At 51.0% G+C, this 53,143-nt stretch carries 67 protein-coding genes and 1 pseudogene (2 of these 68 only partly in view); 40 read left to right on the forward strand and 28 right to left on the reverse strand.

From position 1 onward, the window contains the following. The 3 genes from pilB to QWY20_RS05375 all read right to left on the reverse strand — a co-directional run. Window positions 1-694 carry the start of a type IV-A pilus assembly ATPase PilB gene (gene pilB, locus QWY20_RS05365; protein ID WP_330128007.1) on the reverse strand. The gene continues 1,004 nt to the left of window position 1, outside the view, so the window shows 694 of its 1,698 coding nt (coding positions 1-694); the start codon lies at window positions 692-694; the stop codon falls past the left edge of the window. A gap of 110 nt (window positions 695-804) precedes the next feature. Then, window positions 805-2,493 (reverse strand): methyl-accepting chemotaxis protein, encoded by a 1,689-nt coding sequence (locus QWY20_RS05370; protein ID WP_330128008.1) that lies wholly within the window; start codon window positions 2,491-2,493, stop codon window positions 805-807. Between the two features lie 129 nt (window positions 2,494-2,622). Beyond that, complete coding sequence (locus QWY20_RS05375) at window positions 2,623-3,897, reverse strand: O-acetylhomoserine aminocarboxypropyltransferase/cysteine synthase family protein (RefSeq protein ID WP_330128009.1); 1,275 nt, start codon at window positions 3,895-3,897, stop codon at window positions 2,623-2,625. Window positions 3,898-4,082: 185 nt separating this feature from the next. On the opposite strand from QWY20_RS05375, the gene QWY20_RS05380 reads away from it, so the two are divergent. The 4 genes from QWY20_RS05380 (at window position 4,083) to QWY20_RS05395 (ending at window position 5,582) form a co-directional block, all read left to right on the forward strand. After that, on the forward strand, window positions 4,083-4,337 hold the full coding sequence (locus tag QWY20_RS05380) for a FitA-like ribbon-helix-helix domain-containing protein (RefSeq protein WP_330128010.1): 255 nt from the start codon (window positions 4,083-4,085) through the stop codon (window positions 4,335-4,337). After that, the gene (locus tag QWY20_RS05385) at window positions 4,334-4,750 is read left to right on the forward strand and encodes a type II toxin-antitoxin system VapC family toxin (RefSeq protein WP_330128011.1); all 417 of its coding nucleotides are present in this window, start codon (window positions 4,334-4,336) and stop codon (window positions 4,748-4,750) included. Before QWY20_RS05380 ends, QWY20_RS05385 begins: the two co-directional genes overlap by 4 nt. Before the next feature lie 113 nt (window positions 4,751-4,863). Beyond that, window positions 4,864-5,283 carry a nucleotidyltransferase substrate binding protein gene (locus tag QWY20_RS05390; RefSeq protein WP_330128012.1) on the forward strand — a complete coding sequence of 140 codons (420 nt, stop codon included), beginning with the start codon at window positions 4,864-4,866 and terminating at the stop codon, window positions 5,281-5,283. After that, entirely contained in the window at window positions 5,280-5,582 is a 303-nt protein-coding gene (locus tag QWY20_RS05395) for a nucleotidyltransferase domain-containing protein (protein ID WP_330128013.1), read from the forward strand. The genes QWY20_RS05390 and QWY20_RS05395 overlap by 4 nt, the downstream gene beginning before the upstream one ends. A gap of 386 nt (window positions 5,583-5,968) precedes the next feature. On the opposite strand, the gene QWY20_RS05400 is transcribed toward QWY20_RS05395, so the two are convergent. The 4 genes from QWY20_RS05400 to QWY20_RS05415 form a co-directional block, all read right to left on the reverse strand. Then, window positions 5,969-6,358 carry a GreA/GreB family elongation factor gene (locus QWY20_RS05400; RefSeq protein WP_330128014.1) on the reverse strand — a complete coding sequence of 130 codons (390 nt, stop codon included), beginning with the start codon at window positions 6,356-6,358 and terminating at the stop codon, window positions 5,969-5,971. Window positions 6,359-6,780: 422 nt separating this feature from the next. Continuing rightward, window positions 6,781-7,098 carry a helix-turn-helix domain-containing protein gene (locus QWY20_RS05405; protein WP_330128015.1) on the reverse strand — a complete coding sequence of 106 codons (318 nt, stop codon included), beginning with the start codon at window positions 7,096-7,098 and terminating at the stop codon, window positions 6,781-6,783. Beyond that, window positions 7,076-7,465, reverse strand: coding sequence for a type II toxin-antitoxin system RelE/ParE family toxin (locus QWY20_RS05410; protein WP_330128016.1), 390 nt, complete (start codon window positions 7,463-7,465; stop codon window positions 7,076-7,078). Before QWY20_RS05410 ends, QWY20_RS05405 begins: the two co-directional genes overlap by 23 nt. Before the next feature lie 113 nt (window positions 7,466-7,578). Continuing rightward, entirely contained in the window at window positions 7,579-8,268 is a 690-nt protein-coding gene (locus QWY20_RS05415; protein WP_330128017.1) for a transposase, read from the reverse strand. Between the two features lie 93 nt (window positions 8,269-8,361). On the opposite strand from QWY20_RS05415, the gene QWY20_RS05420 reads away from it, so the two are divergent. The 3 genes and pseudogenes from QWY20_RS05420 (at window position 8,362) to QWY20_RS05430 (ending at window position 10,190) form a co-directional block, all read left to right on the forward strand. Then, window positions 8,362-8,589 carry a helix-turn-helix domain-containing protein gene (locus QWY20_RS05420; protein ID WP_330128093.1) on the forward strand — a complete coding sequence of 76 codons (228 nt, stop codon included), beginning with the start codon at window positions 8,362-8,364 and terminating at the stop codon, window positions 8,587-8,589. A 29-nt stretch (window positions 8,590-8,618) separates the two neighbouring features. Further along, window positions 8,619-8,858: pseudogene (locus QWY20_RS05425) on the forward strand (hypothetical protein); the annotation flags it as partial. A 138-nt stretch (window positions 8,859-8,996) separates the two neighbouring features. Further along, window positions 8,997-10,190, forward strand: a complete 1,194-nt coding sequence (locus QWY20_RS05430) for an IS4 family transposase (RefSeq protein WP_330128018.1) — start codon at window positions 8,997-8,999, stop codon at window positions 10,188-10,190. Between the two features lie 228 nt (window positions 10,191-10,418). Here the strand turns inward: QWY20_RS05430 and QWY20_RS05435 are convergent, their stop codons facing one another. The 4 genes from QWY20_RS05435 to QWY20_RS05450 all read right to left on the reverse strand — a co-directional run bounded on the left by QWY20_RS05435 (window position 10,419) and on the right by QWY20_RS05450 (window position 12,027). Next, window positions 10,419-10,838 carry a pilin gene (locus tag QWY20_RS05435; protein WP_330128019.1) on the reverse strand — a complete coding sequence of 140 codons (420 nt, stop codon included), beginning with the start codon at window positions 10,836-10,838 and terminating at the stop codon, window positions 10,419-10,421. Window positions 10,839-11,201: 363 nt separating this feature from the next. Beyond that, a complete protein-coding gene (locus QWY20_RS18650; RefSeq protein ID WP_407935399.1) occupies window positions 11,202-11,447 on the reverse strand; it encodes a type II toxin-antitoxin system RelE/ParE family toxin in 246 nt (81 codons plus the stop codon). Window positions 11,448-11,454: 7 nt separating this feature from the next. Further along, window positions 11,455-11,721 (reverse strand): type II toxin-antitoxin system Phd/YefM family antitoxin, encoded by a 267-nt coding sequence (locus QWY20_RS05445; RefSeq protein WP_330128021.1) that lies wholly within the window; start codon window positions 11,719-11,721, stop codon window positions 11,455-11,457. A gap of 132 nt (window positions 11,722-11,853) precedes the next feature. Continuing rightward, window positions 11,854-12,027 carry a HepT-like ribonuclease domain-containing protein gene (locus QWY20_RS05450; RefSeq protein WP_330128022.1) on the reverse strand — a complete coding sequence of 58 codons (174 nt, stop codon included), beginning with the start codon at window positions 12,025-12,027 and terminating at the stop codon, window positions 11,854-11,856. Between the two features lie 50 nt (window positions 12,028-12,077). Between QWY20_RS05450 and QWY20_RS05455 the strand changes: the two genes are divergently transcribed. Then, window positions 12,078-12,335 (forward strand): AbrB/MazE/SpoVT family DNA-binding domain-containing protein, encoded by a 258-nt coding sequence (locus QWY20_RS05455; RefSeq protein ID WP_330128094.1) that lies wholly within the window; start codon window positions 12,078-12,080, stop codon window positions 12,333-12,335. Beyond that, window positions 12,332-12,658 (forward strand): type II toxin-antitoxin system PemK/MazF family toxin, encoded by a 327-nt coding sequence (locus QWY20_RS05460; RefSeq protein ID WP_305945272.1) that lies wholly within the window; start codon window positions 12,332-12,334, stop codon window positions 12,656-12,658. Before QWY20_RS05455 ends, QWY20_RS05460 begins: the two co-directional genes overlap by 4 nt. A gap of 282 nt (window positions 12,659-12,940) precedes the next feature. On the opposite strand, the gene QWY20_RS05465 is transcribed toward QWY20_RS05460, so the two are convergent. The 7 genes from QWY20_RS05465 to QWY20_RS05495 form a co-directional block, all read right to left on the reverse strand. Continuing rightward, window positions 12,941-13,438, reverse strand: a complete 498-nt coding sequence (locus tag QWY20_RS05465; RefSeq protein ID WP_330128023.1) for a hypothetical protein — start codon at window positions 13,436-13,438, stop codon at window positions 12,941-12,943. Beyond that, window positions 13,438-13,734 (reverse strand): nucleotidyltransferase domain-containing protein, encoded by a 297-nt coding sequence (locus QWY20_RS05470; RefSeq protein ID WP_330128024.1) that lies wholly within the window; start codon window positions 13,732-13,734, stop codon window positions 13,438-13,440. Before QWY20_RS05470 ends, QWY20_RS05465 begins: the two co-directional genes overlap by 1 nt. Before the next feature lie 195 nt (window positions 13,735-13,929). Next, window positions 13,930-14,352, reverse strand: a complete 423-nt coding sequence (gene hepT, locus QWY20_RS05475; protein ID WP_330128025.1) for a type VII toxin-antitoxin system HepT family RNase toxin — start codon at window positions 14,350-14,352, stop codon at window positions 13,930-13,932. Then, window positions 14,345-14,746 carry a type VII toxin-antitoxin system MntA family adenylyltransferase antitoxin gene (mntA, locus tag QWY20_RS05480; RefSeq protein ID WP_330128026.1) on the reverse strand — a complete coding sequence of 134 codons (402 nt, stop codon included), beginning with the start codon at window positions 14,744-14,746 and terminating at the stop codon, window positions 14,345-14,347. The genes hepT and mntA overlap by 8 nt, the downstream gene beginning before the upstream one ends. Before the next feature lie 70 nt (window positions 14,747-14,816). Next, on the reverse strand, window positions 14,817-15,479 hold the full coding sequence (locus QWY20_RS05485) for a cold shock and DUF1294 domain-containing protein (RefSeq protein ID WP_330128027.1): 663 nt from the start codon (window positions 15,477-15,479) through the stop codon (window positions 14,817-14,819). 136 nt (window positions 15,480-15,615) lie between these two features. Continuing rightward, the gene (gene nadC, locus QWY20_RS05490; protein ID WP_330128028.1) at window positions 15,616-16,485 is read right to left on the reverse strand and encodes a carboxylating nicotinate-nucleotide diphosphorylase; all 870 of its coding nucleotides are present in this window, start codon (window positions 16,483-16,485) and stop codon (window positions 15,616-15,618) included. Between the two features lie 4 nt (window positions 16,486-16,489). Next, window positions 16,490-17,017, reverse strand: coding sequence for a retropepsin-like aspartic protease family protein (locus tag QWY20_RS05495; RefSeq protein WP_330128029.1), 528 nt, complete (start codon window positions 17,015-17,017; stop codon window positions 16,490-16,492). Window positions 17,018-17,084: 67 nt separating this feature from the next. On the opposite strand from QWY20_RS05495, the gene ampD reads away from it, so the two are divergent. From ampD to QWY20_RS05535, 8 genes are all read left to right on the forward strand, one after another. Continuing rightward, window positions 17,085-17,642: a 1,6-anhydro-N-acetylmuramyl-L-alanine amidase AmpD gene (ampD, locus tag QWY20_RS05500; protein ID WP_330128030.1), complete on the forward strand. Its 558-nt coding sequence runs from the start codon at window positions 17,085-17,087 to the stop codon at window positions 17,640-17,642. Beyond that, entirely contained in the window at window positions 17,639-18,511 is an 873-nt protein-coding gene (ampE, locus tag QWY20_RS05505) for a regulatory signaling modulator protein AmpE (protein ID WP_330128031.1), read from the forward strand. Before ampD ends, ampE begins: the two co-directional genes overlap by 4 nt. 322 nt (window positions 18,512-18,833) lie before the next feature. Continuing rightward, a complete protein-coding gene (gene pdhR / locus QWY20_RS05510) occupies window positions 18,834-19,538 on the forward strand; it encodes a pyruvate dehydrogenase complex transcriptional repressor PdhR (RefSeq protein WP_407935402.1) in 705 nt (234 codons plus the stop codon). A gap of 45 nt (window positions 19,539-19,583) precedes the next feature. After that, window positions 19,584-22,250, forward strand: a complete 2,667-nt coding sequence (aceE, locus tag QWY20_RS05515) for a pyruvate dehydrogenase (acetyl-transferring), homodimeric type (protein ID WP_330128032.1) — start codon at window positions 19,584-19,586, stop codon at window positions 22,248-22,250. An 11-nt stretch (window positions 22,251-22,261) separates the two neighbouring features. Next, on the forward strand, window positions 22,262-23,917 hold the full coding sequence (gene aceF / locus QWY20_RS05520) for a pyruvate dehydrogenase complex dihydrolipoyllysine-residue acetyltransferase (RefSeq protein ID WP_330128033.1): 1,656 nt from the start codon (window positions 22,262-22,264) through the stop codon (window positions 23,915-23,917). 423 nt (window positions 23,918-24,340) lie between these two features. Then, on the forward strand, window positions 24,341-25,756 hold the full coding sequence (lpdA, locus tag QWY20_RS05525; protein ID WP_330128034.1) for a dihydrolipoyl dehydrogenase: 1,416 nt from the start codon (window positions 24,341-24,343) through the stop codon (window positions 25,754-25,756). Between the two features lie 129 nt (window positions 25,757-25,885). After that, on the forward strand, window positions 25,886-26,302 hold the full coding sequence (locus tag QWY20_RS05530) for a ribonuclease domain-containing protein (protein WP_330128035.1): 417 nt from the start codon (window positions 25,886-25,888) through the stop codon (window positions 26,300-26,302). Further along, window positions 26,286-26,651 (forward strand): barstar family protein, encoded by a 366-nt coding sequence (locus QWY20_RS05535; RefSeq protein WP_330128036.1) that lies wholly within the window; start codon window positions 26,286-26,288, stop codon window positions 26,649-26,651. Before QWY20_RS05530 ends, QWY20_RS05535 begins: the two co-directional genes overlap by 17 nt. Before the next feature lie 138 nt (window positions 26,652-26,789). On the opposite strand, the gene QWY20_RS05540 is transcribed toward QWY20_RS05535, so the two are convergent. Together QWY20_RS05540 and QWY20_RS05545 are read right to left on the reverse strand one after the other, a co-directional pair. Next, window positions 26,790-27,278 carry a hypothetical protein gene (locus tag QWY20_RS05540; RefSeq protein WP_330128037.1) on the reverse strand — a complete coding sequence of 163 codons (489 nt, stop codon included), beginning with the start codon at window positions 27,276-27,278 and terminating at the stop codon, window positions 26,790-26,792. 338 nt (window positions 27,279-27,616) lie between these two features. Beyond that, window positions 27,617-28,012: a type II toxin-antitoxin system YafO family toxin gene (locus QWY20_RS05545; RefSeq protein ID WP_330128038.1), complete on the reverse strand. Its 396-nt coding sequence runs from the start codon at window positions 28,010-28,012 to the stop codon at window positions 27,617-27,619. A gap of 420 nt (window positions 28,013-28,432) precedes the next feature. On the opposite strand from QWY20_RS05545, the gene QWY20_RS05550 reads away from it, so the two are divergent. Further along, entirely contained in the window at window positions 28,433-28,942 is a 510-nt protein-coding gene (locus tag QWY20_RS05550; protein ID WP_330128039.1) for a hypothetical protein, read from the forward strand. Here QWY20_RS05550 and QWY20_RS05555 read toward each other — a convergent pair. Next, a complete protein-coding gene (locus QWY20_RS05555; protein ID WP_330128040.1) occupies window positions 28,929-29,474 on the reverse strand; it encodes a GNAT family N-acetyltransferase in 546 nt (181 codons plus the stop codon). The genes QWY20_RS05550 and QWY20_RS05555 overlap by 14 nt on opposite strands. Window positions 29,475-29,602: 128 nt before the next feature. Between QWY20_RS05555 and QWY20_RS05560 the strand changes: the two genes are divergently transcribed. From QWY20_RS05560 to QWY20_RS05575, 4 genes are all read left to right on the forward strand, one after another. Next, a complete protein-coding gene (locus QWY20_RS05560) occupies window positions 29,603-29,926 on the forward strand; it encodes a hypothetical protein (RefSeq protein ID WP_330128041.1) in 324 nt (107 codons plus the stop codon). 142 nt (window positions 29,927-30,068) lie between these two features. Then, a complete protein-coding gene (locus tag QWY20_RS05565; protein ID WP_330128042.1) occupies window positions 30,069-30,338 on the forward strand; it encodes a Rho-binding antiterminator in 270 nt (89 codons plus the stop codon). Then, on the forward strand, window positions 30,338-30,889 hold the full coding sequence (locus QWY20_RS05570) for an MgtC/SapB family protein (protein WP_407935403.1): 552 nt from the start codon (window positions 30,338-30,340) through the stop codon (window positions 30,887-30,889). The genes QWY20_RS05565 and QWY20_RS05570 overlap by 1 nt, the downstream gene beginning before the upstream one ends. Window positions 30,890-30,962: 73 nt before the next feature. Beyond that, window positions 30,963-31,352 carry an acyl-CoA thioesterase gene (locus QWY20_RS05575; protein WP_330128044.1) on the forward strand — a complete coding sequence of 130 codons (390 nt, stop codon included), beginning with the start codon at window positions 30,963-30,965 and terminating at the stop codon, window positions 31,350-31,352. 37 nt (window positions 31,353-31,389) lie between these two features. Here QWY20_RS05575 and QWY20_RS05580 read toward each other — a convergent pair whose 3' ends face one another. After that, entirely contained in the window at window positions 31,390-31,881 is a 492-nt protein-coding gene (locus tag QWY20_RS05580) for an aldolase/citrate lyase/malate synthase family protein (RefSeq protein WP_330128045.1), read from the reverse strand. 159 nt (window positions 31,882-32,040) lie between these two features. Between QWY20_RS05580 and QWY20_RS05585 the strand changes: the two genes are divergently transcribed. From QWY20_RS05585 to QWY20_RS05605, 5 genes are all read left to right on the forward strand, one after another. Continuing rightward, window positions 32,041-33,549 (forward strand): DUF3612 domain-containing protein, encoded by a 1,509-nt coding sequence (locus QWY20_RS05585; RefSeq protein ID WP_330128046.1) that lies wholly within the window; start codon window positions 32,041-32,043, stop codon window positions 33,547-33,549. A gap of 61 nt (window positions 33,550-33,610) precedes the next feature. After that, window positions 33,611-34,018: a YacL family protein gene (locus tag QWY20_RS05590; RefSeq protein WP_330128047.1), complete on the forward strand. Its 408-nt coding sequence runs from the start codon at window positions 33,611-33,613 to the stop codon at window positions 34,016-34,018. A 163-nt stretch (window positions 34,019-34,181) separates the two neighbouring features. Continuing rightward, a complete protein-coding gene (glnK, locus tag QWY20_RS05595) occupies window positions 34,182-34,520 on the forward strand; it encodes a P-II family nitrogen regulator (RefSeq protein ID WP_091343543.1) in 339 nt (112 codons plus the stop codon). Between the two features lie 11 nt (window positions 34,521-34,531). Further along, window positions 34,532-35,803, forward strand: a complete 1,272-nt coding sequence (locus QWY20_RS05600; RefSeq protein WP_330128048.1) for an ammonium transporter — start codon at window positions 34,532-34,534, stop codon at window positions 35,801-35,803. 983 nt (window positions 35,804-36,786) lie between these two features. Then, window positions 36,787-37,719: a Dyp-type peroxidase gene (locus QWY20_RS05605; protein ID WP_330128049.1), complete on the forward strand. Its 933-nt coding sequence runs from the start codon at window positions 36,787-36,789 to the stop codon at window positions 37,717-37,719. Window positions 37,720-37,739: 20 nt separating this feature from the next. Here the strand turns inward: QWY20_RS05605 and argR are convergent, their stop codons facing one another. Next, window positions 37,740-38,207 carry a transcriptional regulator ArgR gene (gene argR, locus QWY20_RS05610; protein WP_091343761.1) on the reverse strand — a complete coding sequence of 156 codons (468 nt, stop codon included), beginning with the start codon at window positions 38,205-38,207 and terminating at the stop codon, window positions 37,740-37,742. 167 nt (window positions 38,208-38,374) lie between these two features. Here argR and mdh point away from each other — a divergent pair, with 167 nt between their 5' ends. Then, complete coding sequence (mdh, locus tag QWY20_RS05615; RefSeq protein WP_330128050.1) at window positions 38,375-39,313, forward strand: malate dehydrogenase; 939 nt, start codon at window positions 38,375-38,377, stop codon at window positions 39,311-39,313. A 61-nt stretch (window positions 39,314-39,374) separates the two neighbouring features. Here mdh and QWY20_RS05620 read toward each other — a convergent pair whose 3' ends face one another. The 4 genes from QWY20_RS05620 to ygfZ form a co-directional block, all read right to left on the reverse strand. Next, window positions 39,375-39,758 (reverse strand): bactofilin family protein, encoded by a 384-nt coding sequence (locus QWY20_RS05620; protein ID WP_330128096.1) that lies wholly within the window; start codon window positions 39,756-39,758, stop codon window positions 39,375-39,377. Next, window positions 39,719-40,672 (reverse strand): M23 family metallopeptidase, encoded by a 954-nt coding sequence (locus tag QWY20_RS05625; protein ID WP_330128051.1) that lies wholly within the window; start codon window positions 40,670-40,672, stop codon window positions 39,719-39,721. Before QWY20_RS05625 ends, QWY20_RS05620 begins: the two co-directional genes overlap by 40 nt. Window positions 40,673-40,800: 128 nt before the next feature. Continuing rightward, entirely contained in the window at window positions 40,801-41,286 is a 486-nt protein-coding gene (locus tag QWY20_RS05630) for an FKBP-type peptidyl-prolyl cis-trans isomerase (protein ID WP_330128052.1), read from the reverse strand. An 11-nt stretch (window positions 41,287-41,297) separates the two neighbouring features. After that, complete coding sequence (gene ygfZ, locus QWY20_RS05635) at window positions 41,298-42,278, reverse strand: tRNA-modifying protein YgfZ (protein ID WP_330128053.1); 981 nt, start codon at window positions 42,276-42,278, stop codon at window positions 41,298-41,300. A 181-nt stretch (window positions 42,279-42,459) separates the two neighbouring features. Here ygfZ and QWY20_RS05640 point away from each other — a divergent pair, with 181 nt between their 5' ends. Then, window positions 42,460-42,711, forward strand: coding sequence for an FAD assembly factor SdhE (locus tag QWY20_RS05640; protein ID WP_330128054.1), 252 nt, complete (start codon window positions 42,460-42,462; stop codon window positions 42,709-42,711). Beyond that, window positions 42,698-43,141: a protein YgfX gene (locus tag QWY20_RS05645; RefSeq protein WP_330128055.1), complete on the forward strand. Its 444-nt coding sequence runs from the start codon at window positions 42,698-42,700 to the stop codon at window positions 43,139-43,141. The genes QWY20_RS05640 and QWY20_RS05645 overlap by 14 nt, the downstream gene beginning before the upstream one ends. Before the next feature lie 22 nt (window positions 43,142-43,163). Here the strand turns inward: QWY20_RS05645 and nadB are convergent, their stop codons facing one another. Next, complete coding sequence (gene nadB / locus QWY20_RS05650) at window positions 43,164-44,765, reverse strand: L-aspartate oxidase (RefSeq protein WP_330128056.1); 1,602 nt, start codon at window positions 44,763-44,765, stop codon at window positions 43,164-43,166. Window positions 44,766-44,941: 176 nt separating this feature from the next. Here nadB and rpoE point away from each other — a divergent pair, with 176 nt between their 5' ends. The 10 genes from rpoE to pdxJ form a co-directional block, all read left to right on the forward strand. Then, on the forward strand, window positions 44,942-45,517 hold the full coding sequence (gene rpoE, locus QWY20_RS05655; RefSeq protein WP_330128057.1) for an RNA polymerase sigma factor RpoE: 576 nt from the start codon (window positions 44,942-44,944) through the stop codon (window positions 45,515-45,517). 25 nt (window positions 45,518-45,542) lie between these two features. Next, a complete protein-coding gene (locus QWY20_RS05660; RefSeq protein WP_330128058.1) occupies window positions 45,543-46,238 on the forward strand; it encodes a sigma-E factor negative regulatory protein in 696 nt (231 codons plus the stop codon). Further along, on the forward strand, window positions 46,238-47,182 hold the full coding sequence (locus QWY20_RS05665) for a MucB/RseB C-terminal domain-containing protein (RefSeq protein ID WP_330128059.1): 945 nt from the start codon (window positions 46,238-46,240) through the stop codon (window positions 47,180-47,182). The genes QWY20_RS05660 and QWY20_RS05665 overlap by 1 nt, the downstream gene beginning before the upstream one ends. Then, window positions 47,175-47,654: a SoxR reducing system RseC family protein gene (locus QWY20_RS05670; protein ID WP_330128060.1), complete on the forward strand. Its 480-nt coding sequence runs from the start codon at window positions 47,175-47,177 to the stop codon at window positions 47,652-47,654. Before QWY20_RS05665 ends, QWY20_RS05670 begins: the two co-directional genes overlap by 8 nt. Before the next feature lie 113 nt (window positions 47,655-47,767). Continuing rightward, a complete protein-coding gene (lepA, locus tag QWY20_RS05675; protein ID WP_330128061.1) occupies window positions 47,768-49,567 on the forward strand; it encodes a translation elongation factor 4 in 1,800 nt (599 codons plus the stop codon). Between the two features lie 13 nt (window positions 49,568-49,580). Further along, on the forward strand, window positions 49,581-50,504 hold the full coding sequence (gene lepB / locus QWY20_RS05680) for a signal peptidase I (protein WP_330128062.1): 924 nt from the start codon (window positions 49,581-49,583) through the stop codon (window positions 50,502-50,504). Continuing rightward, on the forward strand, window positions 50,505-51,188 hold the full coding sequence (gene rnc / locus QWY20_RS05685) for a ribonuclease III (RefSeq protein WP_330128063.1): 684 nt from the start codon (window positions 50,505-50,507) through the stop codon (window positions 51,186-51,188). Beyond that, window positions 51,178-52,089: a GTPase Era gene (era, locus tag QWY20_RS05690; protein ID WP_330128064.1), complete on the forward strand. Its 912-nt coding sequence runs from the start codon at window positions 51,178-51,180 to the stop codon at window positions 52,087-52,089. The genes rnc and era overlap by 11 nt, the downstream gene beginning before the upstream one ends. Then, window positions 52,076-52,816, forward strand: coding sequence for a DNA repair protein RecO (gene recO / locus QWY20_RS05695; protein ID WP_330128065.1), 741 nt, complete (start codon window positions 52,076-52,078; stop codon window positions 52,814-52,816). Before era ends, recO begins: the two co-directional genes overlap by 14 nt. A gap of 10 nt (window positions 52,817-52,826) precedes the next feature. Continuing rightward, window positions 52,827-53,143 carry the start of a pyridoxine 5'-phosphate synthase gene (gene pdxJ / locus QWY20_RS05700; protein ID WP_330128066.1) on the forward strand. It continues 412 nt past the right edge of the window, so only the first 317 of its 729 coding nucleotides appear in the window; its start codon is at window positions 52,827-52,829; the stop codon falls past the right edge of the window.

Here is a 53,143-nt window from a genome sequence, read left to right on the forward strand (position 1 = left end):
CCAGGGCAATGGGTGGCGAAGCGACTTCGTGCAAAATGCCGTCAATCCGAAAGCGGATGCGGTACATTTTTTCGTAGGGCTCAAAGTGTAAATCAGATGCCCCTTTACGAATGGCATCCAGCAGCATTTTATTGATAAAGGCGATGATGGGTTGATCGTCTTTATCCGGCTGCACCGCCATATCGTCGGTGTCGTCTTCATCCTCTTCGGTAGTCAGTGCACTCAGATCCCAATCGCCGCTACTGCCTGAATCAAAACTACTATCAAAGAGTTTATCGATTAGTTTTTGTAACTGGTCGTATTCCACCACCACCAGTTCGGCATGCAAGCCAGTGTTAAACTCAAAATCTTCAATTGGCGCTATATTGGTTGGGTCGGCAACGGCCAGCTGCAAGCTGCGCCCGGATCGTGCCAGTGGCATGATTTGGTGCTTACGGACCAGCTTTTCGTTACGCAGCTCTTTGGGAATGGTATCGGCATCGAAGAAGTCTAAATCAAAGCGGGCATGGTGCGTCAGGCTGGCTGCCTGCTCGGCCAAATCACGGCCGGAGATTAGTTTTTCTTTTAGCAGAAACTCTGGCAGGCTTTGGTACTGCCCGCCTCTGCGCCCCAGCAGTTCAGTCGCTGCGGTGGCGTTAATGAGCCCTTGCTGGGCCAGGCGCTTAAAAAGCGATGAGTTTGCCGAAACTGCCATAAATTAGAAAACCAGCAAGCGAGAAATCATTGGTCTTTTGATTATGCCAATATTGTTTGGTTATTCAAGTTTTTACTGGGATTCATTGCCTCCTTGGGCTGCTTATCAGGTTAGGATGTGGTGCGCAGTTTAAAGCGACCAAGGGTTTGGTTCAGACTTTCGGCCAGGTCTTTCAAACGCCTGGCCTGTGCTGCCACCTGCTGCCCTTGTTCTGAGCTTTGGTTGGTGGTGTCCTGAAAGCGAATGAGCCGTTCGGAGATATCGTCTGAAACCGAGGATTGCTGCTCTGTCGCGGCCGCAATGGTGGTGGTCATATCGTGAATGCCTTTCATCAACTGCTGGATGCTCTGCAAGGTCGCGGCAACATCACTGGCTTTATCCACCGCTACCTGAACCTCGCTATCGCTTTGGCGGATACGCAGCCCCATGCTGCTGGTGACTTGCTGCAAGGCTTCAATCCGCTGGCGTATTTCTGTGGTGGAACTTTGGGTTCGCTGGGCTAAGGTGCGAACTTCATCGGCGACCACGGCAAAACCACGGCCCTGCTCGCCGGCCCGAGCGGCTTCGATGGCAGCATTCAAGGCCAGTAAGTTGGTTTGCCCGGCAATATTGGTGATGACATCCAGGATGGAGGCGACCTGATTGACGGAGTTTTCCAGTTCAGCCAAATCCTGGGTAGAGGCTTTTAAACTATCCGACAGGCTGGCTACCGCCCCTATGCTGTCATGCACCACTTGTTGGCCTTGCTCGGTCTGTTGATCGGCATTGGAAGCATCTTTGGCCGCATGTGAACAATTGCTGGCAACTTCGCGCACGGCCTGAGTATTTTGATACACCGAGGATGAGATCACCTGAATGCTGGCTTGTTGCTCTTCGTTGATTTGCGCAGTCTGGGTAGCAACCTGGGTAAGTTCGCTGGCCGATTGGTGGGCACTTTGTGCCTGCTGATAAATCTGCTGCAGCAACTGATTCAATTGCTCAGTCATGGTGCCAAAGGCCTGGGTTAGTAAGCCTATTTCATCCTGTTTGCTGCTGGCGGCTACCGGTTGAGACAGATCGCCCTGGCTGATCACCCGCACCTGGCCCAGCAAGCGATCGGTTGGTCGGATCACCCGTTGCTCGATGAGCCAGTAGCAGATAGCCAATACCAGGATAATGGTGAGCACCGCGATCAGACTGATAGCGACAATCAGCGCAAGGCGCTGTTGCACCTGCGCTACCGAGCTTGCGGTGCGCTCGTCCAGCATCTGCTCAAACTGAGCCACGGGTTGCATAATGGCGCTGACTTCCGTCATGTAAGCGCGGCCATTCAGCAAAGCATGGGCTTGTACCCAGGCGGCCAGTTGCTGCTGGGTTAAGCTGGCAGGATCCTGACCTGCCATGGATTCAACCAAGGCAAAGGCAGCTTCTTCCGTTGCAATCAATGCCATCGACAGTTGGTTTGAGCGCTCCAGCTGCTGCAATTCGGCTTGGGTAAAATTCATCGCCCGCAACCGGTCGACATAACTTAAACGCCGGCCATCAGCCCCTGCTGACTCCCCCTGAATCACAGCAACCAGATCGTTGTATTGCTGCAGGTAGTGCCGATCCAGGGTGGCAATGTATTGACGGGCCAGCATGGTAAGCTGGGTTGAGTTCAGTGAGGAGTCTTGCCCCAGCTGATAAGCCTGATAGCGGTAATCCTGTAGTTGTTGGGTTTGCAGCATGGTCGAACGCAGTGCCAGCACGATCAGCAGCAGCACCAGTGTGGCTGCCAAAGCGGCTCCCAGGCCAATCCGGAACATTAGTTTGATGGTCATTGCTCACCTCTAGCTCCAATTATTTGTTAATAATAGGCGAGGAAATGCATTGAGCGAGCCAAAGATAAAAAAATTATGCTTTGCTTAAGCCGCTGTTCGTGCAGCGGCTGTATCAGGCGGGGAATATTTTTAGTGCGTGGCTGCAGTTAAAGCCTGCTGTAAATCTGCCAGTAAGTCATCAATGTGCTCTATCCCGATGGATAGGCGCACCATGTCGGCAGAGACCCCGGCTGCGGCTAATTCAGCTTCATTCAGTTGCCGGTGGGTGGTAGCGGCCGGAATGGCGGAGCAGCTTTTGGCGTCGCCGATATTGACCAGACGCAGGATCAACTGCAGCGCATCGTAGAACCGAGCGCCGGCTTCACGGCCGCCTTTGATCCCAAAGCTCAGAATACCTGAAGCCTGGCCCTGCATGTACTTTTGTGCCAGGGCGTGGTCTTTGTGCTCTGGCAAACCGGCGTATTTCACCCAGCTCACCTGGGGTTGCTGCTGTAACCAGCGCGCTACCGCCTGGGTGTTTTGATTAATGCGTTCAATCCGCAGTGCCAGTGTTTCCAGCCCCTGTAGCAGATTCCAGGCAGCCTGGGCGCTTAAAGCTGCTCCCATATTACGCAGCGGTACTACCCGGGCCCTCGCAATAAAAGCGGCTTCGCCGACATCGCGGGTATAACTGACTCCGTGGTAGGACACATCCGGCTCGTTCAACAGCGGGAAGCGTTTGGCATGCTGGGCCCAGGGGAATTTGCCCGAGTCGACAATCAGGCCACCAATGGTGGTGCCATGGCCGCCAATGTATTTGGTGGCCGAGTGCACCACGATATCGGCGCCTTGTTCAATTGGTCGCCATAAAAAGGGCGTTGCGACGGTATTATCGACAATCAGCGGCAAGCCATGGCGATGGGCCAATGCAGCCAGTGGTTCAATATCGACAATGCTGCCGGACGGGTTGCCAATGCTTTCGCAGTACACGGCTTTGGTGCGCTCATCAATCAGCTGTTCTATGGCTGCGTAGTCGTCTTTATCGGCAAAGCGAACTTCAATGCCCTGGCGGGGCAGGGTATGGGCGAACAGGTTGTAAGTGCCACCGTAGAGCTCATTGATGGAAATGATGTTATCACCGGTCTCGGCAATGGTTTGAATGGCGTAGGTAATGGCCGCCATACCGGACGCGACCGCCAAAGCGCCGATGCCGCCTTCCAGCGCGGCAATGCGTTGCTCCAGCACCGCGCAGGTGGGGTTCATAATGCGCGAATAAATATTACCGGTTTCTTTTAAATCAAACAGATCGGCGGCGTGCTGAGCGCTGTCAAAGCTAAACGAACTGGTTTGGTGGATGGGAACAGCCACCGAGTGTTGGTTATCCGGCTGGTAGCCATGGTGCAGGGCGATGGTTTCGCGTTTCATTCGAAGTGTCCTCCAGAATTAGGGATAGGTAATCAAAGCATGTTGCGCTAAAACTGTCAATCTAAATGTCTAGATGGCTGCAATTGTCAAGCATGTTGTGTCGCCCAACAGAGACGTAAGGAACTTGCAAAAGTGCATGCAAATATCTATATTGAATGCATTGGTTGTGTTCTTTTGGAGGTTTCATGGCAATGTTAACTGTAAGGAACTTACCTGATGAAGTCCATCGGGCCTTGAAAGTACGTGCCGCTCAGCACGGGCGCAGTACAGAGGCCGAGGTGCGTGAAATTCTTGCCAATGCGATCAAACCAGCTGCACGGTTGCGCGTAGGTGATGCGCTGGCTGCGTTAAGCGGTCAACTTGGATTAACCAATGATGACCTAGATGCACTTGAGCAACAGTGCTCAAAAGTACCTGCTGAACCGATGGGGTTTGAATGATTCTTCTGGATACCAATGTGGTTTCTGAAGCGATGAAACCTGAACCAGCTTCTGCTGTAGTGCATTGGCTCAATCAGCAGGTTTCTGAAAGTCTGTACTTATCCAGCGTTACTTTAGCTGAATTGTTATTTGGCATTGCAGCTTTGCCTCAGGGGAAAAGACAAGATGTGTTGCAACAGGCGGTCGATGGTTTGCAAGCAATCTTTACCGATCGCATACTGCCATTTGATACCCCTGCTGCGCGTTGTTATGCCAGGTTAGCGGCAACTGCCAGAATGGCTGGCAGGGGGTTTCCAACACCGGATGGGTACATCGCTGCGATAGCGCAATCCAGAGGCTTTATCGTTGCTACCCGCGATACCGCACCTTTTGAGGCAGCAGCTGTGAAGGTGATCAACCCGTGGCAAGCTTAACCTTAAGGTAGGGAGCTGATCCTGAAGGTTCCTGATTGCGGCTCTTACCTGATATTTCTTGCTCTTATAGTTTCAGCTCTACTCAGCAGCATTCGATCCAAAGAGGAATACAGATGCAGGATATCCGTTGGCAACAACGATTTCAGAATTTCCAGCGGGCTTTTGGTTTATTGCGCGAAGCCATGGATCAAGATCTTAGCCAGTTAAATCAACTGGAAAAAGAAGGGATTATTCAGCGTTTTGAATTTACCTTTGAGCTGGCCTGGAAAGTGTTGAAAGATAAAATGGAACATGACGGCCTGGTGATCGATCAAATCTCCCCTCGGGCGGTAGTTCGATTGGCCTATCAGGCAAAGTACATTGACGACGCCGAAGTGTGGCTAAGGATGATTGGTGATCATAACTTAATGAGGCACACCTACGACAGTGCAAAGTTCGAGCTGGTGCTTCAGGCCATTGCCAGCGATTATTTGCCAATGTTAACGGACTGGCATTTGGCATTATTGCAAGACATTGTGCAGGGTACTGAGTGAATCAAGGTTATGGTCTTACCAAGCTGCAGCAGCAAATGCTGAATACCTTGCAGCAATTTCCAGCAATTGAGACGGCCATTCTTTTTGGCTCACGTGCTAAAGGCACTATGCATGAGCGCAGCGATATCGTTCTTGCGATTACCGGCCAGACCTTGGACCGCCATCAGCTTGCCTTGTTGATGATGGCATTTGATGAAAGCGATTTGCCATATCAGGTCGATGTAAAGCTATTAGCCGATATCCAGAGCCCGGCACTGCTTGAGCACATTTCACGGGTAGGGAAGCGAATTTATCCTTAGTTTATTCTAAGGGGCTGTTTGAGATCGTTGTTACTCAGACCGTTGCTCCTCGGGATCTGACGCCGAAGGTTGAGCTGGCCTGAAGGTTGCAAGAAATTTTGTTATGACCCGATATTCATAATTATTTTATTGCAGGGGCTAAGTAGCCCCTGCAACCAGGCCTTTTATTCCTGAGTGCGCTTTTCCTTTTTCAGGCGCCGCTTTTCTTTCAGGTTGTGTTGTGGCTTTTTCTTCGTTTTCTCTTTACTCATGGGAAATTTCCTTCGCTGTAATGCATCGAGCATGCTGGTCGCAGCAGCCAGATTGTCGAATGCGCTTTTACCAGTTGTGTACTGTGCTGCGAACGAAAATACTGCATGGCAATAACCTCCCGGCTTCGTTGGTAATTAGGGCATTTGGGCTTTCGTAATCTGCAGCACGATCAAATGCAATTGGCTGCGCCCAAGTGTGATCACAACCTGATCACCCGCTTTCTTCTGCAGTAAGGCGCGGCCAAGAGGCGAGTCCAACTCAACAGCAGTCTGCTTAGCACCTTTGGCAGGTACTGGCTGGCTGAGGGTGATCCAGAATTTGGAGCCGCTGGAAACATCGAACAGCTCGGCATGGTCTCCGGGCATCAAACGGTTTTGCCGCTGGTACCTGGTTTGGCGAGCGGTTGAGACTGGTTTTGGCGGCAACAGCAAGTTGCGATAAAGCTGACGGGGTAGCCAGTGTGCGTTTAGTAACACATTCAGCGTTGGATCCGTTTGAGCAACATAGGTCGTAGGGTGCAACACAATGCCTCCGTAAAGACAGACGTGAATACAACAAAGTAAAAAAAGGGTATTTCGGCCCGGGCGTAGCCAAGCTCGCCCGGCTCAGAGCTGGCAGGCGGTGAGGGGATTAAAGCTGGTTGTTGGGGTGTCCACTAACAAAGTAATACTCCGTTAAGCAAAACCAATAAAAGGAACAAGGGCACCATACCCCTTTCTTCACAGGTTTACAAGCGTGAGTGCTCTTTCACCTAAGAGCAGTGTGGACAGCTTTATAAGGGCATTAGGGATCTGACCCCAAGGTTAGGGATCTGACCCCGAAACCCTGCAAAATGGCAAGTTCACTCTTTGGATAGTGCAGTAAGGAGAATTTGTTCAGCAGTTAGACACGCAAAAAATTTTGTTCTGACACCGATATTCAACCTGAAGGTTCGTTAAGAAAGCAATCAAGCAATCGACTGGATACCATTTTTCTTAATGATCGTTAATAAGCGCAGGGCGGGTCCACCTGGTTTTCTGGTTCCTCGCTCCCAATCGGACACCACATTTTTGCTGACATTTAGGTAACGGGCAAAGACTGGCTGAGAGAGGTGCTCCCGCTCTCTTAGCGCGCGGATTTGCTCTGGCAATAACACTTCCACAGGTGTAAGGCAGCTGGCATCGAATTCGCGCATAGTCTGCTTGTTAATCGCGCCAACGTCATGCAACGCTTCCATGGTTTCATGAATTGCTGCGAAGGCATCACTCCGGTACTTTTTTGACATTTGCAGTTACCTCCAAAAATTGTCCGTTAGCAATTAAACTGGCTAGCTGCTCATCGGTTACATCAAGTAGATGAGAAGCCGCCTTCTTAAACTGCGCCTCTTCATCAGGCTCAAGGTTATCGCGGCTGCTTTTAGCAAAGCCGTACATGAAGAAAGCACGCTTTGCTGTACGATAAAAAATAACGGTACGAAAACCACCCGATTTGCCTTGCCCTGTTCGAGCCAAACGTTGTTTTATGACACCACTACCCAGATGAGCATCAACCTGCCCACGTTCAGCGCGCTCAATCGCCTCAAGCAAAGCTTTATCGGAAATGCGTTGCTTTCGGCAGAAACGTTCAAACCAAGCATTTTTGAATATTCTCATCAAAAATGCCTTATGGTTTTTGTCTGGTTGTATCATACTTAGTATGACATATTGATGGCGTAGTTGCTATTTTCTTGTTCAAAGCACCTTTCAACGTTTTGGCCTCCTTCTGGTTAACCATGTATAGGTTGCTTTCTGCTGGGACTGATGGGCCTGCGGTTACTGAGTTGAATACTGATTTGTTGCTTAAAGTGCTCGCTTCCAAGTACCCATTCACCTTGGCTGGCCAAACGGATTTCAGCCAGGGTTTTATCTGAGAAAGGCTTTGCAAAAAGCTCACGGTAACTTTTTTGTCGCCCGGAAGGCGTATTTGCTAAAGATAAATACGCCGGTAGTGGCTGCCAAAGCTCAATGTTTTTGCCTAAAGCATTTGCCTGAAAACTTGACCATGGGTAGGCGGCAGGGTGATCGACCATGCCTGCTCTGACTGGATTCAATTCAATATAGCGACTAACAGCTAAACTGTATTGGTCTGTATCGACGATGGTTGATTTGTAGCGACCCTCCCATAAAGTGCCAGTTCGGGCATAATTTTTATTCACATACTGGACATAGTACCGCCCAAGGTCTTGCATCAACAGGCTGATGCTGTTTTCAACCTGTGGTGTTGCCAGTAGGTGTACATGATTGGTCATAAGTACAAAGGCATGAATGGACACATGATGCTGGTGTGCATAGTGTCTTAGCCGGTCGAGGTATACGGTATAATCTTTTTGCGTGAAGAAGCATACCTGCCGGTTGTTCCCTCGCTGAATAATATGTTGCACCAATCCGGGTAATCTAAATCGCGGTTTTCGAGGCATTGTTACAATGTTTTGATCTTTTTGATTAAATAATAGTTAATTGTTGTGACTTTGCAAGTTTATAATTCAGCCCCGAAGGTTCTGCTCAAGGTTCTGTTTGAAACCGTTGCTACTCGGGATCTGACCCCGAAGGCTTCCGATGCTGCACGTATTAAAGCACTTCGTGAAAGAGAGCATGTAAGTCAGGCTGTATTCGCTGCTTATCTTAATACTTCACCTTCAACAGTAAAGCAGTGGGAGCAAGGTGGCAAAAAGCCTCGTGGTACCTCACTTAAGCTCCTGAATTTGGTTGCTGATAAAGGGTTAAAAGTCCTCGCTTGAGCGTTAGGGATCTGACCCCGAAGGTTACCGATCGCATACTGCCATTTGATACCGCTGCTGCGCGTTGTTATGCCAGGTTAGCGGCAACTGCCAGAATGGCTGGCAGGGGGTTTCCAACACCGGATGGGTACATCGCTGCGATAGCGCAATCCAGAGGCTTTATCGTTGCTACCCGTGATACTGCACCTTTTGAGGCAGCAGCTGTGAAGGTGATCAACCCGTGGCAAGGCAAGCTTAACCTAAAGCTGGGCATTAAGAATTTGACCTGAAGGTTTCAAGAAATTTTGTTCTGACCCTGAGGGATCCCCACGAAATTGTTAGCGAAAACAAAAAGATGACATGATAAGGAACATTCATGGCGTTCGGTGATCAGATCAATCGCCAAACATCACTGAGACCAAACAACCATGAATGTTCGTACTATCTTGACCAATATCGTTTCATTTGTCACACCTAAAATGCATGCAACCAGGCAAAAAGCTGTCATTGATTGTGTGCACAGCCTGGCCAATGGTAATGCTGCTACGGTGACCAGTATAGGCAGGGGAATTCACTCAAGTGCTCTTGAAAAACATAACATTAAGCGAGCTGATCGCTTACTCTCAAATGCTCACTTGCTACGTGAACAAACGCTGGTTTATGCTGCCATTTGCCAGCTGTTCTGCAAATCAAAACACCCAACTATAAGTATTGATTGGTCAGATCTTGATGCAAGCGGCACACATTTTTTGCTTCGAGCTGCACTGACTTTCGATGGTCGGCCTATTACTTTGTATCAGGAAGTCCATCCACTAAGCACAAAGGAAAAACCCGCGGTTCATCAGCAGTTTTTGTACACTTTATCAGTATTACTTCCCTCAAACTGTAAACCGGTGATCGTTACAGACGCAGGATTTAAAGCGCCCTGGTTTCGCCAGGTTAAGGCTCTTGGGTGGTATTTTGTTGGCCGGGTACGTAAGCCAAACTTTTATTCAACAGACCGTGGTGTGCACTGGCAATGTATTAGTCAGCTGTTTGCTAAAGCAACTCAGCGCCCGAAAAAATATGAAGCAGACATTGCAAGGTATAAGCCCTTTACTTGCACATTGACCCTGTATAAACAGAAAAGCAAAGGACGCCATGTGCATAATGCGGATGGCAGCTTCAAGCGCTCAAAAGCGACCAAAACGCATTCAAGGGGAAATACCGAGCCTTGGCTTCTGGCATCAAATTTACCGGCGTCGAAAAACCACAGTAGGCAGGTAGTGGCGATTTATCGGCAACGCATGCAGATAGAAGAAAGCTTCAGAGACATGAAAAGTGCCAAGTTTGGTCTGGGATTTGAGCAAAATTGCAGTACCAAACGTCATCGTATCAGCGTTTTGTTGCTGTTGATCAACTTAGCCTGCTTAGCACTTATATTGCTCGGTGTTGGGATAACCGTAGCCAAGAAACATCGGCAGTTTCAAGCTAATACCGAGCGGGAAAAACGTGTGTTATCGTTTCATACTTTAGGTTTACGGGCCATAGCAAAACGCATGAAGCTGACAATAAAGCAGTGGCGCGAGGCATTACATCACTGTGAACACCTGCTTGAGAGGTCATGCTATACCATTGTATGAAACAGAGAAATTTGTGGGGATCCCTCAGGTTCTGACCCCAATATTATTGTGACCCCAATATTATTGTTCTGACCCCAATATTATGACCCCAATATTAGTTTTGTTATGCTATTGACACCGAGAGGCTAATGGGTAACCCGAAAGTTCGATATTTGGAAAAAGCAAACCCGCACTAGGCGGGCTTGTTGGCTTTGAGATTTGTCCTCGAAGGTTTAGTTCAAGGTTTATTTAGTTACGGCAATTAGCTGGCACCCACTTGTGGACAGCTCCTGGTGCAGAACACTCCCATTCAACACCCGTATCACTTTCATTTGCAGTAAAGGTAAGAGCCACATCGTCGCCGTTTGCATCTACCGTTACTAAGAAGCTTGGTCCTGCATTATCGCAAGACGTAATTGTAGTATTTCCGATTACTGATGCGGCGCCAGTAGTAATTCCAGCGCAAGCAGTTGGTGCTCCGGTTACTAGATTCTCTGTCATAGTTGAACGGACTGCAGCGGCTACACCTATGCCTTCAGATACGATAGCACGTTTTGTGTAATCCTGATAAGCAGGCAAAGCCACAGCAGCCAAAATACCAATGATTGCGACAACAATCATCAATTCAATTAAGGTAAAACCCTGTTGGGTTTTTTGGATTGCTTTCATAGTAAAACTCCTGAGTTGTTAACAGCCAATCAAAGGCTACCTCTTATTCTGCGGTAAATTACCAAATGCGCAAGTTGAAATTCGCATTTTTTTTGAATTTTTTTTAGTTGTTTGATTTTAATAGTAAAAAACCTGTTTTTGTTGCTAAAATCGCCAAAAAAATATAGTAAAAAAGTACTATTGATTGGGATGGTTTTAGCGACAAACCCTACCTTAATGGGTTAGTTCTTGCTGGTTTTTTCTGTTGAAGGGACAATTTAGGGTCTGGCAGACTATCTGGAATCGGGGTCAGATTCATATCTAGAATCGGGGTCAGATTCACATTTCGCTAAGGGTACTGAAAATGGTCAGATGCGCTTTTTTTCATGGTTCGAATTTTTTGTGCACCTGACCCGCTGGATCCATGCGTTGATGCAATATCCGAATAATGGTGATGCCATCGGCTTGTTTGATGAAATACAAACTATGGCTGTTGAAGGGAAAACTTCGGAGGCCGTCAAAAAACTCTGGTCGCTCGGTGCCTGACTCAGGGTTTTCGGCTAGCAGCTTTGCTATTTTCTCAAACTCATCAATGTAGGTTATGGCCTGTGCAGAGCCCCATTGCTCCAAGGTATAATCAATAATGGCTTCGAGCTCGCTGTTTTAGGCGTTCAATCACAGCGTTGCCATCGGCAACCTGGCCGGATTTTAGTTCCTGAAGCCCTGCCATCAGAGCGGTTTGCAAACGTTCTGCCCTGCATGCTTCCAACTGGGCATATTCTTTGGCAGAGAGCACCACGGCTACAGGCTTGCCATTCTTGTTAATGCCAACCGGCTCATGTTGAGCTTTGATCAGTAATTTACCAAACTCACGTTTGGCATCGCTGGCATTGAGGATTTCCACAGCGCTTCCTTATTAGAAATGGTCACTTTAATTATTTTAGTTGGTTTGGATGCTTTTTGTCCAGTTGTGCGTCCGGCACAAATGAAGCGATAAAACTCATGGAATCAGGGGTCAGATTCACATTTTTTCTAATCAGTTTGAGCGTTGAGTCTGCTGGATATAATCAACCACCTGTTGATAGTGGCGCAGGATCACTACCCGTTGCAACACGTCACGGCTAAAGTTCAGGTAATCATGCACTAAGGCATTGCGCAGACCAATGATGTTACGCCACTGGCTTTCATTTTTCTTCTGCTTGCGTGGCATTTGATGGGATGTTATATTTATATATAACTTTATTTTATTGGAGAGCTATGATGCACACCACGAATCTTCGTAAAGTCGGTGGCTCTGTCATGTTAGCCGTTCCACCAGCTTTTTTAGAGCAGTTACACCTTCAGGCTGGTACCACTGTTGGGTTGGCAGTTGATCATGGCTGTTTGGTCGTTAATCCCAATCCCCGGCCTCGATATACCCTTGAAGAGCTGCTTGCCGCTTCTGATTATTCGCAACCGTTGTCACCGGAGGAGCGCGAATGGGTTGACACACCTGCGGTTGGCGAAGAGCTTTTATGAACAGGGGAGATATTTACCTGGTTTCTCTTGATCCGACGGCTGGCCATGAACAAAGCGGCCAGCGTCCGGTGCTGATTGTGTCAGCCACGGCCTTCAATCATGCTACCAAGCTGCCGGTCATCTGCCCAATTACCACAGGCGGGGCCTTTGCCAAGCGGTTAGGTTTTGCCGTACCCGTTGAAGGTGGTAATACGACTGGCGTAGTGCGTTGTGATCAGCCCCGTGTCATTGATCTTTCAGCACGGCATGCCCGGAAGGTAGATACCCTGCCAGCATCCATTATGGATGAAGTGCTGGCCAAAGTGACTACACTATTTGAATAAAAGTCAGGGGCAGATTCCAACCTTCGGGGTCCGGGGGCAGAAATTCGGGGTCAGATTCACATTTTTTCTAGGGGCTGTTGATCTTTTTTGAACCTTCGGCGAACCTTCGGGGTCAGATCCCCAATGAAAAAAAAACCAAGATTAACTTACCTCCGTGCTAGCGGGTAATAAATTCCGCTGTGACAGAGCTTGGATTAATTGCTCTGCAAATTGATGAAGCATAGGGCTAAATTGACTGGCGGGAACCTTCGGGGTCAGATCCCCAATGAAATAAAGCCAAGTTTAACTTACCTCCTTGCTAGCGGGTAATAAATTCCGCTGTGACAGAGCTTGGATTAGTTGCTCTGCAAATTGATGAAGCATAGGGCTAAATTGACTGGCGGTATTGAGTGCATCGGCCAGAATAGTCAGATCTTCGATGTATTCATGCACCATTTTATTTCGCAATTGCCTCGCGAGCAGCCAGTTTTCAGCTGAATCGAGCCAACCAAAGCGTTCTGCTTTGTTCAGGTTATCGAGGACAGGTCCCTTAGGCTCACCCAATGCCAACAAGGTAGCAGGCAACAACTTATCACCCACATTATCTTGCAGCCTTGCAAAACGACTGGCAAAAGCATCCAGCTGTTCAGAAAAAGCTGGGTCGCGCTCTAGGTCTTGCAAACGTTTCGCAGTGACCGCTTCGCTAAACAAACGCTGTTGTGTTATTTCCAACTGGGTACGCTCTTTTTTTATCACCCGGATCAAAAAAGCCAGTCGTTGTTGTTCATCAAATGTTGGCATTATAAAGGGGTTCCGTTCGCTGCGATGGCGTGAATAGGAAAATGTTGCAGGTTTGGGGCGCTCAGCAATACGTCCACTTTTTGCAAGCCAATACGCTGCATAATTTTGGCTTCCAATCTGGCGGCGATCAGAGCGGGCTGCTCGATAACCATCGTAGAGCTCACCAGTAAATCAATATCGCCACCTCGCTTCTCATTCTGCTGCCGGGAGCCAAACAAAGTCACAGTGGCCTTTTCGCCTAACTCATCAGCCACAACGGATTTAATGTGCTTAATTTGTTCTGTAGTCAATCGCATAGCTACCTCTGATGGTTCAACTAAGTATAGTGGGCCATACCGAGGGTTACCAGCTTTTGCCACCCATCAACCTTCGTGAGTAAACCAGGTAATCAAGGGGGGCAGATTCACATTTTCCCATATCAGTTGTGCGTTGAACCTGCGGATGATAAGAAATCCTTCCTAATAAAATTCGGGGTCAGATTCACATTTCTCTTAGGGGGTTGATCGCAGAGCTCGCGCCGCCTGCCCAATAAAATCAAACACCTGTTGGTAGTGGCGTTGGGTCAGTACTCGTTGCAACACTTCACGGTTAAAGTTCAGGTAGTCATGCACCAGGGCATTGCGCAGGCCAATGATTTTGCGCCACTGGCTTAGTTCTTCCGCTGTCAACAAGCCAAGCTGGCTGAGTTTTTCAAAGCTGCTGTAAGCTTCGGCTGGTGCGCTGCCTTGCTGCTGTTTCACCCAGTGCTTGGCAATGCCGATAGCGGCTTCGGTGAGCACCTGCAATTGCCGTTCGGCAGCACTTTGCTCGATTTTTGAGAGGATCCCCTTGCTTGCCAACAGCGAAATCTCATCAAGCAACTGCAGGCATTCGAGGCTATGCTCGGTCAGGTTATCTAAATACGCATTAAGCATAGTGGGCCTTATGGTAAAGATGATCCAGCTCCCATTTGGACATCAGTCGACGCTCCAATTCGAGCCGGGCGAAATCGTTGCGGCAAAACAACAGGGTGTTGTCCTGGATGACGGTATAAGCCAGCGGCAGCGCCACCTGTTGGATATCAATCACCGACAGCTGTAGATCCGGCAGTTGTTGTTGCCAATCCAGCGCTAGCAGCTCCGGGGTCAGTCGACGCTCCAGGGGATCCGGCTCATAGTAAGAAAAAAGCACGGCCAAGTCGTAATCGCTCTGTGCAGAGGCTTGGCCCCTGGCGCGGGAGCCATACAGCCAAAGTGCATCCAGCTGATGGTTTGCGCTGGCCAGAGCCACCAATTGTTGGTGCACGGGGTCATCGATACGCGGTGGCATGACTAGCTCAGATGAATAATTGAATAAATTGAGTATACGTGACTTATTTCCGCAAGGGTAGGGTTGCTGCTTAGCTGCCAAACAACGCCAGCCGGCCGATAAATTCCTGGCCATGCTGGCTAAGCAGCCAGGCGATCAGCATGGCATTGCCGAGCACCACCAGCCAGAATTCGCGTTGAAAACGAAACTTACGGCGTTTATGCGCCAGCTTTTTTTGCGCTAGCAGCGCGCCCGGCCAGCCACCGATGAAGCTGTACAGTTGCAGGCTTTCTTCCGGCAGGCGCTGCACCTGGCCGCTAATCGCTGCAGCCTTGTCTTGTTGGTACAGCCAATAGGTAAAGAGGCTGGCTTCGATGTATAAAATGGGCAGCACGTAAGGCAGGCTGCCAAACAGCAAGGCAATGATCAGCAGCATTAAAAAGCCACTGCGAAAATACAGCGACACATCTTCGGCATAGCCCAGATCAATGGGTTGGTTGGGTTTATTGGCTTGGGGTTGCTGTTTGTCGGCCGCGGTAAACTGCAACTGAGTAGCAATGGGGCGGCCATGCTTGTCGGTGCCCAAGCTAAATTGCAACTCATCGCCAAGCTCGGGGCGAGCAGATTTGCTGACAAAATCACGGATATGAAAAAACAGCTTTTGCTGGCTTTGCTGGCAGATGAGAAATCCGAAGCCTTTCACATCCTGCCAGAACACCACCCGCCCGGTGCGCGGTGTGTCTGATTGCTGCATGGCTTAGTGTTCACGCTAACATGGGTTCCTGTTTGAGTGTAACAGAAGCCGACAGTTCCGTGTCAATTTTTTGGTGGCAATGCCAGGCAAAGCGAAGCTGCACTGAAGCCGCAGTGATGCGGCTTCAAAGTAAAAGCTAGCTGCGAATCTGCAACCGCATCGATAAATCAATGGCCTGCACATGCTTGGTTAAAGCGCCGGAGGAGATAAAATCTACCCCGGTGGCGGCCAGCTCGCGCAGTCGTTCACTGGTAATGTTACCGGAGACTTCCAGTTTGGCCTGCTGTTGATTGATGGCCACAGCTTGCTGAATATCAGCCAGGCTGAAGTTATCCAGCATAATAATATCGGCTTTGGCGGTCAGCGCTTGTTGCAGTTCCAGCAGGCTTTCTACTTCGACTTCCACCGGCTTGCCGGGGAAATTGCTGCGAGCCTGAGCTACTGCTTTGTCGATGCCACCAGCGGCGGCGATGTGGTTTTCTTTAATCAAAAACGCATCGAACAGGCCGATACGATGGTTTTGGCCACCACCGCACAACACCGCGTATTTTTGTGCCAGTCGCAGGCCGGGAATGGTTTTACGGGTATCCAGCAACTGGGTACGGCTGCCGGCCAATTGTTGCACGTACAGATCTGTGGTGGTGGCGGTGCCACTTAAGCTTTGCAAAAAATTCAACGCACTGCGCTCACCGGTCAGCAGACTGCGGGCGTTGCCCTGCAGGCGGCAGAGCAGTTGATTGGGGGCGACGCTGTCGCCGTCCTGCACCTGCCAGTCCAGCTGCACGCTGGGATCCAGTTGCTGGAACACTTCATTGACCCAGGCCACGCCACAAATGATGGCTGCTTCCCGGCTAATGATGGTGGCACTGGCTTGCTGGCTGGCCGGGATCAGGCTGGCGGTGATATCGCCTTGCTCAACCGGTAAATTGCCTAAATCTTCTGCCAGGGCGGCGGCAACAGAAGCGCGAATATGGTGCTGCAGTTCAGTGGTAATGGTCATCGACATAGGATCAGCGTTGTATCAGGGTCAGTTGGTTGGCTTGTTGGTTGAATTCTAACTGGTTCAGTGCACTCATGCCTAATAAAATCTCGGTACCACTCAGATTGGGCACGATGCTGGCTTCGACCTGCCGCAGCCGGATATCGCCCAGTTGCAACTCATCAATCTGGCTGCGCCAGGCATCGGCAACGCCATTGGCCGTCATCACCTGAATCCGCTGGCCTCTGGTTAAACCCAGCCGCCTGGCGGCTTGCTCCGATACTGCGACTGTGGTGGCACCGGTATCCAGCATAAAGTCGGCCGGCAGGCCATTGATTAAGGCTGTGCCGACATAATGCCCCGAGCGGTTGCGAACCAGGGTAGTGCGGGTTTCCCCTTGCATACCCTGAACACTGTGCAGTTGTTGGTTGGGGTTGCTCTGGTTGTGCAGATAGCCCTGAAACCACCAGACCAGCAGGCCAAGCAGCAGCAACCAGGCTATCACGGTAAAACTTCTACCGATATATTCTGTCGATTCAGTTGGTTGCTTTTCTGTCATGCTATTTCTCTTCTCGCCCCGACCAGTGGTATCATACGACAAAGCTGCTTTTGCCAACAGGAAACTTATGCTGCCATCTCCGGTTCATTGTGTACGCAAGTCGCCGCATTGCGATCAGCGGCCCGACGGTGAAAGCATCAGCTTGCTGGTGGTGCATAATATTAGTTTACCACCAGGCCAGTTTGTTCCTGCCGAAGCGCAACAACGCCACATTGACGACTTTTTTCTGGGCCAGTTGGATGTATCTGCCCACCCGTTTTTTGCTGAGATTGCGCATTTGCGGGTGTCGGCGCACTGCGTGATTTGGCGCGATGGCCAGATTTGGCAGTACGTGCCCTTTGATAAGCGCGCCTGGCATGCCGGTGTCAGTTGTTTTGATGGCCGGGAGCAATGCAATGATTTTTCAATTGGTATTGAGTTAGAAGGCACCGATGATTTGCCGTATACTGATGCACAGTACCAGAGTTTAACGCGTTTAACCCGCTGGTTGATGCAGCAGTACCCGGCCATTACCCCTGAGCGGATCACCGGGCATCAACAGATAGCGCCAACACGTAAAACGGACCCCGGCCCCGCCTTTGACTGGCAGCGTTACCGGATGGCATTACAGGAGAGCACTTTATGACCTTAGTGAGTATGTTACTGGCCCTGATTGTTGAGCGGTTGGCCGCCCGCAGTGAGCTGTGGCAGGCCAGTCGCTATGTTAAAAGCTGGTTTTCGCTGACAGCAGACAGCAAACTGGCCCAGGTGGCTCAGCACCCGGTGGGTCAGTATGGCTGGATTTTACTGCCTGGCCTGTTGGTGTGGTTGCTGCTGTGCCTGATTGACCAGTGGCTGGTGACTACGCTGGTCAATGCTTTGTTGTTGTTGCTGGCGATTGGTTGCTGGCACTACCGTCAGTTGTACAAGCAGTTTTTAAACGCGCAGGATCGCAATGACGATGAAGCTGCTTTTTTGGCGATGCAGCAAATTCGCCAACACAGCGGTTTGCAATCGGACGATGCCAGCTATGGCCAAAGCCTGATTTGGCTGAACTTCCGCTATTACGCCGCCGTGCTGTTCTGGTTTTTAGTGCTGGGTGCTTTTGGCATCATTACCTATGTGATTTTGCGTCAGTTGAATCAGCCCAGCCACAGCGAAGACCCACAAATGCTGCAGTTGGAGGCCCTGCTGCAACAAGATCATGAAGGCACGCCAGCGTATCAGCGCCTGATGCATATTGCCGACTGGTTCCCGGCCCGTTTGTTTGGCATTGGCTTTGCGCTGGTTGGTTATTTCTCCCGGGCATCCAGTGCCTTGCTCGGCTACTTCCTGGACTTCACCAGCCCGAACGAGCAGGTGGTGCTGGATGTCGCCACCGCTGCCGAGCCGATTGATGAAAGCATGCTCAATACCGCCGAGGAAACCGCGATCATGGTGCAGCTGGCCAAACGCAATATTCTGTTCTTCCTGGCCTTTACGGCCATCCTGACATTAGCCGGCTGGTTAGGCTAAAGCTTTTTCATTCCACAAAAACAAAGCCGCTCTGTTGTAGCGGCTTTGTTTTGTCTGCCACAAGCTAATCTGGTCATACCAATTCTGTTTGTTCCTATTTGCTTAAAGTTGGTTAGAGCCTTAGCTCTAACTTTTTGCTGGTTTGCATCTGCAACCTTCTTCTGCTTTATTTACTTGTTATGCAGAAACTGGTACCTTATTCGTCATTACGGATAATTGGTCTTACCAATTTACATTGCTGGTACGATTTAGACTGTGGATAGCGCTTTTGATTATTAAACCAGCCAAGTTATCGGATCGCATTGTCGAGCAGTTGGAACACATGCTGCTGGAAGGCAGCTTTACGCCCGGGCAAAAGCTGCCGCCCGAGCGTGAGCTGGCGCTGCAGTTTGACGTGTCGCGACCCTCACTGCGTGAGGCGATCCAAAAATTAGAAGCCAAGGGGCTGGTCAAGCGGCGCCAGGGCGGTGGCACTTATGTCTGCGATAATTTGGCGGTTGGGCTGACCGATCCTTTGTTTGAACTGATTGCCCGCCATCCGGAGTCGCAGTTCGATTTGCTGGAGTTTCGCCATGCCCTAGAAGGCATTTGCGCTTACTATGCCGCACTGCGCGGTACTGCGGCCGACTTCTCTCAGATAGAACAGCGCTACCAAAGCATTTGCCAGGCCCAGGCCAATGCCGATTTGGCAGCCGAATCACGGGCAGTAGGCGCTTTTCACCAGGCGGTGGCGGAAGCATCACACAATGTGGTGTTGCTGCACCTGGTGCGTGGCATGACGCCTTTGGTTGAGCAAAATATTCATGCCAACCTCGCGACCATACAGCAAAAACCAGAAATCAAGGCGCAACTGAACGCCCATCGGGAACACCTGATGGAGGCCATTGTTCAGGGCGAACCGGAAAAAGCACGTCAGGCAAGCCACCGGCACCTGGCCTATATCGAAGAAGCTCTGCTTGAAGTGGGCAAAGAGCGCTCCCGGTTGGAGCGTTCATTGCGCCGTTCGCAACAGGGCGATGCACATTAACACAGGATGCAATCCTGAACTGTGAACAACCTAAGGAATCCCGATATGTCTGAAGTCAGTCAAGTGGACATCGACGCACTCGAAACCAAAGAGTGGCTGCAAGCACTGGAGTCAGTGGTCCGTGAAGAAGGTGTTGAACGTGCCCAGTTTTTGCTGGAGCAGGTGCTGGAGCAAGCCCGGCTGGAAGGGGTGGACATGCCAACCGGCGTTACCACCAACTACATCAATACCATTCCGCCACAGGATGAGCCTGCTTACCCTGGCGATGTCAATCTGGAACGGCGCATTCGTTCGGTGATCCGCTGGAACGCCATCATGATCGTATTGCGGGCTTCGAAAAAAGATCTGGAGCTGGGCGGCCATATGGCGTCTTTCCAGTCCTCGGCAGCGTTTTACGAAACCTGTTTCAACCACTTTTTCCGTGCGCCAAACGACAAAGATGGCGGCGATTTGGTGTTTTATCAGGGGCATATCTCCCCCGGTATTTATGCCCGTGCTTTTGTGGAAGGCCGCTTAACGGCTGAGCAGTTGGATAACTTCCGGCAGGAAGTTGGCGGTAAGGGTTTATCGAGCTACCCGCACCCGAAACTGATGCCAGAGTTCTGGCAGTTCCCAACGGTATCGATGGGCCTGGGCCCGATTGCCGCCATTTATCAGGCGCGTTTCTTAAAGTACTTAAACGGTCGTGGTTTAAAAGATACCAGCCAGCAGCGCGTTTATGCCTTCCTTGGGGATGGTGAGATGGACGAGCCGGAATCCCGTGGTGCCATTTCTTTTGCTGCGCGTGAGGGCCTTGGTAACCTGTGCTTCCTGGTCAACTGCAACCTGCAGCGGCTGGATGGCCCAGTGATGGGCAATGGCAAAATCATTCAGGAGCTGGAAGGCCTGTTCCGTGGCGCTGGCTGGAATGTGATTAAAGTGGTGTGGGGCAGTGGCTGGGACAAGTTGCTGGCCAAAGACACCACCGGCAAATTGCTGGAGCTGATGAACGAAACGGTCGATGGTGATTACCAGACCTACAAATCCAAAGATGGTGCCTATGTGCGTAAGCATTTCTTTGGCCGTTATCCGGAAACCGCGGCCTTGGTTGCCGACATGACCGATGAAGAAATCTTTGCCTTGAAGCGCGGTGGTCACGAGCCATCCAAGCTGTATGCGGCCTTTAAAGCGGCGCAGGACTGCAGCGATAAGCCGACGGTCATTTTGGCGAAAACCGTCAAAGGTTACGGCATGGGCGAAGCGGCCGAGGGCAAGAACATTGCTCACCAGGTGAAGAAAATGGACATGACGCATGTGAAGCAAATTCGCAAGCGTTTGAAGCTGGAAGACTTTATCAGCGAAGACGAGGTCGATGCGCTGCCGTACATCACGCTGGAAGAAGGCACGCCAGAGCACAGCTACCTGCACGAGCGCCGCAAAGCGCTGCATGGTTATACCCCGGTGCGTTTACCACGCTTTAGCGCTGAGCTGACCCTGCCTGAGCTCAGTGCGTTCGAGCCGCTTTTGGAAGAGCAAAAGCGCGATATCTCCACCACCATGGGTTTTGTGCGTGCACTGAACATTCTGTTAAAAGACAAGCACATCGGCAAGCAGATTGTGCCGATTATTGCCGATGAGGCCCGTACGTTTGGTATGGAAGGCTTGTTCCGTCAGATTGGGATTTACAACCCGCGCGGCCAGGGCTATACGCCAGAAGATCGCTCTGTAGTGTCCTACTACAAAGAAGATGTGTCGGGCCAGGTGTTGCAAGAAGGTATCAATGAGCTGGGCGCGATGTCGTCCTGGGTAGCGGCAGCAACCTCGTACAGCACCAACGATTTGCCGATGATCCCGTTTTACATCTACTACTCGATGTTTGGTTTCCAGCGGGTCGGCGATATGGCCTGGCTGGCCGGTGATCAGCAGGCGCGTGGTTTCCTGCTGGGGGCGACCGCCGGTCGTACCACACTGAATGGTGAAGGTTTGCAGCACGAAGACGGCCACAGCCATATTCAGGCCGGTACCGTACCGAACTGCATTTCCTACGATCCAACCTACGCTTACGAGCTGGCGGTGATCATTCAGGATGGTATTCGTCGCATGTACGGGCCGGAGCAGGAGAATGTGTATTACTACATCACGGTAATGAACGAGAACTACCACCATGGTGCTATGCCAGAAGGTGCCGAAGAGGGCATTCGCCGCGGTATTTATAAGCTGGAAAGCTTAACCGGCGACAAGGCGCAGGTGCAGCTGCTGGGTTCGGGCACCATCCTGAACGAAGTACGCAAGGCGGCGCAAATCCTAAGCGAAGAATACAGCATTGGTTCCAATGTTTATTCCGTCACCTCGTTCAACGAGCTGGCACGGGATGGTCAGGATTGTGAACGCTTTAATATGCTGCACCCTGAAGCTGAGGAAAAAGTGCCGTACATCGCTACGGTGATGAACAGTGCCCCAGCCATTGCTGCCACCGATTACATGAAGAGCTACGCCGAGCAGGTGCGGGCCTTTGTGCCGGCCGATTCGTACAAGGTGCTGGGCACCGATGGTTTTGGTCGCTCCGACAGCCGCGAAAACCTGCGTCGTCACTTTGAAGTGAACGCGGGCTACATTGTGGTAGCTGCGCTGAATGAGCTGGCGAAAAAAGGCACGCTGAAGAAGTCGGTGGTGGCTGAGGCCATCAAAAAATTCGACATCGACAGCGATAAAATCAACCCACTGTACGCCTAAGAGGATGACCAATGAGTATTGAAATTCATGTGCCGGACATTGGCGCCGATGAAGTTGAAGTGACTGAAATTCTGGTCAGCGTTGGCGATACGGTGGAGCCCGAGCAGTCCCTGTTGACGGTAGAAGGCGACAAAGCCTCGATGGAAGTACCGGCCAGCGAAGGCGGCGTGGTGAAGGCCATTAAAGTGAACACCGGCGATAAAGTCAAAACCGGTAGCCTGATTATGGTGTTTGAAGCCGCTGATGGCGACAAAGACGATACTGCAGACAAAGACGAAGCGGCCACATCGGATACGGCTGCCAAGGATAGCGCTGATGATGCTTCAGACGATGAGGCGGCAGGTAGCGAAGAGAAAGAAGTAGAAGTACCGGATATCGGTGGCGATGAAGTTGAAGTCACGGAAATCATGGTCAGTGTTGGCGACAGCGTTGAAGCCGAGCAATCATTGCTGACGGTGGAAGGCGATAAAGCCTCGATGGAAGTACCGGCACCCTTTGCCGGTACGGTGAAAGCCATCAAGGTAACCGCCGGTGATAAAGTCAAAACCGGTAGTCTAATCATGGTGTTTGAAGTGGCAGGCTCTGGCAGTAAGGCCAGCAAACCGCCTCAAAGCGAGAAAAAAGCTGAGAGCAAGGCCGATGCCAAAACGGAGCAGCCGGCCAAGTCGGACAGTAAAGCAAGCTCAGACAGCAAGCCTGCTGCCAGCGACAGCAAAGCAGCCGGCAAGGACGAGTTTGTTGAAAATGCAGCCTATGCCCATGCGTCACCAGTAGTACGGCGCTTAGCGCGCGAGTTTGGCGTGAACCTGGCCAAAGTCAAAGGTACCGGCCGCAAAAACCGGGTGCTGCGTGAAGATGTGCAGAACTACGTTAAAGCGGTGGTGAAGCAGGTGGAGTCTGGCAGCGTTAGCTCTGGCTCCGGCATGGACGTGCTGGCCTGGCCGAAAGTGGATTTTGCCCGCTTCGGCGACATTGAAGAAAAGCCACTAAGCCGTATTCAGAAGATTTCCGGTGCCAATTTGCATCGTAACTGGGTGCGTATTCCGCATGTAACCCAGTTCGACGAAGCGGATATCACCGGGCTGGAAGACTTCCGCAAAGAGCAAAATGCACTGGCTGAGAAGAAGAAGCTGGGTGTGAAGTACACTCCGCTGGTGTTCATTATGAAAGCGGTGGCCAAGGCGCTGGAAGAGTTCCCGACCTTTAATTCGTCGTTGTCGGAAGATGGTCAGAGCCTGATCCTGAAAAAGTACGTTCACCTGGGTATTGCGGTTGATACGCCGAATGGCCTGGTGGTGCCGGTGGTGCGGGATGTCAACACCAAGGGTGTGATTGAACTGTCGAAAGAGTTGATGGAGATATCTGCCAAAGCCCGTGATGGCAAGCTGACCTCGTCCGATATGCAGGGCGGCTGTTTTACCATCTCCAGCCTGGGTGGCATTGGTGGTACCGCCTTTACCCCGATTGTGAATGCGCCTGAAGTGGCTATCCTTGGCGTGTCCAAATCGGAAATCAAACCGAAGTGGAATGGCAAAGAGTTTGAGCCGAAGTTGATGCTGCCATTGTCGGTCTCCTACGACCATCGGGTGATTGACGGTGCGCTGGCGGCACGCTTTACTGCCACTTTGGCGAGTTATCTGGCGGATATTCGTCAGATTATTATGTAATCCCGGCTGAAGCCGTGTTGTTGTTCTTTTGGATGTTACAACAAGGCTGGCTAGGAGTTGACCGGGTACGCTAAGCAGACGCTTTTTGCCAGGGTGGCAACACATTCGCCGGGAGCGAATTTGGACAGCTGAGCTGGCCCTTTAGGGGGAACTGCATGGATGCAGTTCACAAACCAGCCCCCAGGGATGGGTTTACGGCGTGTCTGCGTGCGCTACCCGGTTAACTCCTTAAATCAACACTATGGGTGGCGACATGGGCGGTGTCGGTCATCAAACTTTTGTTGCTGCGCTGAAAAGTTACAAGACATCATTCAGGCTGAATGCTAAAATTCAGCCACATTTTTCGTCGGCAGCCTGCGCGGTTGGAAGCAACCACTCAGTACGCGCGCTGCCACTATGGTTCACAAGGTGAAAGGTATAACGATGAGCAAAGAGATCAAAACGCAGGTCGTGGTATTGGGCGCAGGCCCTGGTGGCTATTCCGCAGCATTCCGTGCTGCCGACTTAGGCCTGGACGTAACCCTGGTAGAAGCCCGCAGCACCCTGGGTGGTGTTTGTCTGAACGTGGGTTGCATCCCTTCCAAAGCCTTGTTGCACGTTGCCAAAGTGATCGACGATGCCAAAGAAATGGCATCCCACGGCGTAACTTTTGGTGCGCCGGAGATTGATCTGGACAAAATCCGTGCTTGGAAAGACAAAGTGGTTGGTCAGCTGACCAAAGGTCTGGATGGCATGGCGAAGATGCGTAAAGTCAACGTCGTCAACGGTTACGGCAAGTTCACCGGTGCCAACACCCTGCAGGTGGGCGATACCACCATTACCTTTGAGCATGCTGTGATTGCTGCCGGCTCTGAGCCAGTATCGCTGCCGTTTATTCCAAAAGACGACGACCGCATCATCGACTCGACCGGCGCGCTGGAATTAAAAGACATTCCTGGCGAAATGCTGGTGCTGGGTGGCGGTATCATTGGCCTGGAAATGGGTACTGTGTACCGGGCTCTGGGCTCCAAAGTATCAGTGGTTGAATTTGCCGACCAACTGGTGCCAGCAGCCGATGCCGATATCGTCAAAGCCTACACCAAGTTCAACAGCAAAAACTTCACCATCATGCTGTCGACCAAAGTGGTGGGCGTAGAAGCGAAGAAAGATGGCCTGTACGTGACCTTTGAAGGCAAAAACGCGCCAGAAAAAGCGGTTCGTTACGACAAAATTCTGGTGGCAGTTGGCCGTAAGCCAAACGGCAACCTGCTGGATGCGGCCAAAGCCGGCGTGAACGTGGACGAGCGTGGCTTTATCAATGTCGATAAGCAGCTGCGTACTAACGTCAAGCACATCCACGCCATTGGTGATGTGATTGGCCAACCGATGCTGGCGCACAAAGCGGTGCATGAAGGTCATGTGGCTGCAGAAGTGATTTCTGGTATGAAGCATTACTTCGACCCACGTGGCATTCCTTCAGTGGCTTACACCGATCCGGAAATGGCCTGGGTAGGTGTGACCGAGAAAGAAGCCAAAGAGCAGGGCATCAAGTACGAAGCAGCGACCTTCCCATGGGCAGCTTCAGGCCGTGCCATCGCTTCTGCCCGTACCGAAGGCTTCACCAAGCTGATTTTCGATAAAGAAAGTCACCGCATTATTGGTGGCGCCATCGTTGGTATCAATGCCGGCGAAATGCTGGGTGAAATCGGCCTGGCCATTGAGATGGGCGCCGATGCCGAAGACATCGCCCTGACCGTGCATGCTCACCCAACGCTGAACGAGTCCATCGGCTTAGCCGCCGAAATCTACGAAGGCTCGATCACCGATTTGCCAAACCCTAAGGCAAAGAAGAAAAAGTAATTTTTCTTTAGTAAATCAACTAACAAAGGCCGCAAATGCGGCCTTTGTTGTTTCTGTTACTTGGTTTTAGAGTGTTGTATGATTTTTTATAGTTGCGCTGAATAGGCAGTGTCTTAAAAAAGGATTTTTATGAAGAAACTTCTTGTTGCTTTACTGGTTCTGGCCGGTTTTTACCACTTTTACCAGGGCGATAGTGATCAGCCATCGGTAGCTCCAGGAGCTGAAGTCACCCAGTCTGGCAGCAGTGCACAACCGCGCGTGTCTGCACAGCAGTTGGAAATGCAAAAAACGCTGCAGCGGATCCAAAGCAATGGCCCTTTTCCGTATGACCGTGATGGCATTACCTTCCACAACCGGGAGCGTTTATTGCCGATTAAACCCCGAGGTTACTACCGCGAATATACAGTGAATACACCAGGTCTGTCACATCGCGGGCCAAGGCGAGTAGTCACTGGCGGAAATCCGCCGACAGTCTTTTATTACACAGAAGATCACTATCAATCCTTTCGTCGCATCAGTGGTGACCTATATGAACGCATTCATTGACCACCCATCTGTGCAGTTGCGGTATGAAGCTGCTCCGGCCGATGCTGTCTGCCTTGCTTGCGATGGTCGTGTAGATAGAGAAACGATACTTGCCTGCCTTGCCACTCACTTTCAGTTTCCAGATTATTTCGGCAATAATTGGGATGCAGTTTATGATCTGTTACTGGATAGAGTGGATGCACTGGCGGTGGACACAGGTTGGCGTTTTAGTTCAGGCTCAGCTGTGCAAACAGATCCCGAGGCCATCACCAGCTTTTTGCAGCTGATGCAGGATCTGGTTGATTATGCATCCGACCAAGGGTTCCGATTACAAGTTGAGTTCTATCTGGAGCCCGGTCAGGCAGAGTGACTTACTGGTTACTATCAAAGTAGACACTGCTTGGCTTGAGTACGGTAAAGAATCTATCATTGATTTGCCAATCCCAAAAGCAAAGAAAAAACTAACCTTTGTTGTTGATAGAAATTGGTGGTTAAAGTTTTTAAACTGCTATTTCGCACTCTCAACGCCTTTTGTCAGAAAAGAACAAGTGAGTTGGCTTTTCTGGGATTTGCTCAAATCGGTAAGGTAAGCTTGTTCCAAACGAACGTAAATCAAGCTGCTGCCTCTGGCTACTCTGGAAATTGATGCCGGGTTCGAGCAGGGAAAATAGCCTGCATGCTCGAATCTATTCTTTTGCATGAATGGAATGAGGGAGGCAATCATCACGCTACCAATAAACCAGCTAATCAGCAACAGGCCTGCATGTCGATAGATAACGCTGGTTTTGTGTTTTAATCCCGTATATTGCACCAGGCTAAGCAGCCAAAAAATAGACATCAGCAGTAAAGCACTTACGCCGGAGTCATATGCAATGACCGGTTGCTGCTGTTGCAGCGCTTGCTCTACACGGTAGATATCGTAAATCACATACCCTATGGCGAAGATGGCCAATATATTTAAAGAGACAAATATCAATTGTGCAGTTTTAGGCTTCATCCAAGCTCTTCATTTACCGTGGAATCTTAAGAAGGTTGCATATAATGCGTTGTATCAGACTTCTTCCCAAGAGTCTGGACTGACATCATGCTTTTTCCTTGGCCACTCGGGTTCTGAGTCAAAATCAGGCCACGAAATTGGTATTTGCCGGACTAAATCTTGTAGTGTGACATAGGCTACTACCACACCTTCATACTGTGTTTCCCAGGTACTACCGTTCCAACTAATGAAGTCGAATTCGCCCGCTCCTTTACCATAACGTACTGCTACGAAATGTAAGCCTATTTCAGTTGGGTTACCAACTTGCCAGTTTATAGTTTGCATTTTTTGTCTACTCATTAAAACGACTCTCTGAATTTCTCAGCAATATCAGCAAGTTCAAGCAGGTAAAGTGGCATTGTTCTGTAGGTTTGATGTGCACTCTCAAGGATTGCAATCAACAAGAAGCAGTCACTTTGGATAGCACCTTGGCAGTAAATCAATGCTGTGTCACTGGTTTTGTTAAACGAGATCTTATGTATAGTCCAGTTTTTTGATGTCGCATCTTTGATATGAATGTGTTGCAACCCTGCTTCTTTAACCGCAAATGGGAAGTCATAAGGTACATCACGACCAAACAGTTCTGGTAACTTACCTGTCGCTTTATAGATTTTAAAGTCATCTATCAACTTGCTCAATACATGAGAAGGGCTTGTACTCTTTAGACGCTCATGAACAAACACTCTAACTGGCATTGGCTTTAGTCCATCTCAACAATTTTAAGGAATGGTTTGTCTTTGGGTTGTCTTTGGTAATCCTGTTTCGCGGAGTCTGAGATATTCTTAAGGCACTCAGCGGTCACAACAAAGTTTAGAGACTCCTTTGTTCGTTGCACTTTTTCGACGATTAATAGCTTTTTCTTTTTCATGAAATATAAAACCTCTTATTAAGTTTTGTTATGATATCAATCAATTAACTTTGGTTGAGTATATCTCGTTTCTTATTAGTTAAAAATATGATTTTACTTAAAGGTTAGTGTAAGGGTTATCTTGGCAGACGAGATCATGTGTACTTCTAAGCTTTGTAACAACTCAGGAAAATCGTTACATATTCGTATGTGCTTTTTCTGTAAAGCCTTGCTAGGGTTGATGGATTCATCTGGTTAGGAGTGTGTTATGCGCCAACTCAACTGCCCTGGTTACTTCCTTGTTGGTTTGTCCGTGCTGTTTATTACCGCTCAAATGAGTTGGCAGTGGTTGCAAGGGGGCATTAATGCCCATCATTTGCTGGCGAACCCAAACCTTCCGGCAGTCTCCGATGCCTGGGGGGTACTAATTATTCTAGTGCTGGCCTGGTTGGCTGCTAAGCGGCTTTCGCAAGCGCAGAACTCAGCAGCTTTTTGGTATGGGCTTGTACTGGCTTTGGCGTATGGGATGCTGCTAGTTTTATTGTATCTCAATGGTATTAGCCAGCCGGTGGCGCTGTTATTTTTTGGTACCTACCTGTTAGCACTGCTACTGCCTTTGCACCGCCCGGAAATCGTACTGGGCTATGTGGCGGCGTTAAGTCTGGCCTTTGGGGCTGTGCTGCCGTTGTTGATGTCGAGCCCGGCCATTTTGATTGCCAGGCTGGCGGCGAAGGGGCGACGCTGGCTGCTGCAGCGCCGGTCACTCAAACAAGCTTAAGCCGGTACAACACCGCATCCAGCTCACCGAAAGAGTCGTGGTGGCGGTATTTCTTCACAAAGGTCATGCCAAGCTTACGCATCACGCCAATGGAGCCCAGGTTATCTTCAACCGCAATTGCCGATAAAGAACGCACCTCGGGTTTATTGGCCAGCACGGCTGTGGCGACGGCCTGGGCTGCTTCGCTGGCATAGCCCTGGCCCCAATAGGCACGCTTAAAGCGCCAGCCAATTTCTACATCGTCTTCGGCAGGTGCATCGGTATCAAAACCCATAGGCCGGATCAGCACCCAGCCTAAATAGGCCTGATCGCTCAGCCTGCGCAGCTGCCAGATGCCAAAACCAAGTGCTGGATCGAGGTACTTCGCCATGCGGGGTAGCATGGTCTGTTCAATATCGGCCATGCTGCTGCGCTTACCGCCATTGAGGTAGCGCATCACTTCTTCGTCCTGATCCACTTCGTACAATAGCTCAGCGTCCTGCATACTAAGCAAGGTAAAGGTAAGGCGGGCTGTATTTGGTACAGTAAGCATGCTCATGTTCCCCTCTGTGTGAACTTTGTGTATATTCTAGTGTTTATTTTGGTTCATCTTAATGAACATCATCAAATGCTTACCCTGACAGCGAGCTGAAATTTACCGCAATAGCAAGGATAGCCTGTATGCTCTCTAAACAACAATACAGCATGGCGGGATGGGCTTTCGCCATTTATGGCGGCTCTGGCGTGCTCTGGTTTTTCAACCTACAGCTGTTAGATATCAGCTACCAGCCTTTCTTACATCTGTTGCCGATCCCGTTCTTGCTGCACGTGAACCTGATACTCATGATTGATTTTTTAACCTTGCTTTGTGGTATCTATTTGCTCAAGCAACATGATTCTGTGCATCGGGTGGCACTCCCCGTTGCTATGATAAATTTACTGGCACTACCCATTGGCACCATGGTTGGTGGCTTGTATCTGTGGTTTTACTATAAAAGAGAGTAAGCGCTTTGCGGCTGGTTGAAGGTTTGTCGTTCTATTCTGTCGTGAACTCTGTTTCAACAAGGCGGTGAAATCTGCTGCTTGAGGTTGTTTGGGTTTATAACTCAGCTACACTCAAATCAATCTCATCACTTTGGAAACTATCATGATTATCGACTGCGATCAGCACGATTGGGTAGAAATTTTTTGTTTACGCAAACAGCTGCTGTTGCTGAATTTGCAGGATGGGACCACGAGGACAGTAAGAGCCGCAGGAACCCGCAATACGGCAGAGCAGGAATACCTTTTGTGTGAAACCGACCGTGGTGAGCAGACTATTCCATTGTTGGCGATTGCCAGCATTCAGCCACTGCATGATTGTGGCGAGGCCGATGGTGCAGTGATAACGCTGAAGCTGCAGGAAGGGCCTCAATGATGGAGCTGACCGAACTGCTTGATCTCAGCCCACTGGCCTGGCAGGAAATAGCCACGGCATTGTTTTGTGGTTTTGTGATTGGCTTAGAGCGGCAATTGCGCGGCAAGCCGGCTGGTATTCGCACCTCGATTCTGATTGTGCTCGGCACCTATGTGTTTATTGCCGCCTCGGTGTCGACCAATACTGAAGTAACTGATCCATCCCGTATTATCGGCCAGGTGATTACCGGGGTAGGTTTCCTGGGCGCAGGTGTGATGCTGACCCGCGATGGCATGGTATTGGGCGTGACCTCCGCAGCCACCATCTGGATGTTGGCTGCCATTGGTGTTTGCATCGGCATTGGTCAGGATGCTGCGGCCATTAAGTTGTCTTTATTGGTGGTGACCGTGCTGGTGGGCATTGATGTGCTGGAGAATTCGTCTTCGGCGATGCGTCGGGGTGTGCACCGCAAATACAGTGAATGGACGGAGCGTAACGGCTCCATTTTTAAACGCCGCAAAAGCGACCGGTTAAAAGCTCCCTGGCAGGATCCGGATAGACCTGGATCCTGACAATAAATCTGACCAGCTGAGTGATATTCCTTGATACACTGACCACCTATTTAAACCATTTCGCTACGGAGAAGTGCAGGTGTTTGCGGTTGAATTTAAAGTACGTGACTACGAGTGCGATATGCAGGCTATTGTCAATAATGGGGTCTATTTCAATTACCTGGAGCATGCCCGTCATGAGTTTTTGCACAGCAAGGGCATTGATTTCGCCGAGTTAGCCCGCCAGCAGGTCAATCTGGTGGTGGTGCGCTCAGAACTGGATTACAAAGCTCCACTACAAAGTGGCGATCTCTTTGTAGTCACGGTCGCGTATGAACCCATCTCCAAATTGCGGTTTGGTTTTCGCCAGCAGGTGATCCGCAGTCGCGATCAGAAAGTGATGCTGGAAGCTTTGGTGATTGGTACGGCGGTGAATGCCCGAGGGCGACCATTTGTACCTGAAGCATTGAGCTTGTTAAGTTAACATCAGGGCGGTATTGCCGCCCTGATTGATCCATGAATTAACCAATCTGATAGTCCTCACCATCCGGTGCGGTGAATTGTTTTGGCTCGGCAGCCAACTGGCGGCCATGTACCAGGCTGAACCAGGCTTGCTGTTCGGGCAGTTCCACCTGAATATCGCTGATGCCGGCGGCGTCGCTGTGCTCACCGTGGCCCAGGCTGATTTCAACATGGCGGCCGTCTTGTTTGAACACCAGCGCATCCGGCGCGCTTTTGCGACCGCACAGTGCAACAAACTGCCCAGGTTGTTGCAAACCGGCTTTGCGGCCATCGGCGAAGAATGCCAGCAGATGCTGATAGTACACTTCGTACTGACAGACATCGCGGTGCGAGCCCTCAGTTAGCGGAAATAATTTATCCAGCAAGCCTTTGGAATACGCCATGACTTGCTGGACATGATGCTCGTTCAGTTGATGGATCTGGCTGATCTCTTGCTGAATCAGCGGTTGAACATCGCGCTGGGTGGTAGCGGCTTGTGTCATCGTATTCATTGTCAATTCCTCACTCTCTATCCGTATGGTTTGCCCGTGGTTCATGCCACTGGTGCTGTCGGGTACCGGCAGGGAGTTATTGCCCTTGCTCGATTTTTAGTCTAGGCTAATTTTCAGAGTAATTTGACAATAAAAATTTTACAGTGTGAATTTTACAAAATGAAAGCCAATAAATCCTTGCTGCGAAAGTCCCATTTCCTGGGTACCAAAATACGAAACTTGCGTAAACGCAATCACTTAACCATGGACGACTTGTCGACACGTTGTGTGCGGGTGAGCCCTGAGTACGCTCCTTCGGTTTCCTATTTATCCATGATAGAGCGTGGCAAGCGGGTGCCCAGTGTGGAGATGCTGGAAGTGATTGCCGAGGTATTTCAAAAGCCACTGGACTGGTTTTTGGATGGTGAGGAGCAGCAGGAAGATATTATTCCGAATAAAGGCAGCCGTGGCGGCATTCATGGCATGCCACTGGAGCCGGGTTTTTTGTTCTCGCCGGATATCCTGCAAATTGCTTTGCCGGAAATGTTGTCACAAACCGGTACCAGCTCACGCCAGTTTGCCCAGCTGTTGATCCGGGCGCACCAGGAGCATCATCAAAATCATTTTCCCGAGCTGGAACGGGCCGCAGAGGAGATTGGTTTAAAGCGCATGCCACTGAGTGTCGAGGATTTGCTGCAGCTGGCGAAGGCCCAGGGGTTGCAGATCAGCTGGTTTGATGAAGTGCCGGCAGAGGTGGTGGATGAGCTGGGAGTGCGCAGCAACAATGTGCCGACGTCCTGGTTCGAGCCGCCAAAAGCGTTAAAACTAAACCGCTTGCTGCAGCAGTTCCCTACCCGGTTGAAATACGAGCTGGCGGTGCATATTGGTCATGCTGTGTTGCACAACAAAGATGGTGTAAAAAGCGCCATGTCGGTTGGGGGGGCGCACAGTTCCGGTGCTATGGTGACCGACCGGGTGTCGCCGGAAGATATTCTGCATGCCTGGCGTGACTTTGAGTCCAGTTTTTTTGCCGGAGCTTTGCTGTGTCCAAAAGTGCCGTTTCGCCAGTTGCTCGACCGTCATGGTTATGAAATCAGTAGCCATAAGCTGGCTGAGGTTTCGGCTTCGGTCGCAATGCGCCGGATGACGGCAGTATCCAGCTACCCGCATTGGCATTACTTTGATGCCTATACACCGGGGAAGTTAAAAGCGGTGTATCGGGGCAATGGCATCCCGCTGCCCTGGGGTAATATGCGGGCCGTGGAGGACCCTTGCCAACATTGGGCGGTTTTTCGCATGTTTGATGTGAAGGGGCAGGGCAGTTCGGCTCAGTTGTCTTTGCTCGATGTGCATGGCCGGCCACGTATATACTGCTGCGAATCGGTGCGGGTGACCGATCTGGCCGGTAATGCGCATGTGCTTTGTGCTGGCATTGATCTCAACCCAGCGCTGGAAGCGCAAGGTTTGGATGCAGACAGCCTGGCAGCGGATATGAAAGCGCTGTGCATTGCCGAGGGCGGTGGTGCCAGGATCCCCAGTTCGGTGCGAAGCCCGCTCATTAGTGTGGCCAATATTCTGAATATTAACTGGATAAGTCGCAGCCTGGACAAGCCAGCTGAACTGATTTGCTCGCGCGGCACCAGCTGTCCGCGCCAGCCAACCTGCTATCAGTGTCCAGAGCGGAAATAACCGTCGATGCGCAGCATGGTGGTTGGCTTTGCGCTATAATCCAGAGCAGGAGGTAAGCACTGTGGATTACGAATTTTATTACAGCCGGGACAGTGGCAATTTTAGTTTGCAGCTACCATCCGAGCAAGATGCGATCGCTCGTTTCCTGCTGGATGAATTTGTACTGGATCAGGCCGGTTATCATGGGCTGCTGCGGGATTTGCATGGTTTAGGTCAGCACAGCAGCTGGCAGTATCAGGGCAAGAACTGGTCACTCTTTGTCGAGGATGGCGATGTGCTGGTGTGTCATCACGCCTTGCTGGAGCTGGAGCATGAACCCTTGCCGGATAAACTGGCTGGCAGTGAGCTCACGCTGGACGAGGACAATTTACAGGCAGAATGTGGCCTGGTCGATTTGATTAAGCTGGTAGAGCAATGGCAGGTGTTTGTGGCCGGGCAGCAGGCCAAATTGAATGGTGCTTACCGCTAAGACTGCACTTTCGCTGGGAATCAACGCACCTTCATGGTGCGTTTTTTTATGGCAAAACAGAAAATAAATAACTTATCACTTCTTATTCAGTGACTTATAAAACTGGCACACGACTTCCTTATGCTGATGGCAACCATAACGATAAACCCAGAAGGAAACATCTATGAAGCTTGTATGTGCCATCATCAAGCCCTTTAAGCTGGACGATGTTCGCGAAGCCATCGCGGAGATTGGCGTTGAAGGCTTAACGGTCACCGAAGTCAAAGGCTTTGGGCGGCAAAAAGGGCATACCGAACTCTACCGTGGTGCTGAGTACCAGGTGGATTTTCTACCCAAGGTCAAACTGGAGATTGCCACGCTGGATGAGCATGTAGATCGTTTGATCGCAGCCATTGAAAAAGCGGCCTGCACCGGACGCATCGGTGACGGCAAAATCTTTGTGTTTGAGCTGTCGCAGGTGGTACGGATCCGTACCGGTGAAACCGACGCAGACGCCATCTAGGGAGAACGACCATGCAAGAACAAATCTATCACTTACAATTTGCCATGGACACCTTCTATTTTCTGATGTGTGGTGTGCTGGTGATGTGGATGGCTGCTGGCTTTTCGATGCTCGAAGCTGGCATGGTGCGCTCGAAGAACACCACCGAAATTCTGACCAAAAACGTCGCGCTTTATTCCATTGCCTGCATCATGTATCTGATCTGTGGTTATCAGCTGATGTATCAGGGCGGTTTTTTCTTAAGCGGTATGACCGAGCTGGATGTCGATGCGACCCTGGCCGAATTTGCCGGTCGGGAAGATGGTTTTACCGGCGACTCTATCTATGCCGGTGCGTCCGATTTCTTCTTCCAGGTGGTCTTTGTGGCAACCGCGATGTCGATAGTCTCCGGTGCTGTAGCTGAGCGGATGAAACTATGGGCTTTCCTGGTGTTTGCTGTTGTCCTTACCGGGGTAATTTACCCGGTACAAGGCAGCTGGACCTGGGGTGAGCTGCCAGTGTTTGGTTTGTATGACCTTGGCGAGCTAGGTTTTTCTGATTTTGCTGGCTCAGGCATTGTGCATATGGCGGGTGCGTCTGCTGCCCTGGCTGGTGTGCTGCTGCTGGGTGCCCGCAAAGGCAAATACACCGCTGATGGCAAAGCCCACGCTATTCCGGGAGCCAACATGCCACTGGCTACGTTAGGTACTTTGATCCTGTGGATGGGCTGGTTTGGTTTTAACGGCGGCTCGGTGTTAAAGCTGGGCGATATGGCCAATGCCAACGAAGTGGCGGTGGTGTTCGTCAACACCAATGCGGCAGCTGCTGCCGGTGCCATTGGTGCGCTGATCCTGTCGGTGGTACTGTTCCGTAAAGCCGATTTAACCATGGTACTTAACGGTGCTCTGGCTGGTCTGGTCGCCATTACCGCCGAGCCTTCTACCCCGACACCATTGCAGGCTACCCTATTTGGTGCCATTGCTGGTTGTATTGTGGTCGGTGCCATTATCGGCATGGATAAGCTGAAAATCGACGATCCGGTCGGTGCCATTTCGGTGCATGGTGTGGTCGGTTTGTTTGGTCTGCTCCTGGTGCCATTAACCAACAGCGACAGCAGTTTCAGCGGCCAGTTAATTGGTGCTGCCACGATCTTTGTCTGGGTCTTTGTTACCAGCCTGGTGGTGTGGGCGATTCTGAAGCAAGTGATGGGCATTCGTGTCAGCGAGCAGGCTGAGTACGAAGGGGTCGATCGGAGTGAGTGTGGTGTGGAAGCCTACCCGGAATTTGTTTCTTCAGTAAAGTAATGGAACCGGGAGATGTCGGTGGCGTCTCCCGGCACCTGGCTGATTCGGCCTTAGCCACAGGTAAAGCCGGATTAGCAGGAACCTGAGGGTTCGGGCCACCAAGATTCTATGGAAACAATGAGATCATCTCGCTGCAGCTTGGTTAGGGCAGCGGGATTTTTTATCGGGAATAAAAGAAAGGGCCAGAAAAGAAAACGGCCGCACTACTACTAGCGGCCGTCTTGCGTCTTGTGCTCAGCTTCCTGCTGTTGCTATCCTTGCCTGGCTTCCTATGCCTTCATCCTGAAGGTTCCATGCATGGCCTTCCTGCCGTGTCCTACTCTCCTTAGAAGCGGCTTCCTGCTGCTTCACACTCATCCTGAGTGGTCCTGCTTCATCCTTGGGTTCCATCTGCGCTAGTCAATCGAAATCCTGTCGATCGTGGCGTCCTGCCTGGTCCCTTTACTGACTTTATCCGAAAGTCACTTGCTGTCCTTTGCGTGTCCTGTGCATCCTGCCCTGGCTGCCTTGCCATGGTTACTCATCCTGAGTAAGTCCTGCGGTCATCCTGACCGGCATCCATTGCCTGCATGTCATCCTATCATGCGGGTTCGTCCTGAACCTGTCCTGAATCGTCCTTCACACATCCTGTGCATCGCTATTCACTTAAAATGACATATAATAAGTGACATCCTGTTGCGCTTTGTTCATCCTGAACCTGTCATCCGCTGACATGGTTATTATCAGCTGAACGGGTGGCGACAGCCAGCGAGTGTAAGAAAAAATCTTTGTTGTCATATTATTGTAAAAGTGAGTTTTTTCTTTAAATTAAATATAAAACAATAACTTACTTTTAGGTGGTGGTGTGTGTAAGGCAGTTTTTGCCGCTTTGGCGCACCTGTTTGTGAGATATATCTCACAAGGAAATAGGATAATTGTCTTTTCAGGCCCCAGGGCAAGGTGAGGAATGATCACCGTTTAAGGATTAAAGGAGTACAAAACGCATGGCAAGAGAGCAATTGGGCATTTGTGCTGAAGCCAATTTGCATGGGGATTATCTGCTTTTGAATGCGTTGGATGGACAAGAAAGCTTTATCAGGCAGCAACTGGCGCAGATCCCTGCCTTGCTGAGCCAGCTGGCGGATCACTTTTCCGAAGCCATGCTGACTGGGGTGGTCGCTGTTGGTGCCAGCTACTGGGACAGTTTGTACCCTCAGGCCCGACCGGCCGGTTTGCTGCCTTTTCCGGTGCTGGAGTCGTCTGAACTGCTGATGCCTGCGGACTCCTTTGATTTGCTGTTGCAAATCCGCTCGGATCGACAGGATGTGAATTACCTGGTAGCGCAGCAGTTGTTTCAGATGTTGGCGCCTGCAGTAGAACTGGTAGAGCAAATACGTGGTTTTCGTTATCTGGATGGGCGGGATCTGACCGGTTTTATTGATGCACCGGAAGCCGTGCGAGGCAGAAAACGGCGGGAGCTTGCACTCTTGACTATGGAGCAGGAGCCGCAGTTTGTGGCGGGCAGTTATCTTCATTTACAACGCTTTCGGCATGACATCAAGCGCTGGCAGTTGTTACCGGTGTCGGCCCAGCAAGCCATTATTGGGCGCAACAAAGCCGATGGGGACTGGCTGCCTCTGGCGCAATTGGAGTCCGATTGCCACAGCCTGTGTTTCTATCAGGATAAAGATCGACAGCAGCCGTTACCGCTGCTGACGCAAAACATGCCTTTTGCAGATTTAAAGCAGCAAGGATTGATTTGGCTATCCTACAGTGCAGACAGCACGGCTTTTGAAACGCTGATGCGCCAACGTTTGGGATTAAATGAACTGGCTACAGATGCTTACGATCGCTTGCTGGATTACAGCCAGGCTGACTTGGGAGCTGCATTTTTTGCTCCTTCGGTCAGCTTTTTAGAGCAGTTTGAACGTGGCTAAGTCTCTGTTGTTGCAGCGGCTTATACCTTCTCAAACAGCTCAGTTACTTTCTCCAGGGTAAAGTTGATATTTTTGACGCTGATGGGGGCAATAAAGATGGTATCGTCACCGGCGATGGTACCCAGCACACCTTCTGCCTTGCCAACGGAGTCCAGCAAGCGGGCAATCAATTGAGCGGCACCCGGACTGGTTCGAATAATGATCATCACATCATTGTGTTCGATATCCAGCACCAACTGACGCAGCGGGCTCTTGGTGGTTGGCACTCCCAGCTCCGGCGGCAAGCTGTAGACCATTTCTTGTTTAGCATTGCGGGTACGAACAGCGCCGTACTTACTGAGCATACGGGATACTTTGGATTGACTGACATTATCAAAGCCAAGGGCCTTGAGTGCATCGACGATATCGCCTTGCGAGCCAAAGCGTTCTTCTTTCAGCAAATTTTTAAATGCCTGGATCAGGGCTTCTTGTTTGGATTGCTTGGTCATAATGGTCACTTCTCTGTACGGCTGCGCCATTCTGGCAACATCTGCTTGCTTTAGTATATTACTAAAGTCTGTGCAGTAAATTAACTCAAAATGGGGTAAAATACCCGCGATTTTATTCAATGCATGCATATTTATGCCTGCTTACCAGTTGAACAAGGGGATTTCCAATGAAAGTAGCTGTGTTAGGTGCGGCCGGTGGGATTGGCCAGGCGTTATCGTTGTTATTGAAGCTGGACTTACCAGCCGGGACTGAACTGGCCCTGTATGATCTGGCGCCGGTAACCCCAGGCGTGGCCGTAGACTTAAGCCATATCCCAACCGCTGTGCAGGTAAAAGGCTATGGTAAAGATGATTTGGCGCCTGCGTTAAAAGATGCAGATGTGGTGATGATTCCTGCTGGTATGCCTCGTAAACCAGGTATGGACCGCTCTGATTTGTTCAATGTGAATGCCAATGTCGTGAAAACGCTGGCCGAAGCCATTGTTGAGCAGTGTCCAAAAGCACTGGTTGGCGTGATTACCAACCCTGTGAACACCACAGTTGCTATTGCTGCTGAAGTATTCAAAAAAGCGGGTACTTACGATCCACGCCGTTTATTCGGTGTCACCACCCTGGATGTGATCCGTGCCGAGACCTTTGTGGCGGAATTAAAAGGCAAGAACCCGGCTGATATCACGGTTCCGGTGATTGGCGGTCATAGCGGGACCACTATTTTGCCTTTGCTGTCTCAGGTAGCGGGTGTGAGCTTTAGCGATGAAGAAGTAGCAGCGCTTACCCACCGCATTCAAAATGCCGGTACCGAAGTAGTGGAAGCCAAAGCCGGTGGCGGTTCAGCAACCTTGTCGATGGGCCAGGCAGCCGCGCGCTTCTGTGTGTCTTTGGTCAAAGGTTTGCAAGGTGTGGAAGTAACCGAGTACGCTTATGTGGAAGGTGAAGGCGAGCATGCCCGCTTCTTTGCACAGCCGCTGGTGCTGGGTAAGAATGGCGTCGAGCGTCTGTTGCCTATCGGTAGCCTGAGCGCCTTTGAGCAAAAAGCCATGAGCGAGATGTTGCCCACGCTAAAAGGCGATATCACCCTGGGTGAAGATTTTGTACAAAAAGCTTAATTAACTGATTTTAATAAAAAAACCGTGCAGAGCACGGTTTTTTTATGAGAGAAGTCAGGGACTAGCTGGCAGAGCTGTCTTTTTTGCTGGTTTTATCGTTCGTTAACTCGGCCTTGGCACCATGTTGCTGTAGCTTTACCACCTGATCTTCGGTCGTTGGTTGGCTCTCGCCAATAAAGTGGCCACCGCGCTCAATGCTGAGCTCATCACTGTGGATAGTTCCCTGCGCTTTGCCATGGGGCAGTATTTCCACATGGTTGGCATAGCACTCCCCCTCAAACAAACCGTTGATAATGACTTTATCGGCGATAATCTCGCCTTTTACCCGGCCAGAGCGGCTGATGATCAGCGTTTTTTCGGTGTTGATTTTCCCTTCCATGTAGCCATCGACATGGATATCGCAGGTTAATCGGAAACTTCCGTGGAAGGAGCTGCCTTGTGCGATGACAGTAGCAGCTGATTGCTTACCTTTGTTTCCAGCATGCTGACTAAAGAATCCCATTGGATACTCCTTTCTTGTGCAAATACATGGTCGAAGTTGGTCGCATCCCAATCCATAAAGGCTTGTGGATTGATGGGCCGATCAAGAAAGTGTACTTCGTAATGCAGGTGTGGTGCAGTTGATGCACCGGTATTGCCAACAGTTGCAATCAGCTGACCTTTTTCGACAAAGCTGCCAGCCGTGACTTTAAATTCGTGCAAATGCGCATACAGTGTTGCAAAACCAAAAGCATGGCGAATTTTCAGCATGTTGCCATAACCACCATTACTGGGGCGAACACTTTCAACGACGCCATCGGCAGGTGCATAAATGGGGGTACCACGGTTAGCCGCTAAATCAACACCGCGGTGATGACGCTGATTGCCATGAATAGGGTGGGTGCGATTACCAAACCGTGATGAGCGATAACGAAATTCCAGCGGCGAGCCGCTTGGGATCATCTGGAGCATGGTGCTGCGAACGGCGGAGTTGATGGTGGCAATATCCAGCCGCTGATCCAGGTTTTGATTGCTATAGACCTGATCCAAGCCAAGGGCTTGCTCAATTTCACCAAGCCGGCTGGTGGCCATATAAATTTCGTCACTCCGTTCAGCCAGCTCATCTTCCAAAAAGCCGCGGTGGCTCTCCAGCCGGGCAATATCAGCCAGCAGCTGTTCAGTATGCTGTTCCAGCGTTAGCTGTTGCTGGTGATGCTGATCCACTTGCTTCAGCAGGTAATTGACAAAAATAACGGTGCCAAAGGTCATCAGGCCCAGCATCATGGCAACGATAGCAAAATAGCGGCGCAGCAATTTACCAATGGTGTAATGGCGTGAGCCATGAATACTGGATATGGAAATAAGCAGTCTGTCTTTCATACTACCTGCTGGCTGAGTTGATTCGCGGCGAAAAGAACTGAAAATAAGGTGAATTGGTGATGCTGTCAAGTTTTGTGCAAATAAGAGCCACCTGGCAGCCGGTGCAACCAGGTGGGATCCATTAGCGCTTAATGGCCGGCAGTGCCGTCCAGACCATGGGCATGACCATGGGCAATTTCGTCTTCGGTGGCTTCCCGCACCTGCACCACTTCGACATCGAAGGTTAAATCGATACCGGATAACGGATGATTGCCATCTACCACGACTTCTTCATCGCCCACTTCGATAATGATGACTGAATGTTCACGACCATCCGGGCCAGCTGCGCGAAAACGCATACCGACATCCACGTCCATGCCTTCAAACATCGACCGTGGCACCGATTGAATCAGTTGATCATGACGTTCGCCATAAGCTTCTGCTGCTTCGATGGTAGCATTAAAGGTATCACCCGGGGCTTTGCCAGCCAACGCTCTCTCCAGGCCTGGAATCAGCGAGCCATGGCCATACAGAAAAATCAGGGGATCGCCGCCGAAAGATGAATCCAGTTCTGTGCCCTGGGGATCGGTCACTTTGTAATGCATGGCGACGACTTTGTTTTGCGAAATAGACATGAAGACCTCAGTTATTGAAGAGTGTATGGCAGAGGGTGCAACCTGAGCAGCGTTTCTGGCTCCGTTGCCAACCTCAGCTGTGTGTCCGCTGTTGTATCATTCGGCAGTACCGCCAGCAACCAAAGCTGCTGATTGACATTGACGGCATTGATGACCTGGCCAGCCCGACGCCAGTTGGTATCCAGTTGCATTTCAATATCACTGCCAGCGACAGGGGTGCTGTCCGCCGGGGCGGACAAAATGTAAGCAGCGCGTTTGTTTTTACCCAGATACTTCATCCGGGCGACCATTTCCTGGCCAAGATAACAGCCTTTATCGAAGCTGATGGCATCCTGAGCCTGTAAGTTTAGCATTTGTGGCACGAACTGGCCGATGTTTTCTTGCTCCAGATAGCAAAAACCATGCTGAATATGGGCCTGCAGCCAGCGGGTAGGGGCTGCAAAAGGTAGTGTGTTATCGGTCAGCCATTGGTGTGCTTGCTGGTGACTGCACAACACCAGATAGTGATCGTCGGTCAATGCCAGCAAGTGCATGCCTTGATGCTGTTGGCGATGACCGCTTTGGAGTGGGGAAAATCCCAGTTGCTGTAGTAACTGCTTTACTTCTGCCTCAGCGCCAGTTACTCCAAAGACAGCCCATTGCTGGTGGCCAGGCTCAAAGCTGACTTTGGAGAATACGCCAAACTTTTGCCACTGTGCTAACGAAGCGGCTAATTCATCGCGATAAGCCACCACCAGTAAGTCGTTGCTGCTTTGCTGCAGCAGGTGGAATACCGACCACATTTTGCCTTTGGCATCGCAATGCGCACCGCGCAGAAAATTATCCGCATTCAGGCGTTTCAGATCGCAGGTGGTCTGGCTTTGCAGGTACTTCTCTGCATCCGGGCCGTTTACACGCAGCACATCAAAACCGGGCAAAGGGACAATGCAGGCGGCACTTGATCGATTGGAGAGGTGAGCCAGTTGCTCGGCTTGGATCCAGCTGGATTGCATAGTGTTACACTTCGTAAAAGAGGGCACATACCCCAGATCATTGGGGATTTTGACCAAAAGCTCAACCCCGGCACAGGTATTTTTCTCGCAACATCTGCTGTCAGTTCGTATCGGTCTGGATGATTTTAGGTATAATTCAGTTTCACCTCGTACACTCATCTCACTGAGGAGCACTGTGTTGATGTCCGATTTAATGAGTAAACCACGGTTACGCTGGGCCTGCCGTCGTGGCATGCTGGAGCTGGATGTGCTGTTGGCCCCTTTTGTTGAGGAAGGCTATGATGCTCTCAGCTTGGCGGATAAACAGGTGTTTGAGCGTTTGCTGGCTTGCGATGATCCTGATCTGTTTGCCTGGTTTATGGGGCATGCTAAAAGTGATGATGCCGACTTGCAGCGTTTGATTGGCGTGATTTTGGATCGTGTTCGCGTCTAGCATCTGTCTCAGCCAGTCCCGCTGGCGGCGAAGTCTGTTGTTGGCCTTACTGGCAGCAGCCCTGGTGCAAAGCCTGTTGTTGCCGCTCCAAGGGTTTTGGTTGGTTTTTTTTGGGCTTCTCTGGTTTGTGTTTGCCTGGTTATGGTGGCAAAGCTGGCAGCAGACAGAGCCACCGCAAACCTTGCTGCTTGGTGAGGCAGGGGAACTGCGATGGTTGCCAGCCCTTCGTCCCTCTGGCGTGCTGCTTGGCAGCAGTCTGGTGCTGCCCTGGGCTACTTTGCTTTGTTGGCGCACTTTGCCGGATAAAGCTGCGCCTGCTGGCCATCTGCATTATTACTGGCTTATGGCCGATCAATGCAGTGACGAGGATTATCGGGCAGTCGCCAGAGCCATCCGGGCCTGCCGTTGGCAGCAGGCTGGCGTGAACTAATACGGCAAAGAGTTCAGAACCGTTAGGGCTGATTCGGGCTTAATATCGTTGGTGTGGCCTCATCATCACTCAGTGTGCGTGGATAATCCAGGTTGTAGTGCAGGCCACGGCTTTCTTTGCGCTCTAAGGCACTGCGAATAATCAATTCGGCCACTACGACCAGATTACGCAGCTCCAGCAGGTTGTTGCTTACTTTAAAGTGGCTGTAGTAGTCCTGAATTTCTTGCTTCAGTAGCTCTACCCGGTGCAGAGCCCGCTCTAACCGTTTATCGGTCCGGACTATACCCACATAATCCCACATAAAGAGGCGTAACTCATGCCAATTGTGGGTGATCACGACTTCTTCATCCGAGTCACTCACCCGGCTTTCATCCCATTGTGGCAGACGCTCTGGCAAGGTGGTGCTTGCCAGCTGCGAAAGGATATGGCGTGCTGCGGCCTGGGCGAATACCACGCACTCGAGCAGGGAGTTGCTGGCCATGCGATTGGCACCGTGCAGGCCAGTGTAGGCGACTTCACCAATCGCGTACAGATTGGCAATATCCGTTTGGCTGTTTAAGTTCACCATGACGCCGCCACAGGTATAGTGGGCTGCTGGCACCACGGGAATGGGCTCTTTGGTGATATCCAGTCCCACACTCAAACATTTGGCATAGATGGTTGGGAAATGTTCCAGAATAAAATCGGCCGGTTGATGGCTGATATCCAGATAGACACAGTTCGCACCAAGGCGCTTCATTTCATAGTCGATGGCCCGGGCTACCACATCACGGGGTGCCAGCTCTGCCCGCTCGTCAAAATCCGGCATAAAACGACTGCCATCCGGGCGTTTGAGATAGGCGCCTTCACCACGCATGGCTTCAGTAATTAAAAAGTTGGGGGCATCCGGGTGGTACAGGCTGGTGGGGTGAAATTGATTAAACTCCATGTTGGCGACCCGGCAACCTGCCCGCCATGCCATGGCAATGCCATCGCCACTGGCCACATCCGGATTGCTGGTATACAGATACACCTTGCTGGCCCCCCCTGTAGCCAGGGCAACAAAGCGCGCACGCACCACTTCGACTTTCCGCACTTGCTGGCTCCAGATGTAAGCACCAAGGCAGCGACTTTTATCGGCATTGGTGATTAAATCGATGGCGTGATAATGTTCCAGCAGCCGGATATTCGGATGTTGCTTTACTTGCTCAACCAGCGTGATTTGGACGGCTTTGCCGGTGGCATCGGCAGCGTGCAATATCCGGCGGTGGCTATGCCCCCCTTCGCGGGTGAGATGGTATTTTACTTTGCCGTCCTGATCCTGGTATTGATCAAAAGGCACGCCTTGTTGAATCAGCCACTGCATGGCTTCCTTGGCATGTTCGGCGGTAAATTGCACCGCTTCTTTATTGCACAAGCCTGCACCGGCCACCAAGGTATCATTGACATGACTGGCAATGCTGTCATTCTCGTCAAAAACGGCGGCAATCCCACCTTGAGCATAGAGGGTTGAGCCTTCACGCAAGGCGCCCTTGCTAAGCACCAGCACCTTGGCATGGGCCGCCAGTTGCAACGCCAGCGACAAGCCAGCAGCACCACTGCCAATAATTAGTACATCACATGGGTATTCTTTTTGCTCTGTCATAAGATACACTGTTGCGTTGGGTTCGCACTTACCAAGGCGATAACATACGCTTATTGTAACTTTTTCCTGCAAGGGGCAGAACTATTTATGACACCTTTTGTCCTAATCAGTACGCTAGACGAGCGCCAGTTACAAAAAACTAAAGAAGTAGAATGGGTTACAGGGGATAAGCTCGGATGAGCGAGCAAGAATTGGATTGGCAAATTGTCCAGCGTGTGCAGCAGGGCGACCAGGCTGCCTTTAATCTGCTGGTTAAAAAATATCAGCACCGAATTACGAACTTAATTTCGCGTTATGTCTCTAACCATGGTGATGTGGCGGATGTAGCGCAGGAAGCTTTCTTAAAAGCGTACCGGGCTTTACCCGGCTTTCGCGGTGACAGTGCATTTTATACCTGGCTGTACCGCATTGCTGTCAACAGTGCCAAGAATTACCTGGTCGCGGCGTCTCGTAAACCGCCGGCCAGTGATGTCGATGCGGATGATGCTGATTATTTTGACGGCAGTGATGCATTGAAAGAGCAAGATTCACCGGAGAAGCTATTGCTGTCCGATGAAATCCGGCAGGTGGTGTTCGACACCATCGAAAACTTGCCGGAAGAGTTAAGAACAGCCATTACACTGCGTGAATTGGATGGCTTGAGTTACGAAGAGATTGCCGATGTGATGGGTTGTCCCATTGGCACTGTGCGAAGCCGGATTTTCCGGGCTCGTGAGGCCATAGACTTACAGCTTAAACCTTTGCTAAGCTAAGCATAAGTGAATGACAGGAATGACTATGTCGTCTAAACAACAGCACTGCCAGTCTGCCGGGCAAACGCCGCAGTCCTATTCGGCCGAGCCGACCGTTGAATCATCACTGGATTGGCTTTCGGCTGCCATTGATGAACAGGGTGTGAGTAGCCAGCAGTTAGATCGCCTGCTGCAAGATGAACAGTTGCAGCAGCGCTATGAGCGTTATCATCTGATTGGTGCTGCCATCCGCCAGGAACTGCCTAAACACATTCAGCTTGATTTTTCTGCTCAGTTTGCCGCTACCTTGCAGCAGGAAGCTGTGCATCAGCTGCAGCCCCATGGCTCGATTCTGCAACGTGTGGGGGCGCGGTTCAAAGCGGCAGCAAACAGTGAGTGGTTTAAACCGACCGCGCAAACAGCGATCGCTGCCAGTGTGGCTCTGATGGCTGTGGTTGGGGTACAACATTATCAGCAACCGTATGAACAAGAATTGATGTCGCCATTGCCGGTGCTGCAAACCCAGCCGGTTGCCGGCTTTGCCACGCCAGTGAGTTTAAGCCAGACCACGGTTGATAACCGTCTTGAGCAGCATGCTCATCAGGCGATGCTGGAACAACAGCGCCGCTTGCAGGAACTATTAAATGCACACCATCAACAAGTCCGGGTGCTGGAGCAAGCGGCTTTGCTCAATGAACAACCTCAGCCTGCTGTTGATGCGGAGCCCAACGGAAACAACTAATGCGATGCTCCTTGTTGCTGCTGCTTGTCAGCAGCCTGCTGTTTGCTCCGCTGCTGCAAGCCGAGTCCAAGGGATGGCAGCTGTTTCAACAAAGCCAGCATGCCGTTCAGACCAATAATTTCGATGCCTCTTATGTGGTGATTAAAGGCGAGCAGATCAGCAGCTTTCGCTGGCTGCACGGACTGCATGAGCAGCAACAACTGGAGCAGTTGGTGCCGATGGACGTGGATGGCATTGATATATTGCGTAAAGGCAAGGTTGTGTATTACCTCACCCCGGAAAAGCCTGCCCTGGTTACCCTGAGTTCCTACATCAAAGAATTGCCTTCCTTACTGTATCTGCCGATAGACGATCTGCGTGAATTGTACGATCCGGTCTCCGGCAGTGTCAGTCAAATGGGTGGGCGTTCGGCCCAATTGTTGCGCCTCAGTGCTTTTCACCCTGGTCGCTTAAGCTACTGGCTATGGCTGGATATTGAAACTGGTTTTCCGCTGCGGATTGATACTGTGGCAGAGGGGCATCAAGTGCTTGAGCGTTGGCTGGTGACACACTTGCACATCAGCCCGGAGTTGCCTGCATCGCTGCAAGCTTTGCTGGAACTGCCACTACCGACGCCGGATCACCGACAGCTGCAACCGCGAGGATCAGCGCCGCTGGCTTCAGACATCCAGTTGGCCTGGCTACCGTCCGGCTTTAAGATGATTGAAGATCCCTTAGTGGTGCCAAGCCTGGGGGTTCCTTTGCTGCATTACTGGTTGCTCACCGATGGGTTGCATCAGGTATCGGTATTTGTGCAACAACCAAACCAGCAACCACCTCAGGCATACCGTGATGGTGCAACCACCATTTATGTGCACTCTACAGAGCAATTTGATGTGACGGTGATAGGGCCGGTTACGCTGGAGATTGCCCGCCAGATTGCCAATGCGGTCCGCTATGATTGAGCAGGTTGCCACGGTACGAAAGCTGGGTTCAGACGGGGTTTGGTTAGAAACCACACCAGTGACTACCTGCAACTCCTGCGCTGCCAGCGATGACTGCGGCACTGGCATCGTCGCAAAAACCTTTACCCCGAAGCGCAGTCAGTTTTTCCTGGTCACCGACATTGCGCTATTACCAGGTCAGATGGTGCGGATAGGAACGACCGAGCAACGATTGCTGCTGGCTGCTTTCAGTTTGTACCTGCTGCCTCTGGTGCTGATGCTGTCCGGAGTGGTTGCACTTAGCTGGTGGTTCCCTGCTTTGGCGGAGTGGTGGTTGATTGGCGCTGCATTTGGCTTGCTGTGGGCCGGTTACCATCTGGCAGCTAAACTATCAAAAGGATTGGAACGCAACGCTGTGCTTTTGCTGGAAGTGTTACCGGAACTGGCGGTCACGAACCAGCAAGCCGAAGTCACGGCAGCCAAGATCACATAGCCAGCCGTAGCAGGATCGAGTACAATTCGCCGATAATCCAATCATGCCATCTGTCTGGAAAGCACGAGCTACTCAGCAGAGCAGGGCGCAGCGTTTGAACAATTTGAGACATTATGCCAAAACTCAGTCATATCCGTAACTTCTCTATCATCGCTCACATTGATCATGGCAAGTCCACCTTGTCGGATCGTCTGATCCAGCATTGCGGTGGCTTGTCCGACCGTGAAATGCAACAGCAAGTTCTGGACTCCATGGATCTGGAGCGTGAGCGCGGCATTACCATCAAGGCACAAAGCGTCACCTTGCATTACAAAGCCCGCGATGGAGAAACTTACCAGCTGAACTTTATTGATACCCCTGGCCATGTTGACTTTAGTTATGAAGTCAGTCGCTCGCTGGCTGCCTGTGAAGGTGCCTTATTGGTGGTGGATGCTGGCCAGGGCGTAGAAGCCCAGACGGTGGCGAATTGCTATACGGCCATTGAGATGGACCTGGAAGTGCTGCCGGTGCTGAATAAAATCGACTTACCGCAGGCTGATCCAGAGCGGGTGAGTGCCGAGGTAGAAGACATTATTGGTATTGAAGCGGTCGATGCGGTGCAGTGCTCGGCCAAAACTGGCCTGGGTATTGAAGATGTACTGGAAGCCATTGTACTAAAGATCCCGCCACCGGAAGGCGATACTGATGCACCAACTCAGGCACTTATTATCGACTCCTGGTTTGATCCTTATCAGGGCGTGGTGTCGCTGGTGCGGGTTAAGCATGGTCAAATCAGCAAGAAAGATAAAATCAAGGTGATGTCGACCGGTCAGGTGTACGATGTCGATAAAATCGGTATTTTCAGCCCTAAGGCCACCGAAACTCAGGTATTGAAAACTGGTGAGGTTGGCTTTGTCATTGCCGGCATTAAAGAAATTAAGGGGGCCCCGGTTGGCGATACCTTAACCCTGGCCAAAAACTCGGCCACTGCGCCTTTGCCTGGTTTCAAGCGGGTGAAGCCGCAGGTTTATGCGGGTGTGTTCCCGATTTCATCGGACGATTACGAAGATTTCCGTGATGCGCTGGCCAAACTGAGCCTGAACGACTCTTCACTGTTTTATGAGCCGGAAAGCTCCAGTGCACTCGGCTTTGGCTTTCGAATTGGTTTCCTCGGCATGCTGCATATGGAAATCATCCAGGAGCGGTTGGAGCGGGAATACGATCTTGATTTGATTACCACAGCACCGACGGTTATTTACGAAGTAAAAACCAAGGCGGGTGACGTGGTGATGGTCGATAACCCAAGCAGTTTGCCTGCGGTGAATGATATCGCTGAAATCCGCGAGCCGATTGTCGAAGCGCATATTCTGGTACCGCAGGAGTATCTGGGCAACGTCATTACGCTGTGCATTGAGAAGCGGGGCACCCAAGTCAACATGACGTACCATGGCCGTCAGGTGGCTGTAGTCTATGAGCTGCCGATGGCGGAAGTGGTGATGGATTTCTTCGACCGCTTGAAATCCACCAGCCGTGGTTATGCCTCGTTAGATTACAGCTTCAAGCACTTCCAGGAGTCCGACATGGTGCGGGTGGATGTGTTGATTAATGGCGAGCGGGTTGATGCGCTGGCGATGATTTGCCATCGCGACTTTGCCCAGAATCGTGGCCGCTCACTGGCAGACAAGCTCAAAGAGCTGATCCCCCGTCAAATGTTTGATATTGCCATTCAGGCCGCGATTGGCAATCACATCATTGCCCGCACTACCGTGAAGCAGTTGCGTAAAAACGTCCTCGCAAAGTGTTATGGGGGTGATGTTAGCCGTAAGAAAAAACTGCTGCAAAAACAAAAAGAAGGCAAAAAACGGATGAAGCAGGTAGGCAATGTGGAAGTGCCACAAGAAGCTTTCCTGGCCGTATTGCGGATGGATAAATAATACAGGACTCTTTATGGCTGGATACTTTGCAATTTTTCTGGTGCTGCTTACCATCGCCAGTGGTTTGATTTGGTTGCTGGATGCCCGGCTGTTCGCTCCCAAACGGCGTGAGCAGGTAGAACAGGCAGTCGCTGCCGCTGGTGGCAAGCTACCGCCAGAAACCATAGAGCGGATCGCCAAAGAGCCCTGGCTGGCCGAGACAGCACGCTCCATTTTTCCAATCATTGCCATTATTACGGTGTTGCGCTCGTTCTTATTCGAGCCTTTTCAGATCCCTTCCGGTTCGATGATGCCTACCTTGCTGGTGGGTGATTTTATTTTGGTGCAAAAATTCGCCTATGATGTGAAGGATCCGGTTTTTCGCAAAACGCTGTACCGCAACAACACCCCTTCGCATGGGGATATTGCGGTCTTTAAGTATCCGGAAAACCCGCGGCTCGATTACATCAAGCGTATTATCGGCTTGCCGGGTGATCGGGTGATTTACCGTGATAAGCAGTTTTTTATTCAGCGCGCCTGCACTGAAGCGCATCAGGGTCAATGTCCTGGGCTGGAGCAAGTACGCTATAGTTTTACTGCGGAAGGCGAGTTTACTCAACAGGGTTTGCCGCAGCGACGCTATACCGAACAGTTTGGCGACAAGCAGTACGATATTTTGCTGACCGCTGCATTGCCGGAGCAAAAAGGCCAGTATTTTCGCCAGGCCGGCACGGCCATCGATGAGTGGCTGGTGCCTGAAGGCCATTACTTTGCCGTTGGTGATAACCGCGATAACAGCCGTGATAGTCGTTTTTTTGGTTTTATCGAAGAGGACTTGATGGTGGGTAAGGCGGTCTTTATCTGGATGAGCTTCGAGTTTAGCGACAATCCAGATCGTGTATTACCACGTTGGATACCGGTCGGCATCCGCTTTGAACGTTTGGGACGTATCCGCTAAATGACAAAAGAACAAAACCCGTTAAGCCGTCTGATGCCGCTACTCGGGCATTCATTTGCCGAGCCGGAACTGCTGCAGCAGGCACTGACTCACCGCAGTTGCAAGGGGCGTCATAATGAGCGGCTGGAGTTTTTAGGGGATGCTATTTTAAGCATGGTGATTGCAGAAGCCTTGTACCAGAATTTTCCCAATGCCAAAGAAGGCGAACTTACCCGGATGCGTGCCAGCCTGGTCAAAGGCGTCACGCTGGCAGAAATTGCCGGCGAGTTATCCATCGCTGATTATCTGCGGCTTGGGCCCGGTGAAATGAAAAGTGGTGGTCATCGCCGCGAGTCCATTCTGGCCGATGCCTTTGAGGCCATCTTAGGGGCCATCTATCTGGATGCTGGCCTTGAGGTCTGTAAAGAGCGGATCCTGTTCTGGTTTGCCAGCCGTTTGCAACAGATCACACCGCAGCAGCAAAAAGACTCGAAAACCCGTTTGCAAGAGTATTTGCAAGGCAGGCGTTTGGCGCTGCCGGTGTATCAGGTCGAAGAGACGATTGGTGAAGCGCACAATCAGTATTTCACCGTGAGTTGTACCATTGATGGACGAACCCCGGTGCAAGCCAGTGGTAGCTCGCGCCGTAAGGCTGAGCAAGATGCTGCCCATAAAATGCTGGAGCAGATCCAATATGAACAGTGAAACCTCACCGCCTGAAACCCGTGCAGGTCTGGTCGCTATTGTCGGCCGGCCTAATGTGGGCAAGTCCACCCTGCTTAATGAGTTGATTGGGCAGAAAGTCAGTATCACGTCACGTAAACCACAAACCACCCGACACCGGATCCTGGGTATTGATACCCGTGAGCAGGTACAGACCGTGTATGTGGATACGCCTGGCCTGCATATTGAAGAAAAGCGGGCCATTAACCGCTTAATGAACCGCGCTGCTGCCAGCTCCATCCTGGATGTTGAGTTGGTGCTTTTTGTGGTGGAAGGTACCCGCTGGACCGATGACGATCAGATGGTGCTAAACCGACTGATTGCTGCCAAAAAAGATGTGATTCTGGTGGTGAATAAAACAGACCAGGTGGCGGATAAAGAAAAGCTGATGCAGCAGCTGCAATGGTTAGGTCAGCAGCTGAACTTCCTCGAAATCGTGCCGGTTTCTGCTAAAAATGGCAAAAATGTCGCAGAGTTGCGCGCTTTGGTGCAAAAGCAGTTGCCTGCCTGTGAGTTCTTTTTCCCGGAAGATTATGTGACTGATCGCTCGATGCGGTTTATGGCGGCAGAAATTGTACGCGAGAAGTTGATGCGCTTTTTGGGCGATGAATTGCCCTACTCGGTGACGGTGGAGATTGAACGTTTTAAGTGGGAAGAGAACCTGTACCACATTGCTGCTTTGGTACTGGTAGAACGGGAAAGTCAAAAGCGGATGGTGATTGGCAATAAGGGTGAGCGGGTGAAAACCATCGCCACCGAGGCGCGGAAAGATCTGGAGCGCCTGTTGGAGCAAAAAGTGTTTTTGCAAATCTGGGTCAAGGTCAAATCGGGCTGGGCTGATGATGAACGCGCTTTGCGCAGCCTGGGGTATGGCGAGAACTAGCCTGGCAACGCCCTGGCATGCGGCCTATATCCTGCACAGCAGGCCGCTGGCAGAGCACAAGGTGATTTTGCAGCTGCTGTTGCCGGAGTTAGGCCGTCTTTCTGCGGTGGTACGAAAGCGCAGTGGCAAGCAGCGGCAACCCTTACAACCCTTTCAATTGCTTACGCTGCAGCTGACAGGCCAGCATGAATTAAAAACCATCGTAAAGCTTGAAGAGCAAGCACCGGGAGTGCCACTGCGTGGTGTGGCGCTGCTTTGCGCTTTTTACCTGAATGAACTGCTGTGCCGGATTTGGCCGGATAACCTGGCCAGTGAGCAGTTGTTTTTGCTCTATCAGGCGGCGCTTAAGCAACTGCAGCACAGGCCACCGCAGCTTGAGCAGCTGGAGCCTGTGTTGCGGCAGTTTGAGTTTGCACTGTTGGCTGAGCTTGGGCAACCGGTAGACTGGCAGTTGGATGCTTTGGGCCAGCCGCTGCAACCGCAACTTTGTTATCGCTGGCAGCATGAGCAAGGCTGGGATCAGTGCGAGCAGGGCTTTTCGGGTTTACTCTTGCAACAAATTGGTCAGGGGCTTTGGTCAGAACCAGGTTGCCGGCAGGCTGCCAAGCACATCAGCCGCTTGTTGTTAAAGCCCTTGCTTGGTGATAAACCATTGCAAAGCAAAGAGCTTTTTTCTAAGCGCACCGCCGAATCCGTGCAGGTGCCGTGGCAAGACGATCATTCTTAAGGAGACCGCAATGTCGGCAATTTATTTGGGCGTTAATATCGATCATGTCGCAACTTTACGTCAGGCCCGTGGCACCAATTATCCTGAGCCGGTGCATGCCGCTTTGGTCGCGGAGCAGGCCGGTGCGGATGGCATTACCGTGCATTTACGTGAAGATCGCCGCCATATTATCGACCGCGATGTGTACCTGCTTAATCAAACCATCAGCACCCGCTTAAACTTTGAAATGGCAGTGACCGAGGAAATGCTGAACATAGCGCTGGATGTGAAGCCGCATTTTTGTTGCCTGGTACCGGAAAAGCGCGAAGAGCTGACGACGGAAGGCGG

It is taken from the genome of Alkalimonas cellulosilytica, from assembly GCF_036325985.1.
Taxonomy (GTDB): domain Bacteria; phylum Pseudomonadota; class Gammaproteobacteria; order Enterobacterales; family Alteromonadaceae; genus Alkalimonas; species Alkalimonas cellulosilytica.

Excerpts from the sequence above, each read along its gene's own strand:
- QWY20_RS05370 (WP_330128008.1), bottom strand. The coding sequence starts at position 2,493 with ATGACCATCAAACTAATGTTCCGGATTGGCCTGGGAGCCGCTTTGGCA.
- QWY20_RS05375 (WP_330128009.1), bottom strand. The coding sequence starts at position 3,897 with ATGAAACGCGAAACCATCGCCCTGCACCATGGCTACCAGCCGGATAAC.
- QWY20_RS05380 (WP_330128010.1), top strand. The coding sequence starts at position 4,083 with ATGGCAATGTTAACTGTAAGGAACTTACCTGATGAAGTCCATCGGGCC.
- QWY20_RS05385 (WP_330128011.1), top strand. The coding sequence starts at position 4,334 with ATGATTCTTCTGGATACCAATGTGGTTTCTGAAGCGATGAAACCTGAA.
- QWY20_RS05390 (WP_330128012.1), top strand. The coding sequence starts at position 4,864 with ATGCAGGATATCCGTTGGCAACAACGATTTCAGAATTTCCAGCGGGCT.
- QWY20_RS05405 (WP_330128015.1), bottom strand. The coding sequence starts at position 7,098 with ATGTCAAAAAAGTACCGGAGTGATGCCTTCGCAGCAATTCATGAAACC.
- QWY20_RS05410 (WP_330128016.1), bottom strand. The coding sequence starts at position 7,465 with ATGAGAATATTCAAAAATGCTTGGTTTGAACGTTTCTGCCGAAAGCAA.
- QWY20_RS05415 (WP_330128017.1), bottom strand. The coding sequence starts at position 8,268 with ATGCCTCGAAAACCGCGATTTAGATTACCCGGATTGGTGCAACATATT.
- QWY20_RS05430 (WP_330128018.1), top strand. The coding sequence starts at position 8,997 with ATGAATGTTCGTACTATCTTGACCAATATCGTTTCATTTGTCACACCT.
- QWY20_RS05435 (WP_330128019.1), bottom strand. The coding sequence starts at position 10,838 with ATGAAAGCAATCCAAAAAACCCAACAGGGTTTTACCTTAATTGAATTG.
- QWY20_RS05450 (WP_330128022.1), bottom strand. The coding sequence starts at position 12,027 with ATGCCACGCAAGCAGAAGAAAAATGAAAGCCAGTGGCGTAACATCATT.
- QWY20_RS05455 (WP_330128094.1), top strand. The coding sequence starts at position 12,078 with ATGCACACCACGAATCTTCGTAAAGTCGGTGGCTCTGTCATGTTAGCC.
- QWY20_RS05460 (WP_305945272.1), top strand. The coding sequence starts at position 12,332 with ATGAACAGGGGAGATATTTACCTGGTTTCTCTTGATCCGACGGCTGGC.
- QWY20_RS05465 (WP_330128023.1), bottom strand. The coding sequence starts at position 13,438 with ATGCCAACATTTGATGAACAACAACGACTGGCTTTTTTGATCCGGGTG.
- QWY20_RS05470 (WP_330128024.1), bottom strand. The coding sequence starts at position 13,734 with ATGCGATTGACTACAGAACAAATTAAGCACATTAAATCCGTTGTGGCT.
- hepT (WP_330128025.1), bottom strand. The coding sequence starts at position 14,352 with ATGCTTAATGCGTATTTAGATAACCTGACCGAGCATAGCCTCGAATGC.
- mntA (WP_330128026.1), bottom strand. The coding sequence starts at position 14,746 with ATGCCACCGCGTATCGATGACCCCGTGCACCAACAATTGGTGGCTCTG.
- QWY20_RS05485 (WP_330128027.1), bottom strand. The coding sequence starts at position 15,479 with ATGCAGCAATCAGACACACCGCGCACCGGGCGGGTGGTGTTCTGGCAG.
- nadC (WP_330128028.1), bottom strand. The coding sequence starts at position 16,485 with ATGTCGATGACCATTACCACTGAACTGCAGCACCATATTCGCGCTTCT.
- QWY20_RS05495 (WP_330128029.1), bottom strand. The coding sequence starts at position 17,017 with ATGACAGAAAAGCAACCAACTGAATCGACAGAATATATCGGTAGAAGT.
- ampD (WP_330128030.1), top strand. The coding sequence starts at position 17,085 with ATGCTGCCATCTCCGGTTCATTGTGTACGCAAGTCGCCGCATTGCGAT.
- ampE (WP_330128031.1), top strand. The coding sequence starts at position 17,639 with ATGACCTTAGTGAGTATGTTACTGGCCCTGATTGTTGAGCGGTTGGCC.
- pdhR (WP_407935402.1), top strand. The coding sequence starts at position 18,834 with ATGCTGCTGGAAGGCAGCTTTACGCCCGGGCAAAAGCTGCCGCCCGAG.
- aceE (WP_330128032.1), top strand. The coding sequence starts at position 19,584 with ATGTCTGAAGTCAGTCAAGTGGACATCGACGCACTCGAAACCAAAGAG.
- aceF (WP_330128033.1), top strand. The coding sequence starts at position 22,262 with ATGAGTATTGAAATTCATGTGCCGGACATTGGCGCCGATGAAGTTGAA.
- lpdA (WP_330128034.1), top strand. The coding sequence starts at position 24,341 with ATGAGCAAAGAGATCAAAACGCAGGTCGTGGTATTGGGCGCAGGCCCT.
- QWY20_RS05530 (WP_330128035.1), top strand. The coding sequence starts at position 25,886 with ATGAAGAAACTTCTTGTTGCTTTACTGGTTCTGGCCGGTTTTTACCAC.
- QWY20_RS05535 (WP_330128036.1), top strand. The coding sequence starts at position 26,286 with ATGAACGCATTCATTGACCACCCATCTGTGCAGTTGCGGTATGAAGCT.
- QWY20_RS05540 (WP_330128037.1), bottom strand. The coding sequence starts at position 27,278 with ATGAAGCCTAAAACTGCACAATTGATATTTGTCTCTTTAAATATATTG.
- QWY20_RS05545 (WP_330128038.1), bottom strand. The coding sequence starts at position 28,012 with ATGCCAGTTAGAGTGTTTGTTCATGAGCGTCTAAAGAGTACAAGCCCT.
- QWY20_RS05550 (WP_330128039.1), top strand. The coding sequence starts at position 28,433 with ATGCGCCAACTCAACTGCCCTGGTTACTTCCTTGTTGGTTTGTCCGTG.
- QWY20_RS05555 (WP_330128040.1), bottom strand. The coding sequence starts at position 29,474 with ATGCTTACTGTACCAAATACAGCCCGCCTTACCTTTACCTTGCTTAGT.
- QWY20_RS05560 (WP_330128041.1), top strand. The coding sequence starts at position 29,603 with ATGCTCTCTAAACAACAATACAGCATGGCGGGATGGGCTTTCGCCATT.
- QWY20_RS05565 (WP_330128042.1), top strand. The coding sequence starts at position 30,069 with ATGATTATCGACTGCGATCAGCACGATTGGGTAGAAATTTTTTGTTTA.
- QWY20_RS05570 (WP_407935403.1), top strand. The coding sequence starts at position 30,338 with ATGGAGCTGACCGAACTGCTTGATCTCAGCCCACTGGCCTGGCAGGAA.
- QWY20_RS05580 (WP_330128045.1), bottom strand. The coding sequence starts at position 31,881 with ATGAATACGATGACACAAGCCGCTACCACCCAGCGCGATGTTCAACCG.
- QWY20_RS05585 (WP_330128046.1), top strand. The coding sequence starts at position 32,041 with ATGAAAGCCAATAAATCCTTGCTGCGAAAGTCCCATTTCCTGGGTACC.
- glnK (WP_091343543.1), top strand. The coding sequence starts at position 34,182 with ATGAAGCTTGTATGTGCCATCATCAAGCCCTTTAAGCTGGACGATGTT.
- QWY20_RS05600 (WP_330128048.1), top strand. The coding sequence starts at position 34,532 with ATGCAAGAACAAATCTATCACTTACAATTTGCCATGGACACCTTCTAT.
- QWY20_RS05605 (WP_330128049.1), top strand. The coding sequence starts at position 36,787 with ATGGCAAGAGAGCAATTGGGCATTTGTGCTGAAGCCAATTTGCATGGG.
- argR (WP_091343761.1), bottom strand. The coding sequence starts at position 38,207 with ATGACCAAGCAATCCAAACAAGAAGCCCTGATCCAGGCATTTAAAAAT.
- mdh (WP_330128050.1), top strand. The coding sequence starts at position 38,375 with ATGAAAGTAGCTGTGTTAGGTGCGGCCGGTGGGATTGGCCAGGCGTTA.
- QWY20_RS05625 (WP_330128051.1), bottom strand. The coding sequence starts at position 40,672 with ATGAAAGACAGACTGCTTATTTCCATATCCAGTATTCATGGCTCACGC.
- QWY20_RS05630 (WP_330128052.1), bottom strand. The coding sequence starts at position 41,286 with ATGTCTATTTCGCAAAACAAAGTCGTCGCCATGCATTACAAAGTGACC.
- ygfZ (WP_330128053.1), bottom strand. The coding sequence starts at position 42,278 with ATGCAATCCAGCTGGATCCAAGCCGAGCAACTGGCTCACCTCTCCAAT.
- QWY20_RS05640 (WP_330128054.1), top strand. The coding sequence starts at position 42,460 with ATGTCCGATTTAATGAGTAAACCACGGTTACGCTGGGCCTGCCGTCGT.
- nadB (WP_330128056.1), bottom strand. The coding sequence starts at position 44,765 with ATGACAGAGCAAAAAGAATACCCATGTGATGTACTAATTATTGGCAGT.
- rpoE (WP_330128057.1), top strand. The coding sequence starts at position 44,942 with ATGAGCGAGCAAGAATTGGATTGGCAAATTGTCCAGCGTGTGCAGCAG.
- QWY20_RS05660 (WP_330128058.1), top strand. The coding sequence starts at position 45,543 with ATGTCGTCTAAACAACAGCACTGCCAGTCTGCCGGGCAAACGCCGCAG.
- QWY20_RS05665 (WP_330128059.1), top strand. The coding sequence starts at position 46,238 with ATGCGATGCTCCTTGTTGCTGCTGCTTGTCAGCAGCCTGCTGTTTGCT.
- QWY20_RS05670 (WP_330128060.1), top strand. The coding sequence starts at position 47,175 with ATGATTGAGCAGGTTGCCACGGTACGAAAGCTGGGTTCAGACGGGGTT.
- lepA (WP_330128061.1), top strand. The coding sequence starts at position 47,768 with ATGCCAAAACTCAGTCATATCCGTAACTTCTCTATCATCGCTCACATT.
- lepB (WP_330128062.1), top strand. The coding sequence starts at position 49,581 with ATGGCTGGATACTTTGCAATTTTTCTGGTGCTGCTTACCATCGCCAGT.
- rnc (WP_330128063.1), top strand. The coding sequence starts at position 50,505 with ATGACAAAAGAACAAAACCCGTTAAGCCGTCTGATGCCGCTACTCGGG.
- era (WP_330128064.1), top strand. The coding sequence starts at position 51,178 with ATGAACAGTGAAACCTCACCGCCTGAAACCCGTGCAGGTCTGGTCGCT.
- recO (WP_330128065.1), top strand. The coding sequence starts at position 52,076 with ATGGCGAGAACTAGCCTGGCAACGCCCTGGCATGCGGCCTATATCCTG.